At 69.5% G+C, this 55,737-nt stretch carries 54 protein-coding genes (2 of these 54 cut by a window edge); 32 read left to right on the top strand and 22 right to left on the bottom strand.

Annotated features, from left to right (window positions below; translation table 11 throughout):
- Both ACGFJ2_RS20320 and ACGFJ2_RS20315 read left to right on the top strand, forming a co-directional pair.
- Positions 1–372: the final stretch of a cation diffusion facilitator family transporter gene (locus tag ACGFJ2_RS20320; protein WP_357938569.1), read on the top strand. Its footprint begins 528 nt before the window's first position; the window shows 372 of its 900 coding nt (coding positions 529–900); its start codon lies beyond the left edge, outside the window; its stop codon occupies positions 370–372.
- Positions 373–571: 199 nt separating this feature from the next.
- Positions 572–2,116 (top strand): CARDB domain-containing protein, encoded by a 1,545-nt coding sequence (locus tag ACGFJ2_RS20315; protein ID WP_393470351.1) that lies wholly within the window; start codon positions 572–574, stop codon positions 2,114–2,116.
- A gap of 134 nt (positions 2,117–2,250) precedes the next feature.
- Here ACGFJ2_RS20315 and ACGFJ2_RS20310 read toward each other — a convergent pair whose 3' ends face one another.
- Positions 2,251–2,712, bottom strand: coding sequence for a TIGR03943 family putative permease subunit (locus tag ACGFJ2_RS20310; RefSeq protein ID WP_393470348.1), 462 nt, complete (start codon positions 2,710–2,712; stop codon positions 2,251–2,253).
- Positions 2,713–3,065: 353 nt separating this feature from the next.
- Between ACGFJ2_RS20310 and ACGFJ2_RS20305 the strand changes: the two genes are divergently transcribed.
- The 3 genes from ACGFJ2_RS20305 (at position 3,066) to ACGFJ2_RS20295 (ending at position 5,325) form a co-directional block, all read left to right on the top strand.
- Positions 3,066–3,554: a hypothetical protein gene (locus ACGFJ2_RS20305; RefSeq protein WP_357938566.1), complete on the top strand. Its 489-nt coding sequence runs from the start codon at positions 3,066–3,068 to the stop codon at positions 3,552–3,554.
- A 118-nt stretch (positions 3,555–3,672) separates the two neighbouring features.
- Positions 3,673–4,245 carry a hypothetical protein gene (locus ACGFJ2_RS20300; RefSeq protein ID WP_393470345.1) on the top strand — a complete coding sequence of 191 codons (573 nt, stop codon included), beginning with the start codon at positions 3,673–3,675 and terminating at the stop codon, positions 4,243–4,245.
- Positions 4,246–4,302: 57 nt separating this feature from the next.
- The gene (locus ACGFJ2_RS20295) at positions 4,303–5,325 is read left to right on the top strand and encodes a hypothetical protein (protein ID WP_393470342.1); all 1,023 of its coding nucleotides are present in this window, start codon (positions 4,303–4,305) and stop codon (positions 5,323–5,325) included.
- Positions 5,326–5,383: 58 nt separating this feature from the next.
- Here ACGFJ2_RS20295 and ACGFJ2_RS20290 read toward each other — a convergent pair whose 3' ends face one another.
- Both ACGFJ2_RS20290 and ACGFJ2_RS20285 read right to left on the bottom strand, forming a co-directional pair.
- On the bottom strand, positions 5,384–5,752 hold the full coding sequence (locus ACGFJ2_RS20290) for a YbaB/EbfC family nucleoid-associated protein (RefSeq protein ID WP_357938560.1): 369 nt from the start codon (positions 5,750–5,752) through the stop codon (positions 5,384–5,386).
- A gap of 19 nt (positions 5,753–5,771) precedes the next feature.
- Positions 5,772–6,161, bottom strand: coding sequence for a YbaB/EbfC family nucleoid-associated protein (locus ACGFJ2_RS20285; protein WP_357938558.1), 390 nt, complete (start codon positions 6,159–6,161; stop codon positions 5,772–5,774).
- 239 nt (positions 6,162–6,400) lie between these two features.
- Here ACGFJ2_RS20285 and ACGFJ2_RS20280 point away from each other — a divergent pair, with 239 nt between their 5' ends.
- From ACGFJ2_RS20280 to ACGFJ2_RS20270, 3 genes are read left to right on the top strand one after another with little or no spacing between them, the layout of a single operon-like run.
- The gene (locus tag ACGFJ2_RS20280) at positions 6,401–6,712 is read left to right on the top strand and encodes a hypothetical protein (RefSeq protein ID WP_357938556.1); all 312 of its coding nucleotides are present in this window, start codon (positions 6,401–6,403) and stop codon (positions 6,710–6,712) included.
- On the top strand, positions 6,709–7,788 hold the full coding sequence (locus ACGFJ2_RS20275) for a hypothetical protein (RefSeq protein ID WP_393470337.1): 1,080 nt from the start codon (positions 6,709–6,711) through the stop codon (positions 7,786–7,788). Before ACGFJ2_RS20280 ends, ACGFJ2_RS20275 begins: the two co-directional genes overlap by 4 nt.
- A gap of 3 nt (positions 7,789–7,791) precedes the next feature.
- Positions 7,792–8,472, top strand: coding sequence for a hypothetical protein (locus tag ACGFJ2_RS20270; RefSeq protein WP_357938552.1), 681 nt, complete (start codon positions 7,792–7,794; stop codon positions 8,470–8,472).
- 81 nt (positions 8,473–8,553) lie between these two features.
- Here the strand turns inward: ACGFJ2_RS20270 and ACGFJ2_RS20265 are convergent, their stop codons facing one another.
- The gene (locus ACGFJ2_RS20265; RefSeq protein ID WP_393470334.1) at positions 8,554–9,981 is read right to left on the bottom strand and encodes an MFS transporter; all 1,428 of its coding nucleotides are present in this window, start codon (positions 9,979–9,981) and stop codon (positions 8,554–8,556) included.
- A gap of 109 nt (positions 9,982–10,090) precedes the next feature.
- Positions 10,091–10,687 (bottom strand): TetR/AcrR family transcriptional regulator, encoded by a 597-nt coding sequence (locus tag ACGFJ2_RS20260; RefSeq protein ID WP_357938548.1) that lies wholly within the window; start codon positions 10,685–10,687, stop codon positions 10,091–10,093.
- Positions 10,688–10,732: 45 nt separating this feature from the next.
- On the opposite strand from ACGFJ2_RS20260, the gene ACGFJ2_RS20255 reads away from it, so the two are divergent.
- Complete coding sequence (locus ACGFJ2_RS20255) at positions 10,733–10,966, top strand: hypothetical protein (RefSeq protein ID WP_358176475.1); 234 nt, start codon at positions 10,733–10,735, stop codon at positions 10,964–10,966.
- Between the two features lie 60 nt (positions 10,967–11,026).
- Here ACGFJ2_RS20255 and ACGFJ2_RS20250 read toward each other — a convergent pair whose 3' ends face one another.
- Positions 11,027–11,605, bottom strand: coding sequence for a TetR/AcrR family transcriptional regulator (locus tag ACGFJ2_RS20250; RefSeq protein ID WP_393470330.1), 579 nt, complete (start codon positions 11,603–11,605; stop codon positions 11,027–11,029).
- Positions 11,606–11,719: 114 nt separating this feature from the next.
- Between ACGFJ2_RS20250 and ACGFJ2_RS20245 the strand changes: the two genes are divergently transcribed.
- Complete coding sequence (locus tag ACGFJ2_RS20245; RefSeq protein ID WP_357938542.1) at positions 11,720–12,202, top strand: DUF4396 domain-containing protein; 483 nt, start codon at positions 11,720–11,722, stop codon at positions 12,200–12,202.
- A 40-nt stretch (positions 12,203–12,242) separates the two neighbouring features.
- Here ACGFJ2_RS20245 and ACGFJ2_RS20240 read toward each other — a convergent pair whose 3' ends face one another.
- From ACGFJ2_RS20240 to ACGFJ2_RS20220, 5 genes are all read right to left on the bottom strand, one after another.
- A complete protein-coding gene (locus ACGFJ2_RS20240; protein WP_393470326.1) occupies positions 12,243–14,453 on the bottom strand; it encodes a heavy metal translocating P-type ATPase in 2,211 nt (736 codons plus the stop codon).
- Between the two features lie 16 nt (positions 14,454–14,469).
- The gene (locus ACGFJ2_RS20235) at positions 14,470–15,396 is read right to left on the bottom strand and encodes a hypothetical protein (protein ID WP_393470323.1); all 927 of its coding nucleotides are present in this window, start codon (positions 15,394–15,396) and stop codon (positions 14,470–14,472) included.
- 79 nt (positions 15,397–15,475) lie between these two features.
- Positions 15,476–17,761 carry a xanthine dehydrogenase family protein molybdopterin-binding subunit gene (locus ACGFJ2_RS20230; RefSeq protein WP_393470320.1) on the bottom strand — a complete coding sequence of 762 codons (2,286 nt, stop codon included), beginning with the start codon at positions 17,759–17,761 and terminating at the stop codon, positions 15,476–15,478.
- Positions 17,758–18,717, bottom strand: coding sequence for a xanthine dehydrogenase family protein subunit M (locus ACGFJ2_RS20225; protein WP_357938534.1), 960 nt, complete (start codon positions 18,715–18,717; stop codon positions 17,758–17,760). The genes ACGFJ2_RS20230 and ACGFJ2_RS20225 overlap by 4 nt, the downstream gene beginning before the upstream one ends.
- Positions 18,714–19,205 carry a 2Fe-2S iron-sulfur cluster-binding protein gene (locus ACGFJ2_RS20220; protein WP_357938532.1) on the bottom strand — a complete coding sequence of 164 codons (492 nt, stop codon included), beginning with the start codon at positions 19,203–19,205 and terminating at the stop codon, positions 18,714–18,716. Before ACGFJ2_RS20220 ends, ACGFJ2_RS20225 begins: the two co-directional genes overlap by 4 nt.
- Before the next feature lie 156 nt (positions 19,206–19,361).
- On the opposite strand from ACGFJ2_RS20220, the gene cseB reads away from it, so the two are divergent.
- Both cseB and ACGFJ2_RS20210 read left to right on the top strand, forming a co-directional pair.
- Complete coding sequence (cseB, locus tag ACGFJ2_RS20215) at positions 19,362–20,060, top strand: two-component system response regulator CseB (protein WP_393470316.1); 699 nt, start codon at positions 19,362–19,364, stop codon at positions 20,058–20,060.
- Position 20,061: 1 nt separating this feature from the next.
- A complete protein-coding gene (locus tag ACGFJ2_RS20210; protein WP_393470313.1) occupies positions 20,062–21,291 on the top strand; it encodes an ATP-binding protein in 1,230 nt (409 codons plus the stop codon).
- A gap of 29 nt (positions 21,292–21,320) precedes the next feature.
- Here the strand turns inward: ACGFJ2_RS20210 and ACGFJ2_RS20205 are convergent, their stop codons facing one another.
- Entirely contained in the window at positions 21,321–21,674 is a 354-nt protein-coding gene (locus ACGFJ2_RS20205; RefSeq protein WP_357938526.1) for a DoxX family protein, read from the bottom strand.
- A gap of 200 nt (positions 21,675–21,874) precedes the next feature.
- On the opposite strand from ACGFJ2_RS20205, the gene sigJ reads away from it, so the two are divergent.
- Both sigJ and ACGFJ2_RS20195 read left to right on the top strand, forming a co-directional pair.
- On the top strand, positions 21,875–22,786 hold the full coding sequence (gene sigJ, locus ACGFJ2_RS20200; protein WP_393470310.1) for an RNA polymerase sigma factor SigJ: 912 nt from the start codon (positions 21,875–21,877) through the stop codon (positions 22,784–22,786).
- A 32-nt stretch (positions 22,787–22,818) separates the two neighbouring features.
- Positions 22,819–23,052, top strand: coding sequence for a hypothetical protein (locus tag ACGFJ2_RS20195; protein ID WP_393470307.1), 234 nt, complete (start codon positions 22,819–22,821; stop codon positions 23,050–23,052).
- A 73-nt stretch (positions 23,053–23,125) separates the two neighbouring features.
- Here the strand turns inward: ACGFJ2_RS20195 and ACGFJ2_RS20190 are convergent, their stop codons facing one another.
- Both ACGFJ2_RS20190 and ACGFJ2_RS20185 read right to left on the bottom strand, forming a co-directional pair.
- Positions 23,126–23,743 carry a hypothetical protein gene (locus ACGFJ2_RS20190; RefSeq protein WP_357938520.1) on the bottom strand — a complete coding sequence of 206 codons (618 nt, stop codon included), beginning with the start codon at positions 23,741–23,743 and terminating at the stop codon, positions 23,126–23,128.
- 186 nt (positions 23,744–23,929) lie between these two features.
- Entirely contained in the window at positions 23,930–26,761 is a 2,832-nt protein-coding gene (locus ACGFJ2_RS20185) for an AAA family ATPase (protein ID WP_393470304.1), read from the bottom strand.
- Between the two features lie 293 nt (positions 26,762–27,054).
- Here ACGFJ2_RS20185 and ACGFJ2_RS20180 point away from each other — a divergent pair, with 293 nt between their 5' ends.
- The gene (locus ACGFJ2_RS20180) at positions 27,055–28,107 is read left to right on the top strand and encodes a hypothetical protein (RefSeq protein WP_393470301.1); all 1,053 of its coding nucleotides are present in this window, start codon (positions 27,055–27,057) and stop codon (positions 28,105–28,107) included.
- Between the two features lie 9 nt (positions 28,108–28,116).
- On the opposite strand, the gene ACGFJ2_RS20175 is transcribed toward ACGFJ2_RS20180, so the two are convergent.
- On the bottom strand, positions 28,117–28,683 hold the full coding sequence (locus ACGFJ2_RS20175; protein WP_357938514.1) for a nucleoside deaminase: 567 nt from the start codon (positions 28,681–28,683) through the stop codon (positions 28,117–28,119).
- Between the two features lie 110 nt (positions 28,684–28,793).
- Between ACGFJ2_RS20175 and ACGFJ2_RS20170 the strand changes: the two genes are divergently transcribed.
- On the top strand, positions 28,794–29,762 hold the full coding sequence (locus tag ACGFJ2_RS20170) for an antibiotic biosynthesis monooxygenase (protein ID WP_393470298.1): 969 nt from the start codon (positions 28,794–28,796) through the stop codon (positions 29,760–29,762).
- 124 nt (positions 29,763–29,886) lie between these two features.
- Positions 29,887–30,687 (top strand): IclR family transcriptional regulator C-terminal domain-containing protein, encoded by an 801-nt coding sequence (locus ACGFJ2_RS20165; RefSeq protein ID WP_357938510.1) that lies wholly within the window; start codon positions 29,887–29,889, stop codon positions 30,685–30,687.
- A 13-nt stretch (positions 30,688–30,700) separates the two neighbouring features.
- Here ACGFJ2_RS20165 and ACGFJ2_RS20160 read toward each other — a convergent pair whose 3' ends face one another.
- The 4 genes from ACGFJ2_RS20160 to ACGFJ2_RS20145 are packed head-to-tail and all read right to left on the bottom strand — an operon-like array spanning position 30,701 to position 33,861.
- Complete coding sequence (locus ACGFJ2_RS20160; protein ID WP_393470295.1) at positions 30,701–31,060, bottom strand: hypothetical protein; 360 nt, start codon at positions 31,058–31,060, stop codon at positions 30,701–30,703.
- On the bottom strand, positions 31,057–31,920 hold the full coding sequence (locus ACGFJ2_RS20155) for an extradiol ring-cleavage dioxygenase (protein WP_358176516.1): 864 nt from the start codon (positions 31,918–31,920) through the stop codon (positions 31,057–31,059). Before ACGFJ2_RS20155 ends, ACGFJ2_RS20160 begins: the two co-directional genes overlap by 4 nt.
- Positions 31,913–32,737, bottom strand: a complete 825-nt coding sequence (locus ACGFJ2_RS20150) for a citryl-CoA lyase (protein ID WP_393470292.1) — start codon at positions 32,735–32,737, stop codon at positions 31,913–31,915. Before ACGFJ2_RS20150 ends, ACGFJ2_RS20155 begins: the two co-directional genes overlap by 8 nt.
- The gene (locus ACGFJ2_RS20145; RefSeq protein ID WP_357938502.1) at positions 32,722–33,861 is read right to left on the bottom strand and encodes a CoA transferase; all 1,140 of its coding nucleotides are present in this window, start codon (positions 33,859–33,861) and stop codon (positions 32,722–32,724) included. The genes ACGFJ2_RS20150 and ACGFJ2_RS20145 overlap by 16 nt, the downstream gene beginning before the upstream one ends.
- A gap of 157 nt (positions 33,862–34,018) precedes the next feature.
- Here ACGFJ2_RS20145 and ACGFJ2_RS20140 point away from each other — a divergent pair, with 157 nt between their 5' ends.
- The 7 genes from ACGFJ2_RS20140 (at position 34,019) to ACGFJ2_RS20110 (ending at position 42,267) form a co-directional block, all read left to right on the top strand.
- Positions 34,019–35,455, top strand: a complete 1,437-nt coding sequence (locus tag ACGFJ2_RS20140) for an amidohydrolase family protein (protein ID WP_393470289.1) — start codon at positions 34,019–34,021, stop codon at positions 35,453–35,455.
- Between the two features lie 198 nt (positions 35,456–35,653).
- Entirely contained in the window at positions 35,654–35,812 is a 159-nt protein-coding gene (locus ACGFJ2_RS20135; RefSeq protein WP_357938498.1) for a hypothetical protein, read from the top strand.
- Positions 35,813–35,832: 20 nt separating this feature from the next.
- The gene (locus ACGFJ2_RS20130) at positions 35,833–37,881 is read left to right on the top strand and encodes a B12-binding domain-containing radical SAM protein (protein WP_393470286.1); all 2,049 of its coding nucleotides are present in this window, start codon (positions 35,833–35,835) and stop codon (positions 37,879–37,881) included.
- Positions 37,878–38,876 carry a DUF692 family multinuclear iron-containing protein gene (locus ACGFJ2_RS20125; RefSeq protein WP_393470283.1) on the top strand — a complete coding sequence of 333 codons (999 nt, stop codon included), beginning with the start codon at positions 37,878–37,880 and terminating at the stop codon, positions 38,874–38,876. The genes ACGFJ2_RS20130 and ACGFJ2_RS20125 overlap by 4 nt, the downstream gene beginning before the upstream one ends.
- Complete coding sequence (locus ACGFJ2_RS20120; protein ID WP_393470280.1) at positions 38,855–39,640, top strand: hypothetical protein; 786 nt, start codon at positions 38,855–38,857, stop codon at positions 39,638–39,640. The genes ACGFJ2_RS20125 and ACGFJ2_RS20120 overlap by 22 nt, the downstream gene beginning before the upstream one ends.
- 39 nt (positions 39,641–39,679) lie before the next feature.
- Positions 39,680–41,614, top strand: a complete 1,935-nt coding sequence (locus ACGFJ2_RS20115) for a RiPP maturation radical SAM C-methyltransferase (RefSeq protein WP_393470277.1) — start codon at positions 39,680–39,682, stop codon at positions 41,612–41,614.
- The gene (locus tag ACGFJ2_RS20110) at positions 41,611–42,267 is read left to right on the top strand and encodes a DUF5825 family protein (protein ID WP_357938488.1); all 657 of its coding nucleotides are present in this window, start codon (positions 41,611–41,613) and stop codon (positions 42,265–42,267) included. Before ACGFJ2_RS20115 ends, ACGFJ2_RS20110 begins: the two co-directional genes overlap by 4 nt.
- A 28-nt stretch (positions 42,268–42,295) precedes the next feature.
- On the opposite strand, the gene ACGFJ2_RS20105 is transcribed toward ACGFJ2_RS20110, so the two are convergent.
- Both ACGFJ2_RS20105 and ACGFJ2_RS20100 read right to left on the bottom strand, forming a co-directional pair.
- Positions 42,296–43,081: a Stf0 family sulfotransferase gene (locus ACGFJ2_RS20105; protein ID WP_393470274.1), complete on the bottom strand. Its 786-nt coding sequence runs from the start codon at positions 43,079–43,081 to the stop codon at positions 42,296–42,298.
- Positions 43,082–43,233: 152 nt separating this feature from the next.
- Positions 43,234–46,830, bottom strand: coding sequence for a lantibiotic dehydratase (locus ACGFJ2_RS20100; RefSeq protein ID WP_393470271.1), 3,597 nt, complete (start codon positions 46,828–46,830; stop codon positions 43,234–43,236).
- A gap of 657 nt (positions 46,831–47,487) precedes the next feature.
- Between ACGFJ2_RS20100 and ACGFJ2_RS20095 the strand changes: the two genes are divergently transcribed.
- On the top strand, positions 47,488–47,841 hold the full coding sequence (locus ACGFJ2_RS20095; RefSeq protein WP_358176538.1) for a helix-turn-helix domain-containing protein: 354 nt from the start codon (positions 47,488–47,490) through the stop codon (positions 47,839–47,841).
- A 45-nt stretch (positions 47,842–47,886) separates the two neighbouring features.
- Here the strand turns inward: ACGFJ2_RS20095 and ACGFJ2_RS20090 are convergent, their stop codons facing one another.
- Positions 47,887–48,513, bottom strand: coding sequence for a TetR/AcrR family transcriptional regulator (locus ACGFJ2_RS20090; RefSeq protein ID WP_393470268.1), 627 nt, complete (start codon positions 48,511–48,513; stop codon positions 47,887–47,889).
- A gap of 84 nt (positions 48,514–48,597) precedes the next feature.
- On the opposite strand from ACGFJ2_RS20090, the gene ACGFJ2_RS20085 reads away from it, so the two are divergent.
- The 7 genes from ACGFJ2_RS20085 to hypF form a co-directional block, all read left to right on the top strand.
- A complete protein-coding gene (locus ACGFJ2_RS20085; protein ID WP_357938482.1) occupies positions 48,598–49,572 on the top strand; it encodes an aldo/keto reductase in 975 nt (324 codons plus the stop codon).
- 76 nt (positions 49,573–49,648) lie between these two features.
- Positions 49,649–51,028: a cytochrome ubiquinol oxidase subunit I gene (locus tag ACGFJ2_RS20080; protein ID WP_393470265.1), complete on the top strand. Its 1,380-nt coding sequence runs from the start codon at positions 49,649–49,651 to the stop codon at positions 51,026–51,028.
- A 12-nt stretch (positions 51,029–51,040) separates the two neighbouring features.
- Entirely contained in the window at positions 51,041–52,024 is a 984-nt protein-coding gene (gene cydB, locus ACGFJ2_RS20075; protein WP_393470262.1) for a cytochrome d ubiquinol oxidase subunit II, read from the top strand.
- A 140-nt stretch (positions 52,025–52,164) separates the two neighbouring features.
- Entirely contained in the window at positions 52,165–52,746 is a 582-nt protein-coding gene (locus tag ACGFJ2_RS20070; protein ID WP_393470259.1) for an SIS domain-containing protein, read from the top strand.
- Positions 52,747–52,907: 161 nt separating this feature from the next.
- Positions 52,908–53,111 (top strand): HypC/HybG/HupF family hydrogenase formation chaperone, encoded by a 204-nt coding sequence (locus tag ACGFJ2_RS20065; protein ID WP_393470257.1) that lies wholly within the window; start codon positions 52,908–52,910, stop codon positions 53,109–53,111.
- An 80-nt stretch (positions 53,112–53,191) separates the two neighbouring features.
- Positions 53,192–53,836, top strand: coding sequence for an SIS domain-containing protein (locus ACGFJ2_RS20060; protein WP_393470254.1), 645 nt, complete (start codon positions 53,192–53,194; stop codon positions 53,834–53,836).
- A 15-nt stretch (positions 53,837–53,851) separates the two neighbouring features.
- Positions 53,852–55,737 carry the 5' portion of a carbamoyltransferase HypF gene (gene hypF, locus ACGFJ2_RS20055; protein ID WP_393470251.1) on the top strand. 478 nt of this gene lie beyond the right edge of the window, so 1,886 of the gene's 2,364 nt are visible here — the first part of the coding sequence; it begins with the start codon at positions 53,852–53,854; its stop codon lies beyond the right edge, outside the window.

Below are 55,737 nucleotides of genomic sequence, written 5' to 3'. Positions count from 1 at the left end.
ACCGGCCAGGCGTTCTGGGACACCGTCGTCGCCCTGGCCATCGGCGTCTTCGTGGCCGTACGCGCTGTCTCGCTCGGCCGTCAGGTCTTCGCCGTCCTCGGTCAGCACGTCCCCGAAGGTCTCGACGCCGCCGCCGTGGCGGCCGACCTGGCCGCCATTCGCGGCGTACGCGATATCCACGACCTGCACCTGTGGACCCTCACCTCCGGTATGAACGTCGCCACCGCCCATCTCGTCACCGTGGACCAGGAGAACAACCACGCCGTCCTGGACCAGGCCCGCGACCTGCTACGACAGCGCCACGGCGTCGCCCATGCCACTCTGCAGGTCGAACCCGTGGACCACACCGGCTGCGACGACCTGGGCTGGTGACCCGCCCAGCCTCTCTTGGCGCACGGGGGCGATGCCGAGGGTCGTATACGCGCTGAACAAGATCACCCCAACTGTTGGTGCGACCGTACGTGTCGCGTGCCGCCGCGTGCCCTCGTCGGGTGAGGCTGCCGTCCGGCGCCGGTGCCGTTTTCCGGTCCGGTGGATGAAGGCAGTGCTCTGCGACGAGAGGAACATCACGATGAGGCGCATCCGAGGGATGTGTTACCCGGTCGCCGCCCTCGCGGCGGCGGCCCTTCCGCTGACGCTGTTCGGCGCGGTCCCGGCTGAGGCCGCACCTGCCGTCACCGCCCCGGCGGTTTCGCGGGTCGCGCCGGATCCCGCCTCATGCCCCGACCAGGTTTCGCTGGTCAACGGCGGTTTCGAGCAGCCGGTCGTCAGCCGCGGGACGTGGGCCTCGTTCCCCGATGCCTCGCAGGTCGGCGTGCCGAACCACGTGCCCGGCTGGCTCACCACCGCCACCGACCACATGATCGAGCTGTGGGCCAGCCCGCCGAACCCGGCCAACACCCCGCCCAAGGAGGGCAGGCAACTCGCCGAGCTGAACGCCAACCAGGTCTCGACGCTGTACCAGGACCACGCGACCACCCCGGGGGCGAAGCTGTACTGGCGGCTGTCCCACCGCGGCCGGCTGGGGGTCGACTCGATGGCCCTGGACATCGGCGCTCCGGCGTCCCCGGTGCAACAGAAGGTCATGTCGGACGGCACCGGGAGCTGGGGCACCTACTCCGGCATCTACATCGTGCCCGCGGGCCAGACGACCACCAGGTTCGCCTTCCGTTCCGTCTCGGCGGCCGGAGGGAACGCCACCTTCGGCAACCTGCTCGACGACATCTCCTTCGCCACCGCGCCGTGCGTCGTCGTCAGCAAATCCGCGAGCCCGCAGGGGCCGGTCGACGTCGGTGACGTGATCACCTACCGGCTCACCGCGGTCAACAGGGGCGGCGCCCCGGCGGAGAACGTGCGCCTCACCGACACCGTCCCGGCGGGGACCACTTACGTTCCCGGCTCGCTCCAGGTGGTCGACGGCCCGGGCAGCGGGGACAAGACCGATCAGGCGGGCGACGACCAGGGCGAGTTCAACGCCGCGGCCGGCAAGGTCTCCTTCACCCTGGGCAACGGCGCCACCGCCGCGGCCGGCGGCTCGCTGCCCAACGCCGCGAGCCTGCCCGGCGGCACCACCGTGGAGTTCAAGGTCAAGGTCGGCCGGGACGCCGCGGGCGGAGAGGTGACCAACCAGGGGACGGTCGGCTACGAGAACCGGCTCGGTCCGGAGCCGGAGCTGCTGACCTCTACCAGCGGCGACGCCGTTACCAAGGTCAACCCGGCCGTGGACTTGAGCGTGGTCAAGTCCGCCGATTCGACCAAGGTGACCGTGGGCCAGACCGTCACCTACCGCGTCACCGTACGCAACGCCGGCCCGAACGACGCGACGGGCGTCACGGTCAAGGACATGCTCCCGTCCAACCTCACCTTCGTGTCCGCCATGGCCTCCAACGGGACGTACGCGCCGGCCAGCGGGATGTGGACGGTCGGCACGCTGGCCAGTGGCGCCTCGGCCACATTGACCATCCACGCCAAGGCCACAGCGATCGGAGAGACGACCAACGCGGCCACCGCCGACGGCAAGGAACTGGATCTCGATCCCGCCAACGACTCCGACAGCGTCAAGGTCTGCGTCGACCCTGAACCCTTCTGCCCGTACTGCGTCAAGGCGAAGAGCTAGCGACAGGACGCCGGCCGACGCATCCGACCGGAAAGCGTCCCTGCCACCGATCGCCTCGTGGCAGGGACGCGGTCGCCCAGGCCGGGCATCGGTGACTCTGGCGTTCCCGAGGTCGCTCCTGCGGGGCCGCCGGTTCACTCGTACGGCTCGGCCGGTTGGTCGATCTTCGTGACGTCGGTGGCGGTCATGGCGGGGATCACGTACCCGTTGGGGATCTTGCCCTTCCACGGGATCCAGCTGCCGGTGACCGCCACCCAGCTGTTCTCCCTGGGGGCGGGCACGCCTTCGACGGCCACCTTCAGGGCGAGCGCGTCGGCGGCGCAGCAGCTGATCTGCATCCTCGCGACGTACCAGCGGTTCTTCTTCGCCGAGGACACCACGAAGCCGGTCAGTTTGACCTTCTGGCGGGCCAGCGAGGTGCCGGCCGGGTCATAGGCGCGCCCGATGAACTCGCCCAGCGCCAGCAGGGCCACCCCGCCGGCGGCCAGCGGCCGGTAGGGAACGGCCTTGGCCGGGGGCGGCGCGGACGGGGAGTCCTCGCGCCCGGCCGCGAACGATCCCAATGCGGGCGGCGCGATCGTCACGATCGCGAACACCGGTCGCCCACGTCTGCAACGCCGGAGCCGTCAGGTACGGCGCCAGCAGGAACCGCCCCGCCACCAACAGCCCGACCAAGACGATGAACGCCCACGGAAGCGGAGAGTCCGCCGACTGTCCACGCCCCTAGGTATCGGGCGGAAGCTCGTCCTCCTGGCCCGGCCAGTTCGTTGCGGTTGGCTGCGTCATGGATCATTCCGACCGGTATCTAGGCAAGTCTGCCGCAGCACAGTAACTGCTTGCGCGACGTTTGTCGCTGAAGCGCCGGATGAGGCTGAGGAGCCGGCCGCCCCAAGCCATGAAGGAACGGCGTGGAACGCCTAAAGGGCAAGACTGCCTTTCAGGGGGATCCATGCGCATCTCAAGACCGCGTCTCTTCACCGTCGCCGCGATCGTCTCACTCACCGCCATGCTCGGCATCCCGACCCCGGCCTCCGCCGACGCCGCCACCGACTCCAGGATTCTGTCGCTCACGTCGAGCTCGCTCTTCGCGCGAGGGGCGTTCGGCAGCCCGTGGAAGGTCGGGGACTGCCATCTGGAGTTTCCCAGTTACGTCTATATCGAGAGCGGCACTACTCGCGTGCACGTGCACGCCGTGAGCGACACCGACTTCACCAAGCACGCCGACGTCTGGCACAGCCAGCTCGTCTTCATGGACGCCCAGCAGCGCGTGGTGGCCAGCGTGGGCAGCACGGGCTCGAGCCCTCTGGACTCGCCCGACATGGTGCCCGCCGAAGGCGACGAGGGACCGAGCATCGTCTACGAATGGGACCACGTCGTGGTGGTGCCGAACGGCATCCCATCCAGGGCCGTGTTCGTCAGATGGCTCTCAGCCTGCTGAGCACCTCGCACTTTGAGTTGTTCTTCGTGCGTTGCACAACCGGGACTTCACCCATTGCCATGCCCGGCACCAATCTCCTACGCTACTCCGTAATAATGGAATAACGTAGGAGAGCCCGATGAGCGAGGACAGACTCGCCGCACTCGAACGCCGGATCGCCCACCTGGAGAGTCGGCTCGACACCGCCGGCCCACCGCGACGCTCGCCGGAGTCGCCGTCACTCAGCGCGGCGGCCACCGGCATGCTTCGCCAGGCGAAGAAGGAGGACAAGCTCGGGACAGTGGGCTACATCGGAGCCTCACGGCTGGCCGCCGGCGAGACTCTCTGGGACAGGCAGCTCTCCCTCGCCGATCTGCTGTCGGCCGATTGGGCGCCGGTGGCCCACATCCTGGAGACCCTTGGCAGTCAGCCGCGGCTGGCGCTGCTCGCGGCGCTCCTACGACAGGGGCGGCGGACCAGCACCGACCTCCAAGACTCCCTTGCCGGAGACGGTGAGCAGACCACCAGTGGCCAGCTCTATCACCACCTCCGCGCGCTGCAGAGCGCCAGGCTGATCACGCAACGACGGCGCGGCGAGTACGAGCTGGCGCCTCAGGCCATGCCTCAGGTCGTCAGCATCCTCGCCGCCGCGTTCGACCTGGCCAACGACCCCCCGCTCTTCCCACCTATCGATCTCCCCAGCATGGAATGACCCGGGTTGGCCTGACGGTCGCGGGGTGCTCTCAGCGTCGATCGTTACCCTGCGCTCATGTCGTTCGTCTATCGATCATCCGGCGCGATCGCGCTCGCTGCCGCCACCGCACTGGCCACCACCACGACCTCGATCGCGCAGGCGCAAGCGGCGCCCACGGCCGCGGCCGACCGGGTCCTGCGGGTCTACAACAACAACATCGAGAACCTGGTGCGGAACAACGCCGATGGCTCCTGCACCCGAATCTCCGGGCCGGATCACCTCACGTCGATGCTGGTCGACGACAACGGCAAGACGGGCACCTCCGGCGTGCAGGCTCCCGATCTCCTGATCGTGCAGCAGGTACGCGGCACCGGACAGGCCACGGCCTACGCCGACCAGCTCTCGGCCAAGTTCGGATATCCGGCGGGCACCTACAAGGCGATCGTGGCCTGGGACGACCCCGAGGCGTGGGGCTCCACGCACAAGTGCGCTCAGCAGGCGCTGGGCGACCTGAAGAAGAAGCAGACCAACGGCATCGTCTACAACACCAGAACGCTGAGCCTGGCGGCGGGCGACATTTCCGCGTATTGGAGTGCGGGCTGGTTAAAGCCCGGGACATCGTACGGCGGCGGAGCCGGGTGCACGCTGTACAAGCCGCCGAGCAACGACGACGGCAGCACCAACACCTACAAATGGAAGCGTACGAGCGCCATCGCGGCGAAGTTCACGATCAAGGAAACGGGCACCACGGTTTTCGCCGCGACCATGCACCTCCCGGAACAGAACGGAGCGAACGCCTGCGCGGGCGCCGGCGACACGGGCATCGCCAACTCCGGTATCCACGTCGGCGCGGACGCCACCAGCTTGATGAACGCCTCGACGATCCGGGTGATCGGGATCGACGCGAATCGTACGAACATCGCCTCCACGACGCTCAGCGGCTTCGGCATGACCGGCTATGGGGCAAAGGTGACGTCCGGCTCCAGGAAGATCGACTATCTGTTCGTCAAGGGCGCTGTGCAGCCGTCGAGCATCGATCACACGGTGAGCAGCACGAAGTCGAACCATATGGCGCTGTACGGATTCATCACCTACTGAACCGGCCGCCAGTGGCCTGACCCCGCTCGGGTCGAGGTCACGCCGCCGGCGTCGCAGATCAGCGCCAGTCGCCGATGACGCGCCGGAGGTCGGCGGCGGCCTGCTCCAGGTCGTACCCGGGAAGGGTGTCGCGCAGGAGGGCGTCGGCCTGGCGTTGAGCGTCGGCGCCCGCCAGGTCGAGGGTCGCCATGACCTCCTCTGCCAGGTCCTCGCTGCCCATGCGCAGAGCGCGGGGGCCGAAGGAGACGTTCAGCACGCGGCCTTCGGGGTTCACGGATGCCTCGACGTGGCCCGACCGGCTCTTGGCCGTGCCGACGATCTTGTCGAGGTCCTCCTGGGCCGCCTCCAGGGCGGTCAGCATCCGCGCGCCCTCGCGGGCAGGCCCGTCCACGTCCCGGACGCCGAAGTCGTTCTCCGGAAAGTACACGCTGCGCCTCCTGGATGAGCTAGATGAGATCGCGGATGGCCTGCTCGCCCCGTGCGCGGACGAAGGTCGCGTCGAGCGGTTCCGGCAAGGCGTCGGCTCGTCTCGACGCCTTGTCCACGACCTCCTGCGCCTGCCGTGCGGCGTCGTTCTGGGCCGCCTGGAGCACCTCGGTCACCTCGCGGCCGAGCTCCCGCTCGTTCTTTCGCAGCGCCCGCGGGTTGATGCTCAGCCGTGTCACCCGGCCCTGGCCGTCAGCGGTGGCCCACACCAGACCGTCGGCGCTCTCCGCCTGACCCTCGAGCCGTCCGATGGCCGTCTGCGCGGCGTACAGGCCACGAATGACCTCCCGGCAACGGTCCACGTACTCGGCCAGGAACGCCGCGTCCTGCTCTGGGGTGGGTACAGACACGTCGACTCCGTGCGGGTTCGGTGAAGGGGGCCCGCCGCAATGGCGCAAAGCGCGGGCACTCGGTTATCGCTTTCCTAACTGGTCGTGACCGACGTCGGAGAATGTTAGGAGGTCGCTCTTCCGTTTTTCTTCCGCTCTTCTTCCGTACCGATGGACGATGAAAACTGTCGGCGCCGCATTTGCCGGTCCATCGCAGGAAGCTGCGTATTTGGCGAAATGTCGAGGTATGGTCATCCGGCATGACGGGATTGGAGATCAGCCTGGGGGCTGTGGGACAGGATGCCTCTCGGCTCAGAACCCACGCAGAAGAGCACAATTCGGCGCTCAACCCTCTCGTGCAGCGGGGGGACGGCGTCTCGTCCTGGGGGGACGACGGCATGTTCGGCATGTTCGCCGGCATTTACGCCGATGCCCGCGAGACCTCGATGGCCGCGCTCACCGCCCTGTCCACGGCGCTCGGCGAAACCGGCGACGGGCTCCACCGCGTGGTCAGGAACAACTCCGAAGCCGAGGCCGCGAACGCGCGGAACGCCGGTGACATATGGCGGTGATGCTCGACCCGGCCGCCGCCGGGATGATGCAGATGATCGGCCACTGGCCGAACATCAACGAAGACGAGATGCGGGCCGAGGCCAACGCCATGCGCGGCACCGCCGCGACCACGCTCACATCGGCGACACAGGCGGAGACGGCGGTCCGCGGCGCCCAGCAGAACTACCACGGCGGCTCCGCCGAAGCCATGCAGACCCAGTGGAACAGGCTCGGCGTCAACGGCGGATCCCTCGGGCAGGCCAGTCAGGCCTTATCCGTGGCGCCCGCGGCCCTGGACGGCGCCGCCTCCGTGGTGTCGGCGGTGAAGGTCGTCTCGGGCATGCAGGCGGCGGCCACGGCGGTCACCGTGGCGAAGCTGCTGGCGGTCGGGGGCGTGACCGGAGTCTCGTTGGCCTTGGTACGGATGAGACTGGCCCGGGCCCAGCTCAGGAGAGCCCAGGCCGAGGGCATGGAGATCACGGGCAAGCGAGTAGGGGAGGTGGTCATCAGGAGGCTGAAGGAGCCGATGCGCCGCATCCTGGACGATCTCCCGCGCCGCGGCGGCGGGCCCGGCGGGCGCATGGCCTTGGCCGGCCCGCGCGGCGGAGTGCCCCTGCGGCCCGCCGGCATGAGGGCGTCGTCCGGCCCCCGCTCGGCCGAGAACGGCATCGCCCGGATGTCTCCCCGCAACAACAATCGAGGGAACGGGGGCAACCGAGGTAGAGGCCGCGGCTTTCTCGGCAGAGGAAGAAGCAACAAGAGCTACCGCGTGGAGAGAGACGGAAGAATCCATGAGGAGACCCCGACCAGTGCCAGGGGCATGACAGAGGCGGAGGCGAGGAAGGCCCTGTCCGAGATGAAGAGAAGCCTCAAGGTCAGAAAGCAAGAAGAGGAGGTCAAGGGTTATGAGGTCGGGCACGCGCAGCGAATCGAAAGGGAAGAAAAAAATCTCAAGCAATTTGAGGAGAGCATCCAACGGCGGGAGTTCCACCAGGATTCCGGGAGCGGACCCAGCGCCGGGGGGAGCCCGGATGCCAGCGAGTTCGAGAGAACTATGGGCCGGAAGCCGTACTGGAACGGCGAATACTGGGAGTAGTCGATGCAGACGCAAACAGGCGACGATCTGATCGAGCGTATTCGTACGCATCCGGCCGACGACGAGATCATGGGCGAGGCCGCCAATGACCTGCTGAGCGAGCTGTATGCGGGATACCCCGTCGAGAACCTCGCAAGGCTCCTTCGCAGCGGCGAAGAGGTGGTCGTCGGCGTGGCCTCCTGGCTGCTCTCCGAGCTGGCCGAGCTCGCGGCCCCGATGATGGACGAGCTCCCGGCCCTGCTGTCCAGCCCGGTCCGCAACACCCGGTACAACGCGATCACCGTCGCGCTGGCGAACGCCGACGGGCGGCACGGGCCCATCCTCGCGCAGGTCATCAACCTGAGCCTCGACCCCGATCGCGCCATCCGCTGGAAGATCCTCGAGTTCCTGACCGAGGCCTCGATCGAGCAGCTTGAGGCAGGGGCGTCATGTCTGCCCCCGGGTCAGCTCAAGGAGCTGGTGGAGTGGCTGATCCTCCAGGACGAGGAGGAGTCTGACCGGACCGGCATCGTCATCCGGATGGAAGAAGGCGACCCGCTGACCCGGCTGTTCGCCGGGGCGGCCGCCGCGAGCTTGTCCCACAAGGAGGACACGTACCTCCTGGCGCACGCGGCCATGGCCAGGGATGAGGCGATCCGCTCGTTCGCCCAGACTCGGCTGGAGCGGCTCCGCGAGGACGATTAGCGCCCCTCGGGGTTCATCACGCCCGCGAGCTGGGTGCCGGCCTCGACGGCCTGGCCGCCCGGCCCACGCGCGTCGTACCCGTCAGTGGCCGTGTCCGTGCCCATGGCCGACGAACGCCGCCGCGGGCTTGCCCGGTGGCACCAGCCACAGCGCGATGGCTGCCGCGACACCCGCGGCGACGGCGCACAGGGTGAGCCCGGAGACGAAGCCGCCGATGCCCGCCGCCGAGCCGGGTACGAGGCTGGACGCGGCGACCGTGGAGATGACGGCCACGCCGATCGAGCCGCCGAGTTCGTGGAAGGTGTTGATGACGCCGGAGGCGACACCGTTCTCGCCGGGCGGGATGTTCGCCATGGTCGTGGTGGTGGCCGTCACGAACGCCGGCCCGATCCCCAGGGCAGCCAGCACGAAGCCGGGCAGCAACGTGGTGTACGCACTCGCGTCGGGCGAGATGCGGGTCATCAGCGCCGCCCCGGCCGCTGTCACCACGAAGGACGCCACCGCCACCGGCCGGCCGCCGATCCGGCCGATGAGATGCCCGCCGAGCTGCGCGCCGATCGTGATCGCGATGGCCACGGGCAGGAACAGCAGCCCGGTCTCCAGCGCGCTGAACCGCAGCACGTTCTGGAGGTAGAGCGAGCTGAGGAAGAACAACCCCAGCATCAGCCCGGTGGCCATCAGCATGACGAACGTCCCCGAGATCACCGGCCGTCTGGCCAGGGTCTCGGCGCGCATGAGCGGTGCGCGTACCGACCGCTCGACGACCACGAACAGCGCGTACAGCAGCACGGCCCCCACCAGCGGCAGCACCGTGCCCGCCGCGCCCCAGCCGGCGTCGCCCGCCGTCACCAGCCCGTAGATCAGCAGGGCCGTCGCCAGCGTGACGACCAGGGCGCCGGGTACGTCGACCCGTTCGCTCCGGCCGGGCGTGGGCGGTACGACGGCGGGCACGGTGGCGAGCACCACCAGCCCGATCGGGACGTTGACGATGAACACCCAGGTCCAGCCCGGCCCGGCGGTCAGCACGCCGCCGAGCAGCACGCCCAGGGCCGCCCCCGTACCACCGATGGCCGCCCAGACGCCGAGCGCCCGGCCGCGTCGTTCGCCCTGGTAGGTGGTGGTGATAACGGCCAGGGCCGCCGGGGAGAGCAGCGCCGCTCCGACCCCCTGGAACGCGCGCCCGGCGATGAGCATCGCGCCGCTCCCGGCCAGCCCGCACGCCAGCGAGGCCGCCGTGAACAGTCCCAGCCCCATCATGAGCGTGCGACGGGCGCCCCACGCGTCGGCGAGCCGCCCGCCGAGCACCATGAGGCCGCCGAAGCAGAGCGTGTACGTGGTCACCACCCAGGTCAGCGACTCACGGTCGAGCGCGAGGTCCGTACCGATGGTGGGCAGCGCCACCTGCACCACCGTGATGTCGACGATCAACATGAACTGGGCCAGGCACAGCAGCACGAGCAGGCCCCACCCGCTCGTGCGTGTCTGGGCGGAAGGCATGCCATGACTCATCCGAAGTCTCCTTAACTCGAACACTGATGTTCAAGTTAGCAGCCGTGAACCATACACGGGTAGGGTTCATTCGGGATGAGCTTCTGGGGGGAGCCCGCGGAGGCCGTGGTCAGGCCGGCTTGGAGAGCAGCGCCAGCATCGTCTTGATCAGCACCGGCTCGACCTCCTCGGCCGCCAGCCGTCCGGTCTCACGCTCCTGCGCCGCGCTGTGGATGATCGAGAAGAACGTCGTCACCAGCCAGGCCAGCGGCAGGTCCGTACGGAAGTCGCCCGCACGCTGACCGCGCGCGATGAGTCGCTCCACCCGCTGCAGCGGCCGGTCATGGTGCTTCCTGATCTGTTCCGTGGCCAGCGTCCGGTCGGCGGCCAGGAACAGGCGGCGGTGCCGGTCGAGGATCTCCCAGGACGACCGCAGGAGCTTGGCCATGGCCTCGGGCGCGGGTGCCGTGTCGATCGAATCGTCCGCCAGCACCGCCTCCGCCACGCCGACCGCGTGGTCGAGCACCGCGTCCACCAGCGCCTCCCGCGACGGGAAGTGGCCATAAAGGGTGACTCTGCCCACCCCGGCGGCCTTGGCGATGTCGGCCACGCTGGCCGTGGGGTCGGCGCTGAGCAGCCGGGTCCCCGCTTGGAGGATCGCGGCGATGTTGCGCTCGGCGTCCGCACGCCGGGCGGGTACCGGCTGCCGTGCCGCGGTCTTCACCATACGACCAGCCTACGACCCGCCGTTCCGCGCTCCTCACGGTTCGGCTTGCCCACCGGCCCCGGCCACGGCCCGCACGCAGGCGGCGAAAGGCCCAAGAGCGTCAAAGCAGACTGGTCCGAGACGGACGGCACCATCAACCTCGACTGGGCGATCCCGCAGTGGGCGGGACTGGGTTCGGACGCCGTCCTGGGGATCATCCTGGTGATGGCCCTGGCGAAAGCCGTCTTGATCACCGGCCATCTCCGGCGCCGCCGCCGGTCCTCCGCGGGCTCTCACTGAGTCCCGCTGAAGCCCGCCGGAGCCGGCCGAGGCCCGCTGAACGCAGGTAGGGAGATCAGCTCAGCGCGGTCGCAGCCCGGCCAGGGTAAGGGAGACGAGGCGCTTGACCGCGGCCTCCGAGGGCAGGTCGACGGCCGCCTGCAGCGCGTGCGTGCAGAAGGCGGAAAGCTCGTCCGCCGCCACGTCCTCACGTACGTCACCGGCCCGCGCGGCATCCGTCAGCGCGTCGCGCAGCATGTCATGCAGCCGCCGCTGGGCGCGGCCGGCGTCCTCGGACCGGTGCAGGAGCATGACGAGATCGGGGCTGAAGCCATGCCGCGCCATCCGCCGATGCATCAGGGCGTACGTCTCCAGCATGGCTTCGAGCCGCAGTCGGGCGTCGCTCTCGCGCTCCACCGCCTGGGCGAGGTGCTCCAGATGCCCGGCGACCATGCGGCCGTGCCAGGCCAGCAGGATGGTCTGGACGTCGGGAAAGTACTTGTAGAGCGTCGCGCGGCCGATACCGGTTTTCTCGGCGATCTGCGACATCGTCACCGCCAGGAGCCCACGCTCCCGCACCAGCTCGACAGTGGCGTCCAGGATCGCGTCATGCACGGTACGGCGGTGCGTCTCGATCGTCTCGTTCCACAGCTTCGGCACCCGGCCAGTTTACGAACCGGCGAGCTGGATACACGCCGCCGTACCAGCGACAAATGCGATGAGATACCCCCTATGAGTATGCTCAAGGCTTGACGCCAGCTAAGGAGCAGCATCATGGACCACAGCGATCAACCGGCCACCGGTCACCACGCCCCTCCCACGGCCACGTGGACGGTGGCCGCGCAGGCGACCCTGCACTGCCTGACCGGATGCGCCATCGGCGAGGTGCTGGGCATGGTCATCGGCACCGCCGCCGGCCTGTCCAACTTCACCACCGTGGTGCTGTCGGTGGTGTTGGCCTTCGTGTTCGGCTACGGGCTGACCATGCGTGGCGTGCTGCGGGCCGGACTCGGCTTTCGCGACGCGTTGAAGGTGGCGCTGGCCGCGGACACCGTCTCCATCGCGGTGATGGAGATCATGGACAACGCGGTGGTCGTGGTTGTGCCCGGTGCCATGGACGCGGGGCTGACCAGCTGGCTGTTCTGGGCGTCGCTGGCCGGGTCGTTGGTCGTGGCCTTCGTGGTGACGACGCCGGTGAACAAGTGGCTGATCTCCCGGGGCAAGGGCCATGCGGTGGTGCACCAGTATCACCACTGAGTGGCCGAAGGCGATGAGCGCCTTCGGCCACGCGAATGGATTACTTGAAGCGGCGCAGGCGCAGGCTGTTGCTCACCACGAACACGCTGGAGAACGCCATCGCGGCCCCCGCGATCATCGGGTTGAGCAGGCCGAGCGCGGCCAGTGGCAGGGCGGCCACGTTGTAGGCGAAGGCCCAGAACAGGTTGCCCTTGATGGTCGACAGCGTGCGGCGGGACAGGCGCAGCGCGTCGGCCGTCACCCGCAGATCGCCCCTGACCAGGGTCAGGTCGGATGCCTCGATGGCGGCGTCGGTGCCGGTGCCCATCGCCAGGCCCAGGTCGGCCTGGGCGAGGGCGGCGGCGTCGTTGACCCCGTCACCCACCATGGCCACGACCTTGCCCTCGGCCTGCAGCTTCTTGACGGCGTCGACCTTGTCGGCGGGCAGCACTTCGGCTATCACGTCGTCGATGCCCACCTCGGCCGCCACCGTACGGGCCACGGCCTCGTTGTCGCCGGTCAGCAGCACCGGTGTCAGGCCGAGTGCCCGCAGGTCGGCGATGGCCTGCTTGCTGGTCGGCTTGACCACGTCGGCCACCACCAGCACGGCGCGGGCCTGGCCGTCCCAGCCGACCGCGACCGCGGTGCGGCCCTTGGCCTGCTCGTCGGCGAGCTCGCGTTCCAGGTCGACGGGCAGGTGCTGGGACCACTCCGCCAGCAGCCGGGGACGGCCGACCAGCACCGCGTGGCCGTCGACGATGCCCTGTACGCCGAGCCCTTCGACGTTGGCGAAGTCCTCCACCGTGGCGTCGGATCGGGCCTCGCGGGCGATGGCCTGGGCGATCGGGTGCTCGGAGGCGTGCTCCAGCGCGCCCGCCAGCCTGAGGACCTCTTCGCGGTTCTCTCCCTCAGCGAGGTGGACGGCGACCAGGGTCATCTTGCCCTCGGTGACCGTACCGGTCTTGTCCAGCACGATCGTGTCGACCTTGCGGGTCGACTCCAGCACTTCCGGGCCCTTGATCAGGATGCCCAGCTGTGCGCCCCGCCCGGTGCCGACCAGCAGCGCGGTCGGCGTGGCCAGGCCCAGCGCGCAGGGGCAGGCGATGATCAGTACGGCGACCGCCGCGGTGAACGCCGCCGCCGCGCCGTTGCCCGTGCCGAGCCAGTATCCGAGTGTCCCGACCGCCAACGCGATCACGATCGGTACGAAGATCCCGGAGATGCGGTCGGCCAGCCGCTGCACCTGTGCCTTGCCGGTCTGCGCCTCCTCGACCAGCCTGGCCATCTGCGCCAGCTGGGTGTCCGCGCCCACTCGGGTGGCCTTGACGATCAAACGGCCGCCCGCGTTCACCGTCGCGCCGGTGACCGCGTCGCCGGGCTTCACCTCGACGGGCACGGATTCGCCGGTCAGCATCGAGGCGTCCACGGCGGAGCTGCCCTCGGTGATCACGCCGTCCGTGGCGATCTTCTCGCCCGGCCGTACGACGAAGGTGTCACCGACCTGCAGTTGCTCGGTGGGTATGCGGCGGCCGTCGGCCAGTTCGACCTCTTTGGCGCCCAGTTCCAGCAGCGCCTTCAGTGCCGCGCCGGCGCGGCGTTTGGCGCGGGCCTCGAAGTAGCGACCGGCCAGGATGAACGCGGTCACCGCCGCCGCCGTCTCGAGGTAGATGTTGCCCGAACCGTCGGAGCGCTCAATGGTGAACGTGAAGGGATGCGTCATGCCGGGCGTGCCCGCGGTGCCGAAGAACAGGGCCCACAGCGACCATCCGAGCGCGGCCAGCGTGCCCAGCGAGATCAGCGTGTCCATGGTCGCGGCGCCGTGCCGGAGGTTGGTCCAGGCGGCCTTGTGGAAGGGCCAGCCCGCGTACACCACCACCGGCGCGGCCAGCACCAGCGACAGCCACTGCCAGTTGGTGAACTGCAGCGCCGGGACCATCGCCATCGCCACCACCGGCACGCTCAGCACCAACGAGGTGCGCAGGCGCTGACGCAGCGGCCGCAGCTCGTCCTCCGGCTCCTCCTGCCGCTGCGCCTCCGTCTTGGGCGGGGCGGGCAGCGCGGCCGTGTAGCCGACCTTCTCCACCTCCGCGATCAACTGCTGCGGATCCACGCCATCGGGGAAGGTGACCTTCGCCTTCTCCGTCGCGTAGTTGACGGTCGCGGTCACGCCTTCGAGCTTGTTCAGCTTGCGTTCGATGCGGTTGGCGCAGGATGCGCACGTCATGCCGCCGATGGTGAGTTCGACAGCTCTGCCTTCAGTGAGGGAAGACATCACTCCCCCTTTCTACTCAGTGCGTGTGGTCGCCGTGGGACGGGCTGACGCTCGGCTCCGCCGCGGGCTTGGGCTGTCCGGCCCCTGCTCGGGCGGTGAAATCGGCGGTGCGCACCTTGCCGGCGTGCTGGAAGTCCAGGAACAGCCGGTAGTCGCCGCCGCTGGGCACTTCGGCGTAGAAGGTGATCTCGGGCCCGGCCTTGTCGCTTTCCTCTGGATGTACGTGCAGATAGGCCAAATCCCCCGCCCGCAGCGCCACCAGGTGGCCGTACGCCCCCAGATATGGCTGCAGATCCGTCACCGGCTTGCCGTCCTTGCTCACGCTCAGCGTGAGCTTGCTCGCCTGGCCGGGAACCAGGTCACCGGTGAGGGTAACCGTGTAACCGTCCACCTCCGCCGTACGGCTGACCGCAGGCAGGGCCCGCGGCGCGTAGTCGCCCGCGACCGGCACATCCGTACCAAGGGTCAGACCGCTCCCGCCCGCGGGAGCGAAGTCGGCGAAGGCCCGGTAGGTGCCAGGAGCGTCCAGCGTCAGCTTCACCGACCACACGCCGTCGCCGGCCTGTTCGGGGTGCAGGTGCTGGAACGTCGCCAGGTCACGCGAGACCACGATGAAATGGAGCTTCTTGTCGTGCTGAACCTGATAGTCGGTCACCGGCTTGCCATCGGGCCCTGTCACAGCGAACCGGAAATCGGTGGGCTCGCCGGTCTTGACGGTGGTCAACGGATTGAGGGTGTAGCCGTTCTGGGACACCTGCAGCCCCCCGGGGGTATCGTCCTGCGGTTTTGCGCCGACCTGAGTGGGAGTGGTGTGGGCGCTCCCATGGCTGGGGGGCGCCGGTGCGGGGGTGCCTTCCCCGACCGCGTTTCCGACGCCCAGGGCGCCGCCGAAGACGACGGCCAGCCCCACAGCGTAGGCACCTAGTTTGCTCGCGGTGTTCATGTCATACCGCCTCCTCGGCCGTCAGGAACGCTTTCGACTCCTTCAACATACTATACCCCCCTACCGTATTCCAATCTGGCTACATGAGTTTGTCCGGAGTGATGGGGAGGGAGCGGACGCGTTCGCCGGTCGCGTGGTAGACGGCGTTCGCGATGGCGGCCGCCACCCCCACGATGCCGAGCTCGCCGATGCCCTTGGCGCCCAGCGGGGTCTGCGGGTCGGGCTGGTCGACGAAGTGGATGTCGATGTCGGGCACGTCGGCGTGCGTGGGCACGTGGTACTCGGCCAGGCCGCGGTTGACGATGAGGCCGGTGCGCTCGTCGAGCAGCGTCTCCTCGGTCAATGCCATGCCGATGCCCATGATGATGCCGCCGCGCATCTGGCTGGTGGCCTGCTTGGGGTTGACGATCCTGCCGCCGTCGAAGGCGCCGACCCAGCGCGTTACGCGCGCCTCGCCGGTCTCCTCGTCGACCCGCACCTCGCAGAAGTGCGCACCGTAGGAGTAGGTGCCCCGCTTGATGGTCTGGTACGGCACCGCCGACTTCCCCGCCACCTCCACGGCCTCCTGCCCTGCCCTGGCCAGAATGCGCTCATAGCTCTCACCCCCACGGGGCCCGAACAGGCCACCGTCGCGGGTGTCCACCTCCTCGAACGACCGTCCCGCCAGCGGTGAGTCGGTGTCGCGCACCAGCTTCAGCAGCTCGCGGACGAGGTTGTCGCGGGCGGACCAGACGGCCGAGGCGAGCGTCGTGGTCGCGGCCGAGGCACCGGGGATGCGGGTCCTGGCCACGTTGGAATCGCCCTGCTCGAAGCGGATCCGGTCGAGAGGCAGCCCAAGACGGTCGGCCGTGGCCTGGCTCTGCGCGGTCGAGGTGCCGGCGCCCAGTTCGTTGGTGCTGCTGCGGATGGTGACGGTGCCGTCGGCGGACAGGCGCAGCTTGACTCCGGCGATGAGCACGGCGTCGGGGTTGATCGCCGCGGCCATTCCATGCCCGATGAGCCAGCGGCCGTCCCGCGTCGCGCGGGGCGCGGGTGGGCGCTGTGACCAGCCGAACGCCTCGGCGCCCAGGGCGTACGCCTCACGCAAGTGGCGGCTGGTGAAGCTGATTCCGCTCATCGGGTCCCGCTCAGGTTCGTTGCGCAGGCGCAGCTCAAGCGGGTCGAGGCCGAGCCGCCAGGCCAGCTCGTCCATGGCGGATTCCAGCGCGAAGGATCCGGGGGCGACGCCCGGGCCACGGAAGAAGGCGTTCTGGATGCGGTCCAGGCGGACCACCTGCTGAACGACATGGACATTCGGGCAGGCGTACAGATGGCGGGAGGCGACCACGGCGGCCTCGGCGAACTCGTCGGTCGTGCACGGGGCCAGGGCGTCGTGTTCGAGCGCGGTGAGCCGTCCCGTCGCGTCGGCGCCGAGCGCGACGCGGCTACGGGTCGGGGCCCGGCCGCCGGTCATGGCGAACACGTCGGCCCGCGAGAGCACGAGCTTGACGGGACGGCCCAAGAGCTTGGCCGCCGCCACCGTGAGCCAGACGTGCGGCCAGGCCGGAGTCTTGCCGCCGAAGCCGCCGCCGATGAACGGCGCCAGCACGCGGACGTTCTCCTCGGCGAGTGAGAACTTCTTGGCCAGCATCTCCTTGACGCCATAGGGGTACTGCGCGGTGTCGTAGACCGTGAGGCGGTCGCCCTCCCAGTTGGCCACGGTGGCGTGCGGTTCCATGGCGTTGTGGTGTTCCAGCGGCGTGGTGTACTCGGCCTCGACCGTGGCCGCCGCCGCGCCGAGCGCCGTACGGACATCGCCGCGCCTGGTCACGGGCTCCTCCAGCACGGCGTGCGCGGGAGTGTACGGTTTCCCGTCGGCCATCGACAGCCTGGCGGGCCACGGCTCGTAGTCGGCGTGGATCAGCGACGCCGCGTACCGGGCCTGTTCCAGGGACTCGGCCACGACGACCGCGATGGGCTGGCCGTACCAGAAGATCTCGTCGGTGTTGAGCACCGGCAGGCTCATCGCGGCGGCGCCGAGCGGGCCCTTCATGGTGGCGTACGCGGGGGTGCGCTTCATCGCGGGCGCGTTGTCGTGGGTCATCACGAGCAGCACACCGGGCGCCCGCGGAACGTGGACGGCGGTGATCCGGCCTCTGGTGATGGTGCTGCCCACCACGACCGCGTGGGCGAGGCCGGGGAGGTGCCGCTCGGCCGTGTAGCGGACGGCGCCGGTGGCCTTGGCGCGGCCGTCCAGCCGGTCGGCGGGCCTGCCGAGCTCGGCGCGGTGGTGGGCCAGGGGATCGGGCCTGCCGTCGGGCAGGAGTCTGGCCAGCCTGGTCAGCGCCTTGCTGGCGAGGGTGAAGCCGCGTGCGGCGAGATTCATGATCTGACTCCTTGCAACGCTCGCCGGATCAGTCGCCGGGCCAGCTCGGCCTTGAACGCGTTGTGCGCGCGTGGGCGGGAGCCGGCCAGCGCCTGTTCGGCTGCCTGGTGGATGAGCTCGTCGTCGAGAGTGGTGCCGGTCAGGAGCTGTTCGGCTTCGTACGCGCGCCACGGTTTGGCGGCGACCCCGCCCAGCGCGATGCGTACGGTGGTGGCGCGGCCCGCTTCCATGCGGACGACGGCGGCCACGCTGACCAGCGCGAAGGCGTAACTGGCCCGATCACGCACCTTGAGGTACACCGAGCGGCCCGGCTGAGCCGGCGGCAGGTCGATGGAGGTCACCAACTCCCCCGGCGCGAGCGCCGTCTCCAGGTGCGGCGTGTCTCCGGGCAGGCGGTGGAAGTCCACCAGCGGTACGGGATCGCGGCCCGCGATGTTGACCACGGCGTCCAGGGCGGCCAGCGCCACGCACATGTCCGACGGATGTACGGCGACGCAGCTCTCGCTCGTGCCGAGGATGGCGTGCGTGCGGTTGAACCCGTCGAGAGCGTCGCAGCCGGCGCCAGGATCACGTTTGCCGCAGGCCGAGTGCCGGTCGTAGAAGTAGCCGCAGCGGGTGCGCTGCATCAGGTTGCCGCCCACGGTGGCGCGGTTGCGCAGCTGGGGAGAGGCGCCGTTCAGGATGGCCTGGGCCAGCACCGGGTAGCGATCACGTATCCGCTCGTCGGCGGCCACCCGCGTGTTGCGGACCAGGGCCCCGATCCGCAGGCCGCCTGCGTGCTCCTCGATGTCGGCCAGCGGTAGCCGGGTGATGTCCACGAGCTCGTGCGGCGTCTCGATGCCCTGGCGCATCAGGTCGACGAGATTGGTGCCGCCTGCCAGGTACTTCGCCCCTTTTGCGGCGAGTTCAACGGCCGAGGAGGTGTCGGTAGCCGGTACGTAGGAGAACGGGTTCACCGGGCGACCTCCCGCACCGCCGCGAGGATCCCGTTGTACGCGCCGCACCGGCACAGGTTGCCCGCCAGCCGTTCCCTGATCTCGGTGTCCGTCAGACCGGGCTCGCCTATGGCGCTGGGCACCCCCGCCTCGTACTCGGCGAGCATGGCCACGGCCGAGCAGACCTGGCCCGGGGTGCAGTAGCCGCACTGCAGGCCGTCGTTGCGGACGAACGCCTCCTGCATCGCCCGGCCGACCTCTGACGACGCCAGCCCTTCGATGGTCGTGACCTCCGCGTCCGCGCATTGCGCGGCGAGCACGAGGCAGGAGTTGACCCGCTCACCGTTCAGCAGCACCGTGCAGGCGCCGCAGGCCCCTTGGTCGCAGCCCTTCTTGGTACCGGTCAGGCCGAGGTGCTCGCGCAGGCAGTCGAGCAGGCTGACCCGGGTGTCCAGCTCCAGCTCATGCTTGCGGCCGTTCACCGACAGCCGCACTTGAATGGATGGCATCCGCATTCCTCGCTATCTCGTACATCTATGTACGGGTTGTAGAGAGCGGACTATACCCCTCCTCCGTATGAGGGTTGATTCGTGGCTGATACACGGCTGAGGCGTCGCGGATGTCGGCGGCTTGTATCGTCTGTTGCCTCAGGCCTTTGGGGAGAAATGTCGCTTTCGGTGTCGGCTCCGGTGACCGTGCTGCTCGTCGAGGACGACGAAGTGATCCGCAAGACCGTCGGGATGGTGCTGGAGCGCTACGGCTATCGCGTGAGCACGGCGGGCGACGGCCTGACCGGCCTCGAACTGTTCAGGGAGGAGCGGCATGACGTGCTCCTCCTGGACGTGATGCTGCCAGGGCTGGACGGCATCGGGCTGTGCCGGCAGGTCAGGGAGTGGAGCCTGGTGCCGATCCTGATGATGTCCGCGCGGGGCGACGCTCTCGACCTGGTGTCGGGGCTGGAGGCGGGGGCCGACGACTACGTGGTCAAGCCGGTCGACACCTCCGTGCTGGTGGCCAGGATCCGTTCGCTGCTGCGCCGGGCCGCCTTCGCTCCGGGCCCGGAACACCTCCAGGAGACCACCGGCCTGGTCTTCGGGGACCTGGCCATCGATCCGCAGGGATTGGAAGTGCGCCGCGCCGGGGAGTTGGTCGAGCTGGCTCCCACCGAGTTGCGGCTGCTGCTGGAGTTCGCCGCGAATCCGGGGATCGTGCTGGACCGGCAGACACTGCTGCGCAACGTCTGGGACTACGGCTGGGACGGGGACAGCCGCGTCGTCGACCTGTGCGTGCAGCGGCTGCGTAGGAAGATCGGCGCCGACCGGATCGAGACGGTGCGCGGCTTCGGTTACAAGCTGCGGCGCTGACGTGGGAAAGGCCGCACGCGGACTGCTGAACTGGCGGTCATTGCGCTGGAAGATCGCCGCGCTGGTGGCCGTGACGTCCTGCGCGGTCGCGCTGGCCGTCGGGGTGCTGGTCCACCGGAGCGCCTTCGACCGGTCCATGAGCCTGGGCAGGGACCGGGCTTTCAGCGCGCTGCTGGCCGAGGTGGACACCTACCGGCGTACGGGCGAGGCGCCGCAGCCCGCTCAGGTCCCGCCCGCGCTGCTCCGACAGGCCAGGAGCACCGGCGAGTTCAGCACCTGGTACGACGACCGCCGGCCGGACATTCCCTGGATGTGGGCGGCGCAGCAGATCGACGGCCAGGTGCTGGCCGTGCAGATCGACATGGGCTCGGAGATACGCGGCCTGTGGGCCCTGGACCGGAACATCGTGAAGGCGTCGCTGGTCACGCTCGCGATCGTCGTACCTCTGGCCGTGCTGGCCGCCGAGACGTCCAACCGGCGGCTGAGGCGGGTGGCCCGCACCGCGCGGCGAATCGCGGACGGCGACCTGGAGGCCAGGAGCATGATGGGCGGCCGGGGCGGTGACGAGATCACCGACATCTCGGCCACCATCGATTCGATGGCCGACAGCCTGCGGGACCGGCTGTTGAGCGAGCAGCGCTTCACCGCCGATGTGGCTCACGAGCTACGTACCCCGCTGATGGGGCTGGTCGTCTCGGCCGAACTGCTCCCGGAGAGCGAGGCCACCGACCTGGTACGTGACCGGGTACGGGTGCTACGGGCGCTGGTGGAGGACCTGCTGGAGATCTCCCGGCTGGACGCGGGCGCGGAGTGGGCCGATCGCCGTCCGGTGCCGCTGGGCCGGGTCGTCGAGGAGTGCGTGGCCCGGACGAAGCTTGCGGTTCGGCTGACGGTGACCGGTGATCCGGTGGTCGACACCGATCCGCGGCGCATCGACCGGATCATCACGAACCTGGTCATCAACGCCCACCGCCACGGGCGCGCTCCGGTCGAGGTCGCCGTGAACGACACGACGATCGTCGTACGCGACCACGGCCCCGGATTCCCGGACAGGTTGCTGGCGGAGGGGCCGCAGCGTTTCCGTACGGGCGGGGCCGAGCGTGGCCACGGCCATGGCCTGGGCCTGGCCATCGCCGCCGGACAGGCACGGGTGATCGGCGCCGATCTCGCCTTCGCCAACGCCCCGGACGGCGGCGCGACGGCCACGCTTCGCCTTCATTACCCGGTGTAGTTCGAGTTTCCCTTCTCGATCTCTACGGATCACGACCAGTGGTAGGCCAGGTTCACGGCTAGTGCGGCCACCGCGGTGAAGAAGAATCCGCCCCAGTTCACGAGCTTGCGGGAACCCACTCGCAGGTGCGCCAGGAGCGCGCCGACGAAGTACAGCACGAGGCTGTAGGCGGCGAGTGTGCCCAGCATCGGCACGGCGAACCCGCCCAGCAGCCCCAAAGAGCCCGCCGCCAGCATCATGCCCAGCACCGGTACCCACGACCGTGGCAGGCGCTTCATGTCCGCCTGGGCCTTGGGAAATTCGTGGCCGATCAGGTAGACGACGGCGGCGCTGCCGAACAAGAGCGCGGCGAAGATGGTGACCGCGACATAAGCGGTGAACATAAGCTTTCCTTTGCGGTTGTCAGCTGCGAGAACTTCCGTCGAGGAAGCCGGCCCGGGCATTGTTGATCACTGCGATCCGGGTCCCAGCAGTCCGACGAAACAACCGCGGAAAACGTCAGGCGACGCGCCGACCTCACAGTCCCGTGGGCTGTCTCGTCGAACGGGTGAGGGCAGCCGCGAGCAAGGGAGCCATCGTCACCATGACCACCCCATCCGATCCGGGACTGAGCGCGATCATGAGTGAGCGGCGTCAGCTGATCAATCTCGCCTATCGCCTCCTGGGCTCCCTGGCCGACGCGGAGGATGTCGTACAGGAGACCTACGCCCGCTGGTACGCCATGACCCGGCAGCAGCAGGACGCCATCGAAGTCCCCGGCGCCTGGCTGACCACGGTCGCCAGCCGCATCTGCCTGGACCTGCTCGGCTCGGCACGGACCCGGCGCGAGAGCTACGTCGGCGAATGGATCCCCGAGCCGCTGCCCGACCCCACGGAGTGGATCACCGGGCGGCCGGTCGACCCGGTGGACCGCGTCACCCTCGACGAGTCGATCACCATGGCCTTCCTGGTCGTGCTCGATTCGATGACCCCCGCCGAGCGCGTCGCGCTCGTCCTGCACGACGTCTTCCGCTACTCCTTCGCCGAGGTGGCCGAGATCGTCGGCCGTACGCCGGGGGCCTGCCGCCAGCTGGCCTCCTCGGCCCGCCGCCGTCTTGCTGCCTCGCAGGCGCCGACAACTCCGGCGGCGCGGCAGTCCGGCATCGTCAGGGACTTCAAACAGGCATGGGAGGCCAAGGACATCGACGCCCTCATCGGCCTCCTCGACCCCGACGCCACGGCGATCATCGACGGCGGCGGCCTGGTCAGCGCCGGACTCCACCCGATCGAAGGCAGCGAGCGGATCGCCCGCTACATCCTCGCCCTCGCCGGCAAGGCACCCGACCTGACCATCCTGGAGCGTACGGTCAACGGTCAGCCCGGTCTGGTGGCTCAGCAGAACGACGTCACTGTGACGGTGACGGCGTTCGAGGTCGAAGACGGCCGGATCAGGCGCATCTGGGCGGTACGCAACCCCGAAAAGCTCCGGCCATGGACGGCGGCCACCTCGCGGTAGCGTGACGCGGCGATCCGGGGTTACCTGGACGGGTGATCGCGCGGGAGGCAGGCAGCATGGTGTGGGAGTACAAGATGAAGCGACTCGGCGAAAAGGTCAGCCGCAGCGAGTTGCAGCGGCAGTGCGACGAACTCGGCGCGGAGGGGTGGGAACTGGTGGGGTTCACCCCGGTTGTGGAGTTGAAGGATGAGTCGGTGTCGTTCGATCGGCATTCCCCAGGGTGCTTGATGGTCTTCAAGAGGTCGTGGGTGCGGGAACCGGGCTGACCTGGCTGGGGCGCGGCGTGACGCCCGGAGGGGTGGCGCGAATGTGTCGTCGCGCCACCCCAAGAGGTTCCGGTCAGGGATCGTTCGGCTTGGGGTTGTGCGGGCTACCGCCACCACCACCGCTGCTGCCGTTGTTGCCGGCGAACTGGATGGGCTGGTAGTTGGGCAGGACCACGGTGTTGGCCGAGGCGTCGGAGCCGTCGGTGCTGAGCGTCTTGTACACGGTCCAGATGAACTTGGCGAAGCCGAGGACCTGACCCCAGTCGATGCCGTTGTTCCAGTGCACGATCGACACCGCGTACGTCTGTTCGGCGATGTCCGGTGAGACCTGCCCGGACCAGTTCTCCGTACGCTTGGAGTAGCCCAAGGCGGTGCCGTTGACACCCCAGCAGTCGCCGCCGACCTCGCCGATGACCATGCCGTCGACGTTGAGGAGCAGGGCCTTGGCGCACAGGCGGACGCCGGTGAGGTAGACGCCCGACTCGACCGTCGAGACGCCGTAGACGTTGCCGCTGGCGTAGACCTTGACCGTGGTGTCGATGGTCTTGTTCTGGTTGTTGGCGTGCCAGGAGTGGAGCGACGCCTCGGCGACCAGTCTGTCGGCGCTGGCCGGCGGTGACGCGACGACGAAGCCGGTCAGGGCGATGAGGGCGGTGAGTAATGCGGTGATCAGTCTTCTGGGGGTGCCCATGGAGGCCTTTCCGTTCGTGGTGCTCGGGTGATCCGTCCGAATTCTCACCACGTGGCCATTCACCGGCGAAGAGCCACCGACCCGTAATCGGGAAGGTCCGTCATTTCACGGATGCCGCCCTGTCAGGGGTACGTCGTTCAACGGATCCCGCGGCCGGGCCCGCCCATCCACCATGTCCAGGTGACCTCACGCCTGACCCGACGACCGGCGGACCAAGGCCGCGCGGGTGTTGACGCCGAGCTTGCGGAAGACCCGGGCCAGGTGCGTCTCGACCGTGCGCGGGCTCAGGTACAGCCGCTCGCCGATCTGCCGGTTCGTCAGGCCCTCGCCGACCAGCTCGACGATCTCGCGTTCGCGCTCCGACAGCCGCCCGCCCGCCCCATGGGCCGCGGTGCCGCGCTGCCTGCGCCCGGCCTGCGCCGCCGGCCACGGCGCACCGACCCGCGTGAACAGGGCCTTGGCCTGGCCGAGCTGCTCCTGCGCCGTGCGGACGTCGCCCGCGTCCGCGCTCACCTCCGCCAGCAGCATCCGGGCGAAGCCTTCGCCGACGGGCAGTCTGGCCGTGACGAGACACGCCACGGCCTCGCGAGCCGCCGCGTCCGCCTCGTGCGGGCGGTCCGCGGCCATCGCCAGCGTCGCGCGGGCCGCCTCGACGTCGGCGGACCGGGCGGGCGGCGCTCCCGACGCCACGACCGCGACGGCCCGCTCGTACCACTGCCCGGCCGCCGTCAAGTCGCCGCAGGCCGCCTCCGCCCGCGCGCGACGGGCGAAGACACTCGCCGCGCCGGGCCCCAGCCCCGACGGATCGCCACCGACGCGGGCGGCCAGGAACCGCCGGCAGTCCTCCGTACGGCCGACCGACAGCAGCACCTCCGACACCACGTCGTCGGCGATGGTCCGCCACCACGCCGAGCGCATTCCCGGACCGTGCAGCACCTCCTCCACCAGCGGCACGGCGGCCTCGGGACCCGCCTGCCACAGCAGCGGCCGGGACTTGACCACGTGCGCGAACGCGAGCATCTCGGCGCTGCCGAGATGACGCGCGATCTCCTCCGCCTCCTCGGCGTCGGCCAGCGCCGCCTCGATCTCGCCCAGCGCGGAACGGACCATGGCCCGTGCCGCGTGCAACAGGGGGACGACGTTGTCGCGACCGTGGTCACGGGCGACCTGCAACCCGCGGGCCAGGTGCCGCAGCGCGTCGTCGTGGTGGTCGACCATGAACTCGCCCCACGCCAGAGGTGCCACGAAGCCGAGGTCGTCGCACAGCTCGCGATCGGTCAGGGCGTCCATGAGCGCCTTGGCGCGGGCGAGCAGGCGATATCCGTCGGCGAAGTGACAGCGGTACAGCTCGGCGACCGCGAGCAGCGTGACGGCCGAGGCCGATGTCCCCGGCCGGGGAGACCTCCGCACGGTCGCCCGCTCCCCCTGGGGGCTCTCCTGGTCCAGCTGGTCCAGGGCCTGTGAGGCGTTGTCCGCGGCCGAGTCCCACTGGCCCTGCAAGAGGTCGATCGCCGCCAGCTCCACCAGGAGGGGCGGCCTGCCCGCGGAATCGTCCACCCTGGCCAGCTCGCCGGTCAGCAGCGCCCTGGCCTCTTCCAGCCGTCCCAGCGACCGTTGCATCGCGGACAGCAGCCCCACCGCCCGGTCCCTGCTGCCGTCGCCTTCCCGTACGAGCTCGTCCAGCAGCCCCCGGGCCTCCTCCAACCGCCCGGACACGGCGAGCGCCGCGGCGAGCGACATCCGCAGCTCCGGCGTCGCGTCAGCGGGCGACGCCTCCAGCGCGGCGCGGAACCATCGCGCCGCCGTCGCGGGCGCGTTGACCGACACAGCTCCCGCCGCCGAGACGAGCAGCGCGGCCCCGTCCGCGTCGCCCACGCCTATCGCGTGCTCCATGTGCACCGCGCGGCGGACGTCCGAGGCGCCCCGCGAGAGCAGGTGCTCCGCCGCCCGGCGATGTGCCGCCCTCCTCCAGGAGGGCCCGGCCAGCTGGTACGCGGCCGCGCGAACCAGCGGATGCCTGAACACCAGCGCCCGCCCTGCCGTGCCGAGGACCCTTCGGCGCACCAGTTCGTCCAGCGCCGGCTCGACGGTACGGGGGTCCAGCCCGGAGACGGCCGCCACGAACGCCACATCCACGTCGTCACCGGCGACGGCCGCCGCCTGGGCCACCAGTTGCCGGTCCGGGTCCAGCCCGGCGAGCTCGGCCGCGATCAACCGGTCAAGGGCATCGGTCCCGGTGACCTCCGTGAGAGCACCGGTGACCTCCGCGAGGTCGGCGGCCGGGGTGTCCGGCAGCGTGGCCAGGATCTCCAGGAACAGCGGGTTGCCGCCGCTGCGCTCGTACAGCCGCCGCCTTCCGGGACGGGACAGTTGCCGCCTCCCCGGACGGGACGGCTGCCCGGCGAGCATGGTGTCGGCCTCGGCGGCCGACAGCGGGCCGAGCGGCAGGTTGACGACGTTCGCCGAGGTCAGCGACCGGGCCAGCCCTCTGGGCAGCTCGCCGGTACGGCAGGCGAGCACGATCACGGCGCTCGTGTTCGGCGGATGTCTGATGTGATAGTCGATCACCTCCACCGAGGCGTCGTCGGCCCACTGCACGTCGTCCATCAGGACCACCAGCGTGCTCGACTCGCCCATTCGCTCCACGCCCTGACGCATCTCACGGAAGCGGCGGTGGCGGTCCAGACCGGCCAGGTCACCCGTCCCGCTCTCCCGCGACAGCAGCGCGCGCAGCCCATCGAGGTGTCCGGCGAGGTCGGGATGCTGGTGGGCGTCGGCGAGCGCGTCTTGCACGATCCCGTACGGCGCGCTGCGCTCGAACTCGGTGGCCCGTCCGGCGATGGCCGTAACGCCACGTTCGCGGGCGAGGTCGGCGAACGCGCCCAGCATCCGGGTCTTGCCGATGCCCGGCTCACCGGTCAGCAGCACAAAGACCCACTGCCTCCGCGCGTCCAGGAGACCTGACAGGTGGGCCAGTTCGGCGGTTCTGCCGACCAGTGGACGCGGGCTCTCGAACACCTGCTGCCTCCCACGGACACGCCGCTCTCGGCCGGGAGGATCGCCCGGACATGATCCATGTCTATCCCACGTAAATCCCCGCCAAAGCAGCGGACGGCATCTGCCTCAAGGCCGTGTGGCCTTCTGGTGCGAGCCGTGGCAATTGACGCTCCACATAATGTCGAACATAAGTTCGCATTAGGTCTTCCCGAGACGACCCGCGCGGATTACGATCTTGGTGCTGGTCGGTCCAGACCGGCTTTCCATGCTGATGAGGCCGTCATGGACGCGCCACAACGGAACGGGGATGATCGATGATCCGACGCAGGCTGCTCGCGCTAGGTGTCGGCGTAGGGCTGCTGGGCGCCACCGCCGTCGCCACGCCCGCTCAGGCCGCGGACGTGGTGTCGGCCCCGCTGGCCAGCATGGCGGGTGGGCAGCAGGTCGCGACGTTCTGGCTCGCCGATGGGGGCGCCAACCTCAAGAGCGCCACGCCCTACGCCCCACCGGCCGAGATCCACGGGGAACGCACGTCCGACGCCGTCGTTCCGTCCGGTAAGCCCGGTCTGGTGGTGCCGGTGCCTCCGGAGGCGGAAGGGCAGCTGCCTCAGACCTCGGGGAAGGTGTTCTTCGTCGGCGCCGACGGTCAGCCGCATTGGTGTTCGGGCACCGCCGTCCAGTCGGCGTACCGCAACCTCGTCGCCACCGACGCGCACTGCGTGTACGACATGGAGGGCGCCTCGGCCACGGTCGACAAGTGGGCCTTCGTGCCCGGCTACTCCGAGGGCGCCACCCCGTTCGGTCTGTACGTCGGAAAGCAGGCGTTCACCCACTACGACTTCACGACGTACAGGGATCAGGACCGCGACTTCGCCTTCGTGAACGTCTACTACGGCGTCGTCCCCTCCGCCTCAGGAGCGCTGACCAGTAATGGGAGGCTGGCGGACATCGTCGGCGCGCAGGGCCTCGCCTTCAATCAGACGATCGACCAGACGACGACGACGGCCGTCGACGTCTTCGGCTATCCAGCCGGTCCCCACCCCGACGGGACTCGGCCCTACACCGGCGCGACCCTCGAGCGATCCACCGGGCAGACCTTTGTCATGAGGCTCTCCGACCCGCCCGCCGACCAGCCCGTCGGCGTCGACTCGCCGTTCACCGGCGAAGGCTCCCTCGGCTCCTCCTGGCTGCAGAGCTACCGCGACGACCAGGGCCTCGGCTATCTCAACGGCATCACGACCGGCGTCTCCGACACCGACGGCGACGGCCGTTACGACACGGGAGTCTCCCCGTACTTCGACAGTGGGCTGTTCACGATCTATCGCGCCGCGGCCGCGACCTGGAGCGGCCGTATCACCATCACCTGAACAACCCGGTCAGTACGGGTGCCGGTCGGGCTTGTTCATCCACGCCGCACAGGCCTTGGCGCCGAGTTCGGGCTGAGCCTGCTGGATCAGGATCCTTCGCTCGTCGAGAGGCCGGGTGAAGTCCTGGTACTGGAACTCGTCGTCGAAGCCGATCTTCTTCGTCGCCGCCAGGTCGAAGGCGAAGTAGACCCTGTCGATACGTGACCAGTAGATGGCGCTCATGCACATCGGGCAAGGGGCGCCACTGCTGTAGAGCGTGTATCCCATGAGCATCCGGGCCCGCTCCGGCATGAGATCCGGGGATCCCTCAGGGCGTGGCACGAGCTCCAGTGTCGATTCGTTCTGTTGGCTCTCCGGTATGGAGGGGGCCCGGGAATTCAAGATCTGAATGGCCTTGCGGATGGTCTCCACTTCGGCATGGGCCGTGGGGTCGCCGGTGAGAAGGACGCGATTCTGCCCTCGGGCGATGATTTCTCCATCGTTGGTGAGGACCGCACCGAAAGGGCCGCCCCAACCGTTCTCTACGGACTCGATAGCGAGCCGTACCGCTTCCGCCATGAAATCCTTGGAGTCCATTCCGAACCCTCCGATCCGTAAAAGGCGGTTGAAGTTTCGGCCCTTCGCCGATCTGGTCAACCGCCGCATCCTGCTCCTTACCCGGGCGTTGCTGCACTACACTCGGCCTTATGAAGCCTGGTGGTGGCCACAGTCCCGACGGTCAGGGCGCGACCGTGGTTATTTCCTCGACAGTTCGCCAAGGCCGCGACAATGATTATGAGCGGTGGCAGGAAAAGACGACTGAGATCGCCCGTGGTTTCCCCGGGTTCGAGGGCACCGAGCTTTATCCGCCGATCGCCGGCGAGCAGAATTCATGGGTCGTCGTATTTCGCTTCTCCAGCATCGGGCAATTGACCGCGTGGCTTGATTCCGAGGTGCGGCGGAAACTGCTCGACGAGGTTCGCCCGATGCTGGAGGAGCCCGCGTCGCAGGAGGTTCTCGCCGGGGGGACGGCGGTCCGGGAAGCCGTCACGGCGGTGATCTCGCACAATGTGCGGCCGGGACGCGAGGCCGACTTCGCGCGCTGGCAGGAGAAGGTCCGTAAAGCGCAGGAGAGGTTCGCGGGCTTCATGGGCACCGAGGAGTTCGAGCCCGTGAGTGGTGTCCAGGATCGCTGGGTCGTGCTGCTGCGCTACGACACGCGTGAGCATCTGGACGAATGGCTCGGGTCCGACAGCCGCGCGAAACTGCTGGAGGAGGGTCGTGACTACTTCGTCGACTACGACGTGCGGAAGGTCCAGTCGGCGTTCAGCGGCTGGTTCCAGTTCGGCCGCGAAGCGGGAGACGGCGCCCCGCCGAGCTGGAAACAGGCCATGACCGTGCTGCTCGTTCTCTATCCCACGGTGATGATCCTCAACCTGACAGCGGTCCGTGGGTTCGCGATGGCGCACCTGCCCGGATATCTCGCCATGTTCCTCAGCAACGTGTTGAGTGTCACTGTCCTGACGTGGCTGGCCATGCCGCTGGTGAACAGGGTCTTCGCGGGATGGCTCGTACCCGGCCGGACGACTTCCGCCCGCGCGAACGTGGTGGGCGCCGTCGTGATCGCGCTCTGCTACGCGGTCTCCATCGCCGTCTTCGGGTTGATCGGCGGCTAGAACCAGCCTGCTCGGACAACTGTCCGACTGGCGGTCGCCCGCTGATATAATCAGGCGATTCGCCGCAGGTGCCACGGCCGGGACGCCGCCGCCATGCGGACAACCGAGCAGAGGAAGACCTCCCATGGCGCGCGCCGAGACCGGACCCGATTTCATCGAGGCGCTGGCCCGTGGCCTCGATGTCATCAGAGTGTTCCAGCCGGGACGGGCGAGCATGTCGCTGACCGAGGTGGCCACCGCGGCCGGGCTGGCCCGTCCGACGGCCCGGCGCATCCTGCTGACCCTGCAGGAGCTGGGATACGCGCGGGCCGAGCAGGGTGGCTTCGCACTCACCCCGCGCGTGCTCGAGCTCGGCATGTCGTACGTGCGCTCGATGGGTCTGTGGGAGGTCGCCCGGCCGCATCTGGAGCGGCTGGTCGAGCAGACCAACGAGTCCTCCTCGATCGCCCAGCTCGACGGGTCGGACATCGTGTACGTCGCCCGGGTGGCCGTGCCGAAGATCGTCGCCCTTCGGGTGCAGATCGGGACGCGGTTCCCGGCCCTGCAGACCTCGCTCGGCAAGGTGCTGCTCGCCGCGCTGCCGCCCGCTGAGGTGGGCCGGGTCCTGGCCGAGCCGAGCCGCTCGGGCATCCAGCCGCGCTGGGAGCCGGACGCGGAGGAGCGCGACGCGGCGCTGCGGGTGGTGCGGGCCAAGGGCTGGGCGCTCACGGACGAGGAGCTCTCGCTGGGCATCCGATCGGTGGCCGCGCCCCTGCGCAACGGGCTCGGCGAGGTCATCGCGTCCGTCAACGTCAACGTGCACGCCGCCGAGACCTCCGTACGGAAGCTGACCCAGGAATACCTGCCGCTGCTGCTCACCACGGCCGGCGCGATCAGCGCCGACTGGGCGCAGTATGAGACGGTGCCCGAGGTCACCGCCTCATGATCACCCCAGCGGCTCAGGTGGCGATGTCGGGATAGGGCATGGCGAAGTGCGCGAGCCGCTGGGCGTACTCGAGCTGGAATCCCAGAGGCTCGTGGTCCCGCTCGAACATCGCGATGAACAGCGTGAGCGTGAGGAAGGGATGCGCCCCCAGCCCGAACAGCGCCGGATAGTCGTGCGTGGCCAGCGCCTCGCGCTCGACGTCGTCGAACCGCAGCCAGGTGGAGGACTCACCGTCGTGGCAGTTGAGGATGCGGTTGGCGTAGTCGGTCTCCCACATCGCCACCGTGCCGAGCGGGTCCTCGCGGTAGCGCTCGACGAGCTCGGGATCGCGGTCGACGGTGAACAGGAACTTGTCGAGCAGGTACTTGCTCATGAGCCGCCTCCGGTGGGATACCAGGTGAAGTAGGCCTCCATGGTGTGGAACAGGTCGTACGTGTCGACGTAGTCGGCCTTCCTGCCCTCGCCCGCGACGCCCATCATCAACATGAAGTCCATGAACCCGTGGGTGGCGTTGCCCGGCGTCCACAGGCTGTCCAGCGTGACCTCGGCCAGGCAGCCCTCGATGTCCCCGGACGCGATCCAGCCGACGGCCTTCTGGTCGAACTCCGGGTCGGGCCCGTGCGGGCCGAACTGGCGGGGGCCGCCGAGCTCGAGCGACAGGTGCCCGGTGCCGATGACCGCGACCCTCTTGTCGGCCGGCCACGCTTCGACCAGTTGCCGGATCGTCCTCCCGAGCTGGACGAACCTGGCCGGGCGCGGTAACGGCGGCGCGAAGATGTTGGTGTAGATCGGCACGATCGGCAGGTCGTTCTGCGGCCGGAGCGTGATGATCGGGCACGTGATGGAGTGGTCGATCCGCAGCTCGTTGGAGAAGGCCAGGTCGAACCCGGCGTCCATGCCTTGCCGCAGCACGTACGCCGACAGGTCCTCCTGGCCCTTGAACAGCATTCTCGGCAGGCCGAACTCGCGCTCCTCGTTGTAGAAGTTCGCGTCGTAGAAGGGGGCCTTGCCGACCAGGAACTGCGGCATGTTGTCCAGCCACAGCTGGTGGAAGTGGTCCGAGCCGACCATCACCAGCACGTCCGGGCGGGCCCGGGTCAGCGTCTCCCGGAACGCCTCCACCTTGCGTACCCACTCGTCCGCGAACGGCGGGCGGTCCTCCCCGGTGGCGGTGCTGGCCCGGTAGAAGAAGGGATGGTGGGTGGACGCGATCACCGCGACCAGTTCAGCCATGCGAACCTCCTGGGGGATGTGGCTCGGGTGAGACGGACCGGTGGTTCAGGTCGACCGACAGGAAGATCTCGTTGGCCACCGGGCGACGCAGCTCCTCGGCCAGCTGCCCGATCAGCCCCGCCGTCCTGGCCAGCAACGCGAACCCGCGCAGCAGCTCCAGTGGCAGCCCCAGGTCGGCGAGCGCCGCGCCGCAGACCCCGGCCCCGTTGAGCGGCAGCGTACGGCCCAGCACTCGCGGATGAACGCGGCCGATCGCGGCGAACAGCGACAGGTGCGGCCCGAGGAGCCCCTCCTCTTCGGCGATCTGGAACAGCCGCGGCGTCCGGGGGTCGACCTCCTTGTGCACGTGGTGGCCGAGGCCGGGGATGCGCCGCGCCGCCGTACGTTGGGCCGACACGACGTCCAGGGCGACGGCGTCCCACCCGGCGTCGTCGTCCGGCGGCGGGCCGTCGAGCGAGGTCAGCACGTCGTGCAGGAACCGGCCGCTGTCCTCGGTGACCCCGAGAAAGCGGGACCCGCCGCCGAGCAGCCCGGCCGCCAGCGCGCCCTGTACGGAGTCGGGCGCGGACAGGTACGTCAGCCGGGTCACGATCGCCGTGGGCGTGAACCCGTGGTCGGCCAGCGCGGCGAGCACGGCTTCGAACACGCGGGTCTCGCCCGGCGTCGGCCGCCGCTGGGTGGCCAGCCAGAAGGCCAGCTCGCCGAAGCCGACCTTGCCCATGACCTCATCGGCCAGGTCGTGGCCGAGGAGCGTGATCGACGTGGGCGTCGACGCGCCGAGCGCCGTAGGGTAACCGCCGTTCACGGAGTCAGCCATGCGCGCAGCTCCTCGCCGTGTTCGTCGAGGTCGGGCGGTGGTAGCCGGTAGCTCACCGGGGTCTCGGAGAACCTGATCGGATGCCGTGTCGTCGGCATCGCGCGCTCGCCCTCCCCGGCGGCCACGACCGGGTCGAGCCCGAAGCGCTCGGCCATCGCGAAGCCCCCGTCGATCGTGTTGATCGGCCCGCTCGGCACCCCCGCCTCGACGAGGAGCTGGAACCACTCCACGGCGCCCCGCTTGACCAGCCGCTCGACGAGGATGGGCCGCAGCTCCTCGCGGTGCGCCACCCGGTCGACATTGCGCGCGAACCGTGGGTCGCTGGGGACGTCCGGGATGCCGAGGACCTCACAGAGCCGGCGGAACGACCCGTCGTTGGGCGCCGCGATGATCAGGTCGTTGTCCGCGGTCGGCAGCGGCTCGTACGGGAACACGCTCGGGTGCGCGTTGCCCATCCGGTACGGCACGGTGCCGCCCGCCACGTACGCCGAGCTGTGGTTGACCAGCCCGGTGAGCGCCGACGACAGCAGGTTGACCTCGACCAGCTGCCCCTGCCCCGCAGCGTCGCGATGCCGCAGCGCGGCCAGGATGCCGATGACGGCGTGGTTGCCCGCCATGACGTCGAAGACCGAGATCCCGGCCCGGTACGGCGGCCCGTCCGCGTCGCCGGTGAGGCTCATCAGGCCGGAGATGGCCTGGACCATCAGGTCGTAGCCCGGCACGTCGCGCCCGGCGCCCGAGCCGAACCCGGTGATCGAGGCGTACACGACGCCCGGGTTGGCGGCCCGTACCGACGCGAAGTCGAGGCCGAACTTGGCCAGCCCGCCCGGCTTGAAGTTCTCGATCAGTACGTCGGCGCGGCGGGCCAGCTCCCTGGCCACCGCCGCGTCGGCCGGGTCGCGCAGGTCCAGCGCGATCGACCGTTTGCCGCGGTTGACGCCGAGGTAGTACGTCGACACGCCCTCGCGCACCGGCGGCATCCACGTACGCGTGTCGTCTCCCTGCGGGCCCTCGACCTTGACCACGTCGGCGCCCATGTCCGCGAGCAGCATCGTGGCGTACGGACCGGCCAGGATCCGGGAGAAGTCGGCCACCAGGACACCTGACAGCGGCCCATCGCTCATTGACTCACCCTCCGTCGTCCGTTCAACGGACATTGGTCCGTTGAACTCTAACCGGAAAATCCCCTGCTTGACATCCTCTGCCGCGCTTCTAGAGTTGCGCTGACCGTACAGCGGACACTCGTTCGGCAACGCGGCGCGAGGCGGTAAGGAGAGGGCGATGGAGTCGATGGACGGACGGCCCGTGGTGCTGCGCGGCGGCACCGTGCTCCCGATGGACGAAGGGCGGCAGGTGCTCCCCCGCACGGACGTCCTCGTCGCCGGCGACCGGATCGGGGCCGTGGGGCCCCATCTGCAGGTGCCGGACAATGCCGTCGAGATCGACGCGAGCGACGGCATCGTGATGCCCGGGATGATCGACACCCATCGGCACATGTGGCAGACCGCCATGCGCGGCTACGGCGCGGACTGGACCCTGACGCAGTACTTCGTCTGGTACTACCTGGAGCACGGGAAACTGTTCCGGCCCGAGGACGTGCACGCGGGCAACCTGCTGGCCGCGCTCGAAGCCGTCGACGCCGGGGTCACGACCGTCGTCGACTGGTCGCACGGTCTCCAGACGGTCGACCACGCCGACGCGGCCGTGGACGCGCTCCAGTCGGCGCCCGGCCGGTACGTCCTCGCGTACGGCAACATCCAGCAGCCACCCGCGGCGTGGACGGGCACGCCGGAGTTCCGCGACTTCGTGCGGCGCCGGATCACCGGTGACGACCTGCTCGGCTTCCAGCTCGCCTTTGACGTCCTGGGCGACCCCGCCTTCCCCGAGCGGCCGGCCTTCGAGGTCGCCCGCGAACTCGGCGTCCCGGTCACCACCCATGCCGGAGTGTGGGGCGCCACCGGCGACGACGGCATCCGGCTCATGCACGACCACGGCTTCATGACGCCCGAGACCGTGTACGTGCACGCCGCGTCGCTGTCGGCCGACTCCTACCACCGCATCGCCGCCACCGGCGGCTCCATCTCGGTCTCCACCGAGAGCGAGCAGAGCGCGGGCCAGGGCTACCCGCCCACCTGGGCCATCCGCGCCCACGGCATTCCCGTGTCACTGTCGATGGACACCAGCGTCTGGTGGAGCGGCGACCTGTTCTCCGCCATGCGCGCCACCCTCGGCGCCGACCGCTCTCGCCAGCATCTGGAGGCGCACGCCAGGGGCGACACGGTCACGCACTGCAGTCTGCGCGCCGACCAGGTCGTGGAGTGGGCCACCCGCGGCGGCGCCCGCGCCCTCGGCCGCGACGATCTCGGCGTCATCGCCGCCGGGAAGAAGGCCGACCTGGTTCTCATCAGGAACGAGGCTTCGCCGGTGTCGTTCCCGTTGCTCAACCCGTACGGGCACGTCGCGTTCCAGGCTCAGCGCGGGGACGTGCACACGGTTCTGGTCAACGGCCGGGTGGTGAAGCACGAGCACCGCCTGGTCGGCGTCGACCTCGCCGCGGCCCGCCGCGCCGCCGATCGGACGATCGAGTATCTGCGCTCGACGATGGGCGAAGAGGCATGGCAGAAGGGGATGAACCCCGACATTCCCGAGACGACCATCCTCGATAATCCGTATACCTATACCGACTACCACAGCGCCTCGACCCACACCGCCGGGTGACGAATACTATTCATTCTGGAATCGGCCCGCCCGATTTAATGTCCGGCCGGAATAGATGCATCTCCTTGGCTGCTTTCGACGGCTATTGACGTGCGGAATGACGTGACTATCGTTGAACAGGTTAAGAAGGGTGCGGTCCATGCGCTGACTGCCGCCGGGACCGCCAGACTGCCTGGCAGATTCCCACGAGGAGGCACCGTGGTCGCGGTGAAACCCGAAATGGTCATCGACGACGAATTCACCGAGCTGGACCAGCTTGAGGTGATCGAATCCAGCGAGCTCAAGCTCAGCGGGTCGTACCACTCCTACACCTACAAGGCGGCGGAGGACACCGGCGACCTACCCGCCAAGGGCTGACGAGGCTGTCGGCCGGTCCGGTGGAATCGCGCGACGCCGACGTTCTGCTCCTGTTTCCGCCGCAGACCGAAGCCAGGTTCTTTCCCTATTTGAGCCTGCCTTATCTCACCGGTCATCTACGGCGGCACGGGCGGCGGGTCCACCAGGCCGATCTGAACATCGCCCTCTTGCACGACCTGCTGGAGCATCCGGAACTGCTGGGCGACGTGGTGCGCGAGCAGCCGGACGACGGGGCGGGCACCTGGTACCGAGGGGCGATGGCCGACGTCGTGGCCCGATACGTCGACGAGCTCCGTGCGCATGTCCTGCGGAAGGAGCCGGCCGGAGAGCTGGGCCCCGCTCGTGCGGTCAGGCTCGCCCATCACGCGATCGAGCTGCTGGTGCGCGATACGTTCCTGGTCCGGACGTGGCAGGATCTGGCCCAGCTCGACGACGCGGTGCGGCGGTCCGCCCGGTTGCCGCCCGCCGCGTCGGGGATACCGCTTGAGCGGCTGCACCTCATGGTCGAGGCGCTGCTGGCCCGGCACCGGCCGCGCGTGGTCGGCCTGTCCGTGGCGTTCTTCAGCCAGCTCGCCCCCGCGCTGCTCATCGCCGCCTGGATCAGACGGCTGCGGCCGGACGCCAAGATCTGCCTCGGTGGCCAGCAGGTGATGCTCCGGCACGAGGAGCTGGCGCGGCTGCCCGGCGTACGGGCCGCGGTGGACGCGCTGTGCTGGACCGCCGGCGAGCAGCCCCTCGAACGCTGGCTGGACGCGCTGGACGGGAACATCCCGGCGGACGCGGTCCCCGGCATGACCTGGCTGTCGCGCACCGCGCCCGCCTATCGCTCTGAGGAGCCGGTCACGCTGCGCTTCCACGACCTCGGGCCGCCCGACTTCGCCGGGCTGCCGGTCCGGTCGTACCTCAACGAGACCATGGAGGTCGCGATCATCTCGTGCGTCGGCTGCTACTGGGGGCGGTGCGCGTTCTGCTCGTACGGCAATCGGTCCCTGGCGCCGGGCGCCTACCAGCAGGGTACGGTGCGCCAGATCGCCGACGCCGTGGAGAGCGTGGTCCGCGACACCGGCGCGGCCTTCGTGTCGATCTCCGATGAGAACACCAACCTGCGGCTGATCGTGAAGGCGATGCGCGAGGTGCGCGAGCGCGGCGTCAATGTGGGGTTCGGCGTACGCAGCAGGCTGGACGCCACCCTGGCCGACCCCGAGTTCTGCCGGAGCCTCGCCGAGGTGGGGTGCGAGCTGATGTCGGTCGGCTATGAGGGGACCTCCCAGCGGCTGCTCGACCTGATGGACAGAGGCGTGCGGGCGGCCGACTACCAGCGGATCGTCGAGAACGTCGCGGCGGCGGGCATCGTCCTGCGGTTCTCGGTGATGGGGTACGTCTTCGACGAGACGCCCGCCGAGTTCGAGGAGTCCCTGCGCTTCCTCGCGGCGAATCAGGAGCGCATCGGCATCGACGCGCTGGAGCTCATGGTGTCCGAGCCCGGCAGCAGGCTGGCGGGGGACCCGGACGGCTTCGGCCTTTCGCTGGACACCTCGGGTGCGCTCGCCGGCAATCCGGAGCTGAGCTACCTTTCCGGGCGGGTCGGGCATCCCCTGACGGTGCCCGGCGGGCCCACTCGGGCGGAGGCGCTCGATCGCCTGGTCCGCGTCTTTCACACGGTCAAGCCGGGCAAGGTGAGCGCGATCCTGCCCCGCCGCACCGGGGCCCGAGCCACCGTCGCAGCCGTCAGGCCGTATCCATGGGTACGGACGGTGCCGGCGGAGGTCGACGCGGCCGGGTTCACGGGGGCGAAGCGCGAAGCGGACACGTACCGCCGGATTCTGGTGGCTGATCTGGTCTGGGAGCGGTTCTACGCGCTGCCGCGGCGCGACGTCGAGCAGCGCGCCGACGGCGTGCTCGTGGCACGCACCTCCCAGGGAGGGCGGTTGCTGGCCCGCCTGGTCGAGGCGACGGCAGGCACAGAACACACGGATGAGGAACACGCGGGCGCGGAACGCTCGGATGAGGAGCATCGGGAGACGCCGCCGGTGGTCGCGGGCGGCGAGCCCTTCAGGAGGCCGACATGACGACCGACATCACGACCGGGACCATGCGGGCCGGCGAGACCGGCCCAGCCAGGCTGGGGTTCGGTCTCCTCATGGACATGCCGTGGGGCGGCGGGTCGCTCGGCCGGCGGGGCGTCGGGTTCGTGGAGACGGACGACGGCGGGGACATCACGCCACGGGTGCGCGCCTTCGCCGAGCGCCATGGCGACGACTTCGCGTACGCCGCCTTCGCCTACCAGCCCCGCTCACGCGCGACCCCGCGAGCGGCCGACTACGTCCGCACCTACGACCGCTTCTTCCAGGCGCTGCCCGCCGGGCTCGGCCGGGCCTTCCATCAGACCGAGTTCAACATGGGCACGCCCGAGCGCTACGACCGGCGCCCCGCGGCCGAGTTCACCAACGAACTCGCGGCTCGCTACGGTTTCCGCTGGGTGGTCGAGGACCTTGGCATCTGGAACCTCCGGGGCTATCCGCTGCCGTACCCGCTGCCGCCGCCGCTGACCGAGCCGGGCCTGGAGATCGCCACGCGGAACGTGGCCGAGACGGCTCATCTCCTGGAGCTGCCGCTGCACGTCGAGTTCCCCGGGTTCACCGAAGGCGGGTCGTTCGTTCTCGGGCACCTCGACGCTTTCGGGTACTTCAGGCGGCTCGCCGACGACGCCGGCGTGCACGTCACGCTGGATGTGGGCCACCTGCTCAGCTACCAGTGGCTGCGCGGGCGAACCGGCCGCCACATGGTCGACGACATCGAGGCGCTGCCGCTCGAACGCTGCCGCGAGCTGCACCTGTCCGGCTGCCAGATCGTGAAGGGCAAGTTCCGCGACCTGCATCACGGGGTGCTGCTGGACGAGCAGCTCGAACTCACCGAGTACCTGCTGCCGCGCTGCCCCAACCTGCTCGGCGTGACCTACGAGGACCCGATGTTCCGCGACGACGGCCGGCTGGTCGAGAAGTCGCGGCGGAACTACGGCCGCCTGAAGGCGCTGGTAGGCGCATGGCGCGACGGGACGACGTGATGAGCACTTCGGCGGCGCGGTCCCTCGACGGTGAGCAGCTCGCCGACCTGATCATGCGGCTGCTGCTCGACGGCCGGCTGCGGGAGCGGCTCGCCGCCGACGGCGCCGCGGCCGTGGCGGCGGACGCGGGCGAGCTGGAGTGCCTGGAGACCATCGACCTTGACGAGCTCGACGCCGCCGCCCGCCGGTTCCGCTCGACCATCTGGCGGCTCGGTGCGGGTGGCAGCCTGGCGTCGGCGTTCCCGCGCAGCGTGTCCGCCTTGGTCGCGGCTGGCATCGGCGATGCGGAGTTGCTCGACGGCTTTCTCGGGTCGCCGCGTTTCAGCAGGTTCCGGCTGGTCCCGTACTCGGGGGCCGGAGTGTCGGTGGAGGAGGCGTTCGCCGCGTTCCTGCTCGACCTGACAGAGGAGCGGGTCGCTGACGCCGCGATCCTGCGGGAGACCGTGGACCACGAGTTGATGATCGCCCTGTTCGCGGCGCTGGCGTGCGAGCAGCCGCTGTCGTTCGTCATCGAGAGCGAGGGGATCGTCGAGACCGGCCGCGGTCACGCCGCCCTGCGCCGGTACGCGCCGGCCTCGCTCACTTCCTGGGGCGAGGCCACGCCGGGCACCGGCCAAGCAAGCGTGCCGTACGCGTACTTCGCCACGCCCGCCGGGGTCACTCGCGGCGTGATCTCCGAACGTGTGGCCACGGCGTTCGCGGCCGAGCCGACGGCCGAGAGCGACGCGGCACGTCGCGCGCTGTCCCGGCGCGGCCTGTGGTGACCCGGTAAGACGTACGACCTGGAGATGAGGGACAAACCCATGCACATCGTGTTGGTGGACATGCCGTGGTCGTCGATCGACGCGCCGTCGCTCTCGCTCGGCGTGCTCAAACGCCGGGTCCTCGACGTGTTCCCGGACGCCGAGGTCGACGTCGTCCATGCCAAGCTCGACTACATCGACTGGGTGGACGAGCACGTGGGCTTCACGTTCGAGGAGTACGACACCTTCGTGAGCTCCTACTTCTCCGGTCACAGCGAGTGGATCTTCTCGGCGGCGCTGAACGAGCGGCCTCGGTGGAAGGTGGCGGAGTTCGCCGAGTTCCTCGGGGGCAGCGTGCCGGAGCCGATGCTCGCCAAGGCGACGCAACTCCACGAGCTGGCGCCGCTGTTCATCGAGGAGACCGCCGCCCGGATCGCGGCCATGACGCCGGACGTGGTCGGCTTCACCGCCACCTTCGCGCAGAACGCCGCGGCCCTCGCGGCGGCACGCGCGGTCAAGAGGCAGGCGCCGGATGCCGTCACGGTGTTCGGAGGCGCGAACTGCGAGGGTCCGCAGGGCGCGGCGATGCACCGCAATTTCCCGTTCATCGATTTCGTCGTACGCGGCGAGGGCGAGCTGGCCTTCCCGCAACTGCTCTCCGCGATCGGCGCCGACGGCGGGGACGGGGGCGATGTCAGCGAGATCGCCGGACTGTGCTGGCGCGGGCCGAGCGGCGAGTCCGTCGTGAACGCGGTGGAGGCCCGGCCGCTACCGCCCGACGCGCTGGTCCCGCCCGACTTCGGCGACTACTTCGAACAGCACGCGAGGTCCCTCGCGGGCACCTGGGTGGAACCGCGGCTCACCGTCGAAGGCTCGCGCGGCTGCTGGTGGGGCGAGAAGCACCACTGTACGTTCTGCGGGCTGAACGGCTCGCTCATGCAGTTCCGCAGCAAGGACCCCGGCCGGTTCGTGGCGGAGATCCTCAGCCTGGTCGAACGGCATCGGGTCCTCGACGTGTGGGTGACCGACAACATCCTCGACATGGCCTACCTGACGTCGATGGCGCCGCGCCTTCAGGAGTCCGGCTACGACCTGCGGATCGGGTACGAGATCAAGTCGAACCTGCGCCGGGACCAGCTGGAGATCCTGCGCGCGGCCGGCATCGACTACATGCAGCCCGGAATCGAGAACCTCAGCAGCCGGGTGCTCACCCTGATGGACAAGGGAGTGACTGGCTGCCTGAACGTACGGCTGCTGCGTGACGCGGAGACCGTCGGCATCAACCTGAACTGGAACTACCTCTACGGCTTCCCGGAGGAGTCCGAGGCCGACTACGACAGCGTGATCGACCAGGTGCCCGCCCTGGTCCACCTCATGCCGCCGTCGAACGCCACCCGGCTGAAGGTCGAGCGCTTCAGCCCGTACTTCGACCGGCCCGAGCTGGGTTTCGGGGAGCTCCGCCCGGCCGCGCAGTATCGGCACATCTACGATCTGCCCGAAGCCGAGCTCGCCGACCTCGTCTACGTCTTCGACTCCCCGCGCCGCGGCATCGACGCGGACTGCCTCGACCGCCTGCGCGCGGCCGTCGCCGCCTGGACGGACGCCTACCCGCGCAGCCGCCTGACCCACTGCGACCTGGGCGACCACATCGTGTTCGTCGACACCCGGCCCGGCTTCTCCTGGCACCTGCTCGACCTCACCGAACCGCTGGAGCTGACGGTGTTCCGCCTGCTCGACACGCCGCACAGCCCGGCGGCGCTCGTACGCAAGGCCGCGGCCCGGCACGACGACGTGACCGAGGAGCGGATCGACGAGCTGCTCGCGCGCTGGCGCGAACTCGGCCTGATCTTCTGCGACGCCGGCCAGGCGGTCCACGTCGCCCCGGCCGTCGCCAACCAGGACCTGATGCGGCTCGACGGCGAGAATCTCAGTCGCGGCGAACCGCTCGTACCGGCACTCTCGAAGGCTGCGGTACCAGTGGGGACACCCCGATGAGCACCGTCGCCGGGCTTCCGGCTCACGTACCGATGACGCTGTGGAAGGATCGCGACCCGGCGGCCATGCGGGTCCGGGGGATGTACGCGGGTCGTGTGAACGTCACCGGCGACCCCCTCGCGACCGTGTCCCGGCTGGCGGCGGACGGCGTCCAGCTCGCCCAGCTGGACGACATGGTCGATCTGGACGACCCGGGCGGCGCGGCGGCGGTGGCCGCCCTCGCCGTCATCCGCGAGCTGACCAGCCACGGGATCGCGGTCGACTGGACCCTCCGCATGTCGGTCGGCCCGGCCGGCTGGCGGCCGCTCAGTCACCTGCACCCTCCGGCGGCCGTGTACGCGGGGTCCGCCGGGGACGGCATCGCGGCCGAGTGGCGCGACACCTTCCACATCGCGAAGTGCGGCTACCGGCTCGGTCCCGGCTTCATCGAGATCCGCGACCGCCGGACGGGCTCGTTCAGGCGCCTCGTCATTCGCAACCCGAACCGCGAGGAGGCGATCGCGCCGCTGCTGCGGGGCGTGCGGGCGGCGAGCCTGGCGCCGACGGTGACGGAGCGGTATCTGCGGGCGGAACTGCTGCATCAGGTGGGGCGGTACGTGTGGTGGACGCCGTACCGGATCAGGCGTTGGCCGCTCAGCTCGACGATCCCCTAACGGCTGCTAACGGCGCCTTTAGCGGCCCTTAGCGGTTGGCGCTCACCCATGCTTCGCTTCCGTCCTGGGCGCTGTCCCGCTGGAACATCTCCAGCCATCGTTCGGTGACCGCACCCGCCTGGCGCTTGATGCCGGGCTCGGGGAGGGATTCGGGCGGGTCGACGCCCAGGTGCCGCAGGCAGCCGCGGACGGTTTCCGGGTAGTCGGCGAGCATGTCCTCGTAGTAGACGACGTGGGGGACGCGTTCGCGGCGGTCGAAATACTGCTGCCACGCCCTCGTCTCGTCGTCGAGGTGCTGCAGGTGGCGGCGGATCTCGGCGTAGTCGTAGTGGGGCTCGGACTGCGCCCGGCTGGTCGACAGGTAGATCCCGTCCACGATCCAGACGCCGGTCTGCTTCGCCAGGACGTACGAGATGGCCTGCCGGATCCGGTCCCTGCGCCGCAGCCAGATGTATTGGGGTGACATGAGAAGCTCGTCCAGGTCGACCTCGAGCCCTTGCAGGTGCTCGCCATGCACCTTGATGCCGAAAACCCCGTTCGGGCTGGTCCGGCAGGTCATTAATCGGCCGATATAGTCCTTAACCCGGCCTTCCGGATCGGCGGTGTCGAATCCCCAGCGCTCGAAATAGTCGAGAACATGGGTGTCCGCCAGATATCCGTCGGCGAAACCGGCCCGCCCGGTGTGCCAGAGCGTACGGACGAGCATATTGCTGCCGGAACGCGGCGCCGCGGCCAGGACATAGCGGGTCGGCGGCAGCCCGGCGAACGGCGGGAAGTCGAATTCCGGGCTGTTGGTCCGGAAAAAAGGGGCCACAGTCCATACCTACCACTGCGCCAGGCGATCAGTCAGGACACGACCGCCGAGCGATATCAGCCACGACCACGCCCCGATGCACTGCGGTCCGGGGGAGTCGTCGCGGGCAGCGTCACTCGTCGGCACCAGATGGGGTGTCGTCGCGGGCGGCGTCAGTCGCCGGTGCCGGGTGGGGTGTCGTCGCGGGCGGCGAAGGTCAGCGCGACGGCGCGGGCCAGCTTGCGGCACCGGCGTTCAGCGTCGCGGTCGATCCCGAGCGCCCGTATGTGGTGCATGTGCAGGAACGACGCCACCACCGACGATTCGGTCAGACGTGGAGCACCGAGTGGCAGGCGGTCCAGGTAGGCGTCCACGGCTCGCCGCCGATGCTCCCATGCCCTGACGATCCGCCAGCCGCCCGGGAGAGCCGCGAGCGTCGCCCGATCCCCGCCCGGGAGAGCCGCAGGCGCTGCCCAGCCCCCGCTCGGGTCCGCCAGGCCGACCGCTTGGCGGACGACCTCGCGGTCATTCGGGGCAGCATGCCCGGTCAGAGGGTGCTCGATCTGCCAACGCGCCCCCGCCGCCTGGCCTCTCATCAGGGCGGCCGTCAGATCGACCAGGCTCGCCGCAGTGAGCGCGTGCGGGTGTACGTGGCGCGTCGCCGACAGGGCCGCGAGCTGGGCGACCACCGCAACAGAGTCAGCCGCGAAGACGGCCTCCGCGCCGGCCAGGACCTCTTCCGACCCATACCGTGCGGTTTCCGGGTGGTACGTATCCAGGACCAGGTCACCCACGAGGCCGCGACCGCGCAACACGGCGGCCCACGCCCCGACCCGGGCGGCGGACGGACCGTAGTCGTGCTCACCGGCCAGGTGCAGGCGCAACCGCAAGTGCGGACGAGGGTCGCGGTAACGCACAAACCACCACATCGGCGGCTCGTCCCAGGTCTCAAGCAGGTCGGGCAGGTGCTTGGTGAGGATCGTGTCGACAACACCGGGATCCCCGTACAGCTTGGCGTACAGGACACGCGCCCCCGGCAGAACCCCGTCCTCCCGCCCGACCAGCGGCAGCGGCCCCGGCACCGTCACGGCGGCGGGAGCACGGGCGGGCGGCGCGGTGGCGGCCATCGAGATGACGACCTCATGCGCGCGGCGGCCGAACCAGCCGTGGTCCGCCGGTCCCGTCGCCTCCGACACGACGACGGCCTCGCCGGCGCCGTCCAGGTGGGCGCGGAGCAGCGCCAGGCTCATGGGCTCGTCCAGATCCAGGCGCAGCCGGCGATCCGCCGTACCCACGGACACGACGGCGGGCAACCGCAGGCGGGCGCGCAGTTCTGTCATGGCCCGCACCCACTCCGGCCACGGGGTGTCCGGCCCGGGCAGGACGTCGGTGGAGATGCGCCATCGGGTGGGCGCGAGCACGCTGCGGCCGTAGCGGATTCGCGGCAGGAATGGCAGACACGCCGCCGCCCCCCAGGAGAAGGCCGACACCACAGCCGCCCGAGCACGCGGGATCTCGAACAGCAGGCGCGCGATCGGCGGCATCGCATGCCGCGCCACCGCACTGCTCAGCACCGGCTCCACCACCTGCCGCCGCGACGGCGACAGCAGGTACATGCGGTCGTTGTCCGCCGTAACCGCCAGATCCCGCCAGGGGATCCGCCCGTGGGGGCCGGCACGGTGCTCGGCCAGGGTGATCAGCTCCGGCAACAGGGGTGGGGTACGGGCGACGTCCTGGGCGCGCGGATGCCGGGCCGGAAACGACAACTGCACCGGCACGGCACCGTCCACCGCAACGGGCAACCGACTGTAGACACCGACCATCGGCCTCCGGTCACTGTCCTGCCGATCACTGTCCTGCCGGTCACTGTCCTGCCGATCACTGTCCTGCCGATCACTGGCCTGCCGATCACTGGCCTGCCGGTCACTGTCCTGTTGGTCGCGGTCGCGATCACGCGGGAGGCCGTCACGCGGGTCGCCGTCCTGTCCGTCGCCGTCCTGCAAGAGATCGGTGAAGCGGCCCGCCAGGCCGGCCGCGGTGCCGTCGACGGCGAGGACCGTCAGGGTGAAGGCTCCGGCGGTCAGCGCGTCGGCGGTGGGCGCGCAGACTTCGGCGACCAGCTCCATGTACGGGAGCGGTCGCGCCCCGTCCATCCCGTCCGCCGCCAGAGCCTCGATCGCGGCGTCGTCCAGCACGATCTCCCGCTCGCCGTCCAGGGCCGCCTGCTGCGCCAGGGCGAGCAGGCGCTGATCCCTGCGCGACAGAGGCGCGGGGACGGCCGGCCCGTCGTAATGGCCAGGAAACCCCAACCCCGCCGTGGGATCGACGAGCTGCTCGATCGGTACGACGCCGCCGACCCCGTACCGGTCCAGGAACATGACGTGGTACTCCCGCCAGGCCGGATGCCCGGCCGGGTCCGGCGTCAGCCGCCATAACGCCCCGGCGGCGGACTCAGCCTCGGCAGCCACCTCCCGAGGAAGTACGACGGTGCCGCCCAGCCGCAGGTCCACCGCGAGCGGCTGAGCGACCTCGACCGGCACCACGTCCCGCATCCGCTCCCCGACCGCTCGCCTGGCCCGTACGGCGGCCTCGCCGGTCGCGCCGGTCGCGCGGTCGGCCGCCCGCAGCCCCACGTGGATCGCCCGCAGTTCCCGAACCAACCCGGCAACCTCCAACCCCCGGCCCAGCGAGCTAACCTCGGATTCCCGGCCCAGCAGGGCGGCCTCTTGTACCTGATCCTGCGAGACGGCCTCTCGTAGCCGGCCTTGCGGAACGGCCTCTACCTGGTCCTGCGGGACCTCTTGTGCCTGGTCCTGTGGGTCGGCCTTTCGTACCTGGCCCTGCGGGGTGGCGTCGCCGGGCCAGTCCGCCGCCGTGTCTCGCAGCCGGTCGAGCACGTACGCGAGCCCGTCGACGCTGGTCGAAGGAGGACGCAGGCTGGTGATCAGCACCCCGCACGTGACCAGCTCCGCAACCATCGCCTCGATCGCCGGGACCCTGGCAGCGGGGAACGTGACGGCCAGCCCGTCGACCAGGTCACCGGCCCGAACGGGTGCCTGGGCCAGCTCCATGACCGTGCGGACGGCCGCGCTGTGCCGTACCGACACCTCCGTCAGTTCGCTTCGAGCCGGATCGCCCGCGTGCGGTTGCCAGGGCACCACGAGGCGTTCCCCCCGTACGAACGCGAGATCGTTCACCATGACCGGGAGGCGATGCCGCAGCTCCGGGTCCGATTCCAGCCGGGCGATCACCGCGGCCAGCCACACGCCGTCCGCCACCGTCCGCGTACGCGAGACTCCGGCCTGGTACTCCGGCGCCGCGCCGAAGCGGAGCGGGGCCACGCCCGCGAACGTCCCGAAAGGCGTGGCTCGGCCGCGCATCCGCACCAGATACCGGGCCAGTGACAGCGCCATACGCCGGAGGCGACCGGGCCGGGGCCGACGGCCCGCGCAGACTGCCTCGATCTGGGCCGCCAGAACCGGACTGGCCAGCGAGACAGCCGCTGCCACGGGTTCCCGCGCCCAGACCTGGACGAGCCACTCGCACCACCGCTCAACGGCGGCCTCGTCATCCAGCTCGCGCGACAGCGGGACATGCGACTCGGGCCATGGCGCCCCATCCGGCTCGGGACGCGGCGCTACATACGGCTGAGGGGGCGGCGGGACATCCGGCTCGGGCCATGGAGGGAGATCCAATTCAGTCCCGTGCGCGGTGGCGCGGATCAGCGCCGTGTCAAAGTGCCGGTACGGCTGCGAACGCTGCACGCTCACGCTGAGGCCTCCCACATTGCGCGCCTGACCCGGCGGCGGTGGCCGTCCAGCTGCCGCCGGGACGGCTCGGCGGGCCCGTCACCCCCCGAGTGTCGCACGCGCGTGGCGCCCGTTCCGTACCGCGAAGACGATCAACCACGAGCTCAGGGCCTGCTCCACCGGCTGCCGAAAATCTGTAGTGGCTGCGGTAGACATTCGCGATGACGGAAGCTAGAGTTTCTGACATCGCAAGGAACGGATCCAACCGGGCAGAACACGAAGACCCCAGCACCACGACGAACTGCCCGGATGAGTTTGACGAAATACCAGGTGATGGCAGCAGGTCGGACTGACGGGGCCAGCGCAGTGGCAAGGGGCCCTGGCCGTGGATGTGCTGCCACACGAGAAGTAGGAAAAGAAGTTCGAGTAAGAGAAGGGAGTGTTGAACGCCATCGGGATCGCCCGCTGCCGGCTGATCACTCGCCGCTCGGGTACCGGAGTTCCACAGATGGGAAGGTGGTACACGGTCACGCATCCGCGATCCCCGCGTCATGGCCGTCCACTACGGCTGATGCGGACGACAGTAGACCGGCCAGATGGCCGGTAGATGGTGTTGAACCTCTTCGGGGCCCCGGCGCAATGCGCGCCGGGGCCCCCTGACGCATGCGGAAGGCATTTATGGATCAAACATCTCCAGCGCGTAGCGACCCCACACTCGCACCCAGCAAAGCCAATGACCGGTTCGACGATGAGGACTACCCCGCCTACAGCATGGGCGCGGCCGCGGAGATGCTCGGCGTCACCGCCGCCTTCCTACGCGCGTTGGGCGCCGCCAAACTGATCGAGCCGCAACGCTCCAGCGGTGGCCACCGTCGCTACTCCCGCTACCAACTACGTCTGGCGGCCAGGGCCCGCGAGCTCGTCGACCAGGGCACCGCCCTCGAAGCCGCCTGCCGCATCGTCATCTTGGAAGACCAGCTCGCCGAAGCGCTGCGGATGAACCGTGCCCGGGAGCGTTCGGACGAAGGCTGACGCCTGACGACGGTGATCACGCCTTGAGGGCTTCGCCAGGGGATCTCACCGGTCGCGCAGGCGCAAGAGGTAGCCGGTGATGTGGTCGTGGGCGGCGGCGACGGCGCGGGTGGCCAGGTTGTCGATTTCCTGCGGTGGCCGGGCGTCTCTTGGGACCAGCGTGGCGTAGCCGTGCGCCATGGACAGATGAACGTAGACGAAGTCCGTCGTCTCGGCCCAGGAGACGTCGTCGGGCAGGGCGGCCGAGGTCAGGGCCATGAGGGTGTCCATGAGGCGGCGGCCCTGCTCCTGGACGGTCTGCTTGTAGGGGGCGCCGAAGTCGTACGAGTAGACGAGGTCGACGCCGGCGCGATGGTCCAGGGCATAGCGGGTGTACGCGCCCGCGGTGGCGGCGAGCCGGTCGACCGGATCGGGCCCCGCCTGCTCGGCCGCCTGGGCCAGGAGGTCGGCGATGTCGGCGACGATGGCGGCCGCGCAGGCGGCCAGCAGAGCCTCGCGATCGGGAAAGTGGCGGTAGGGCGCCGCCGACGACACACCCGCGCGGGCGGCGACCTTGGACACGGAGAAACCCGCCACGCCGATCTCGGCCAGGAGTGCGATGCCCTCGCGGATCAAACCGGCGCGCAGGTCGCCGTGGTGGTAACCGCGTTGCGGTGTCGTTGGACTGCTCACGGCGAACGATTGTCCCCTCTTCCAGATGTTAGAGTACTCTTACTTTATGTAAGAGCCTTCTAACATTCGGAACAGAGGCGCATCATGCAGCAGCGAAATCTCGGACAACAGGGCCTGACGGTGTCGGCTCTGGGATACGGCGCGATGGGGATCTCCCTGGCGTACGGACCCTCGAACAAGGAGGAGGGGGCCGCGACGATCCGCCGGGCCCACGAGCTGGGAGTGACGTTCTTCGACACGGCCGAGCTCTACGGACAGGGCGAGAACGAGCGGATCGTCGGGGCCGCGCTCGCACCGGTGCGGGACGAGGTGGTCATCGCGACGAAGTTCGGGTTCGACTTCACCGGCACCCGGGAGGGCGGCGTCGACAGCCGTCCCGAGCACATCCGCGAGGTCGTCGACAACAGCCTGCGCTACCTCGGTGTCGACGTCATCGACGTGCTCTACCAGCACCGCGTCGACCCCAGTGTGCCGATCGAGGAGGTGGCCGGGACGGTCAAGGAGTTCGTCGAGGCCGGAAAGGTCCGCTACTTCGGCCTGAGCGAGGCGGGCGCCAACACCATCCGCCGCGCGCACGCCGTACATCCCGTGTCGGTTCTGCAGACCGAGTACAGCCTGTTCGAGCGCGAGGTGGAATCCCTCTTCCCCGTCCTGCGCGAGCTCGGGATCGGGTTCGTCCCCTACTCGCCGCTCGGCCGGGGCTTCCTCACCGGCCAGGCCAAGCCCGGCGCCGAGTACGACGCCACCGACATGCGAGTCTGGGACGCCCGCTTCCAGCCCGGCAACTACGAGAAGAACGTGGCGGCCACCGACCAGCTCGCCGACCTGGCCGCCACCAAGGGCGCCACGGTCGCCCAGCTCGCCCTGGCCTGGCTCCTCGCCCAGGGCGACGACATCGTCCCCATCCCGGGCACCCGCGACCCCAAGCGCCTGGCGGAGAACGTCGCCGCCGCCGACCTCACCCTCGACGACACCGATCTGAAGCGCATCGCCGACATCCTCCCGACCGGCGGCTTCGGCGCCCGCTATCCCGAGCAGCACCTCCCCACCTGGGACTGACCCCGCGCGAGTACGCTACTTCCGGCCCAGTGTGTCATGACGCACTGGGCATGGTCGGATACGTACAGTAGTGGCCATGAATGCCGTGGATCTCGCACGCTGGCAGTTCGGGGTCACTACGGTGTACCACTTCCTGTTCGTGCCCGTCACGATAGGGATGTCACTGCTGGTGGCGATCCTGAACACGGCCTGGGTGTGGACCGGCAAGGTGGCCTACCTTCGCGCCACCAAGTTCTTCGGGACGCTTTTCCTCATCAACTTCGCCATGGGCGTGGTGACGGGGATTGTGCAGGAATTCCAGTTCGGGATGAACTGGAGTAGCTATTCCAGGTTCGTCGGCGACATCTTCGGGGTGCCACTCGCGATGGAGGCGCTGCTGGCGTTCTTCCTGGAGTCGACATTCCTGGGGCTGTGGCTCTTCGGCTGGGAGCGATTGCCGCAGAAGGTGCATCTCGCGTGCATCTGGATTGTCGCGTTCGGCACAATGATGTCCGCCTACTTCATTCTGGCCGCAAACTCGTTCATGCAGTGGCCGGTGGGCTTCCGGCTCGACGGGCGGGCTGAGCTGGTGGACTTCGGGGCCGTGTTGAGCAACAAGGTGCTGCTGGTCACCTTTCCGCACACGATCTTCGGGTGCTGGCTGGCCGGTGGCGTGATCTTCATGGCGGTTTCCGCCTGGCATCTGGCTAGAAAGCGGGATGTTGACGTCTTTCGTCCGTCGCTTCGGCTGGGCATCGCGGCGGTACTGCTGGGCGCGCTCGGCACCCTCGTCTCCGGGGACCTGCTCGGCAAGATCATGACGCAGACCCAGCCGATGAAGATGGCCGCCGCCGAGGCGCTCTACGAGACGCGGCAGCCCGCGCCGTTCTCCCTGTTCACCATCGGGACGCTGGACGGCACCAAGCCGATCTACCAGCTGGAGATCCCGGGCCTGCTGTCCCAGCTGGCCACCGGCTCGTTCAGCGGCAAGGTCGAGGGCGTCAACAACGTCCAGGCGGACTACGAGCGCAGGTTCGGAAAGGGCGACTACCGTCCCTACATCCCGGTCGCCTACTGGGGTTTCCGGCTGATGATCGGCTTCGGCATGCTCGCCGCGCTGGTGGCGCTCCTCCTGCTCTGGATGACCCGTGGACAACGGATCCACGGCAAGGACTGGGTCTGGAAGGCCGCCGTCTGGTCGGTCGTACTGCCCTTCCTCGCGAACAGTTTCGGGTGGATCTTCACCGAGATGGCCAGGCAGCCGTGGATCGTCTTCAGCCAGATGAAGACCGCGCGTGGCGCCTCACCGAGCGTCGGCGCGGGGACCGTACTCACCTCGCTGATCGTCTTCACCGCCCTGTACGGCGCGCTGGCCCTGGTGGAGGTCGGTCTCATGATCAAGTACGGCAGAGCGGCCCCGCCGCCCGCCGACGGTGCCGAGCCGCAGGACGGCGGCGAGACGTCCTTCGCCTACTAGGGGGATCGGGTAGTGGAGCTCACCGAGATCTGGTTCGTGGCGATCACCATCCTGTGGGTCGGGTACTTCGTCCTGGAGGGGTTTGACTTCGGCGTCGGCATGCTGCTGCACGTCATGGCGCGGAACGACGGCGAACGCGAGGCGATGCTCGACACGATCGGCCCCGTCTGGGACGGCAACGAGGTGTGGCTGATCACCGCGGGCGGGGCCACGTTCGCCGCCTTCCCCGAGTGGTACGCCTCGCTGTTCAGCGGGTTCTACGTCCCGCTGCTGCTCATCCTGCTGGCGCTGATCGTGCGCGGAGTGGCCATCGAGTATCGCGGCAAGCGGAGCTCCGTGACGTGGCGGCGGTGGTGCGACGCGGGCATCGCGATCGGCTCGTTCGTGCCCGCGCTGCTGTGGGGGGTCGCGTTCGCGAACATCGTGCGGGGCGTGCGGCTCAACTCCCATCACGACTACGTCGGTACGGTCGGGGATCTGCTCAACCCGTACGCGCTGCTCGGCGGGCTGACCACGCTGTTTCTGTTCGTCACGCACGGCGCCGTTTTCGTGGCGTTGAAGACCAGCGGCGAGATCAGCCGGCGCGCGACCACGCTGGCGCTGCAGAGCGGCGGCGTCGCGGCCCTGCTCGCGGTGATCTTCCTGGTCTGGACGCAGTTCCACGGCGGCGGGCCCGGCACGGTGATCCTGGCCGCCCTCGCCGCTCTTTCCTTCGTGGCCGCGCTCGGGGCCGTCGCCAAGGGCCGTCAGGGGTGGGCGTTCCTGCTGTCCGCGGTCGCCGTCGGCGTGACCGTGATCTGCCTGTTCGCGGTCCTGTATCCCAACGTTCTGCCTTCGACGGTCAACCCGGCCTACAGCCTGACCCTCCAGAACGCGGCCTCGACGCCGAAGACGCTCGGCATCATGACCAGGATCGCGGCGATTTTCCTGCCGCTGGTGGTGCTCTACCAGAGCTGGACTTATTGGGTTTTCCGCCACCGAATCAGCGCCGGTTGAGGTCTTTTCTCTGCGCCAGTACCACCGTTTGCATACATTGTCGCCGCTAAAAGGAAACGAAACTCCAACCTCCTGTAAAACGCGATTGCCAGCCTTTCTTTCGGGGCACTGAGAATCGAGAGCCGAGGAAAGGATCATCCATGACACTCGCTCTCGGCACGTCTCTCCAGGAACGGGACGAAGCCGGCCTCGCGCTGGCGGAGGATGCCGAGCGGATCGCCCGCGCGTGTCATGCCGTGGCCCTGTGCTTCCATCGGGGCGGTCGGCTGCTGAGCTTCGGCACCGGTCAGTCGGCGGCCGACGCGGCGCATCTCGCGGTGGAGTTCGTTCATCCGGTGATCGTGGGGAAGCGCGCCCTGCCGGCCTTCTCGCTGGCCAATGACGCGTCGGCGATGAGCGGGCTCGCCCGCGCGGGAGTGTTCGCGACCCAGCTGCGGCTGCTCGGGCGCGCCGGGGACGTCGCGGTGGGCATCACGGTCGACGACGACTGTGACGAGGTGGCGGCGGGGCTCGCCGTGGCGCGTGAGATGGGCATGACGACACTGGCGTTGACGAAGGCGGGCGGGCTCGACAGCGCGGTGGTGGATCACCTTCTCACGGCACGCAGCCGTGATCCGCGGATCGCCCGCGAGCTCCATATGACGACATATCACGTGCTGTGGGAGTTGGTGCATGTGTTCTTGAACGACCCTCTGCTCGCGGCGACGGAGGTCTCCCGATGACCTCGCCGGGAGATCCGGACCAGTCGAGTCCGGTGACTTCGCCGCAAGGTTCGGACTCGTCTAGTCCGGTGAATTCGCGGGGAGGTTCGGACCCGTCGAGTCCGGTGAATTCGCCGGGAGGTTCGGGCCGGTCGAGTCCGGATTGTCCCGGCGAGGTGTGTGTGACCTGCTCGGACACGGCCGTACCCGTCCGGATCGTCGCCCTGCTACCCGGCCACCTCGCACTGGTCGACACCGCCGTCGGTGCGGAGGAGATCAGCGTGCGGCTGGTCGACGCGCGGGCCGGTGACGTGGTCCTGGTGCACGCGAAAGAAGCCATCGCGGTGCTGGAGAGAACAGTGCCGGAGAGAGCGGTGCAAGAGTGAGCGGTGCCGGAGAGAGCGGTGCCGGAGAGAGCGGTGCCGGAGAGAGCGGTGCCGGAGTGCGCGGTGCTGGGGAGAGGGCCGTGAGTGACGCGCTCTATCCCTTCCTGTCCTCTGCGGCGGGCGATGTCGAAGCGCTGCTGGCCACGGTGACCCGGTCCACGGCGGAGAAGGCCAGGGAGATCGTCGCGCTGCGGCGGGAAGTGCTCACCCTGCTCGGCCCCCGGATCGCCGCGTGCGCCGGGGCGCTCGCCGCGGCATTCTCCGGCGGCGGTCGACTCTTCACCTTCGGGAACGGGGGCAGCAGCACCGACGCGCAGGCCGTGGCCCACCTGTTCCTCGCTCCCGGCCACAGACACAGAGGGCTGCCGGCGATGTCGCTGACGGCCGATGTCGCGCTGCTGACCGCGCTCACCAACGACATCGGCTTCGACGCGGTCTTCGCCCGGCAGCTCGCCGCCCTGGGCACCGGTACGGACATCGCGATGGGCATCTCGACGAGCGGCGGCTCGCTGAACGTGGTCCGCGGGCTCCAGGAGGCCAAACGCCTCGGCATGGTGACCGTCGGGCTCGCCGGCTCGGGAGGCGGCCAACTGGCCGAGTGCGGTGCCGTAGATCATTTGCTGGTCATCCCATCCTCATCCGTACATCGGATCCAGGAGGCGCAGGCCACCGTGTGCCATGTGCTGTGGGAGTCGGTTCGGCGGGCACTGGACGAGGCGGACTGACCGTTGGACCCGATCGTGCGCTCCCGGATCCGGGTCGAGGGCATCGTCCAGGGCGTGGGGTTCCGGCCGTTCGTCCACGGCCTGGCCGTCCGGTACGGCCTGTCGGGCACGGTCGGCAACGACGGTTTCGGGGTGTTCATCGAGGTCGAAGGCCCAGCGGGGGCGGTGAACTCACTGGTCGAGGCGGTCCGATGGAACGCGCCCGCGCTGGCGGTCGTGGACCGGGTGAGCGTGGAATCGGTGCCGCCCACAGGCGCCCGCGGCTTTCGCATCGTCCCAAGCAAAACGGGCGGACCGAGCGAGACGGGCAGACCTAGCGAGACGGGTAGACCGGGCGGGACGTGCGTACCGAGCAAGATGAGCGTCCACAACGAGCCCGGCGGACCAGGCGTGATCGGCGGCGTCCCACGCGCGCATGTGTCACCGGACGCGGCGACCTGTGACGACTGCCTGGCCGAGCTGTTCGACCCGGCCGACCGCCGCTACCGCTACCCCTTCGTCAACTGCACCAACTGCGGCCCCAGGTTCACGATCATCACGGCCATCCCGTACGACCGCGCCGCGACCACCATGCGGACCTTCGCCATGTGTACGGCATGCGCGGCGGAGTATCGCGACCCCCGCGATCGTCGCTTCCACGCCCAGCCGGTGTGCTGCCCCGCCTGCGGTCCCACCCTCGTCCTGCACACCTCCGACGGCACGATGGTCGCGGGCGATCCGGTGTCCGAGGCGGCGGCGCTGCTCCGCGGTGGTTCCATCCTGGCGGTGAAGGGACTCGGCGGCCATCATCTCGCTGTGGACGCCACCGACGAGGACGCTGTGGCGGCGCTGCGGGTCCGTAAACACCGTGGGGACAAGGCGTTCGCCGTGATGGCGCCGGACCTGGCCGCCGTACGCGAGCTGTGTGTGCTGGACGGCGAGGCGAGCGGGGTGGTCGCCGCCCTCACCGGCGCGCGTCGCCCGATCGTGCTGCTGCCACGACGCCCCGGCTCGCCCATCGCCGTCTCAGTGGCGCCCGGCAACCGGGACATCGGCGTGCTCCTGCCGTACACGCCCCTGCACCACTTGCTGGCCCGCGAACTGGGCCGCCCCTTCGTACTGACCAGCGGGAATCTGTCGGGCGAGCCCATCGCGCACCGCGACGAGGACGCGCGGCGGCTGGCCGCCGACGCCTTTCTCACCCACGATCGGCCGATTCACGCGGGCCTTGACGACTCGGTGGTCCGGGTCTTCCGCGACGCGGAGGTTCCGGTACGGCGAGCCCGTGGGCACGCTCCCGCGCCGCTCGCGCTGCCCTGGACGTTCCCCCGCCCGGTCCTCGCCTGCGGAGCGCAGCTCAAGAGCACCTTCTGCCTGGCGACGGGCAACCACGCGTTCGTCTCCCAGCACCTGGGCGACCTGGAGAACTACGCGACGATGCAGGCCTTCGCCGGCGGCGTCGCCCATTTCCGGCGACTGTTCGGGATCGAGCCCGAGGTGGTGGCGCACGACCTCCACCCGGAATACCTGTCCACCAAGTACGCCCTCACCCTCGACGGCGTCCAGCCACTCGGCGTACAGCACCACCACGCCCACATAGCCTCCTGCCTGGCCGACAACGGCGAGAGCGGCCCGGTCGTCGGCGTGGCCCTCGACGGCACGGGGTACGGCACGGACGGCACGATCTGGGGCGGCGAGCTGCTCGTGGCCGACCTGGCGGGCTTCGAGCGGGCCGGGCACCTGGAGCCGGTGCCGATGCCCGGCGGCGTGACGGCGATCCGGCAGCCCTGGCGGATGGCCGCGGCCTTCCTGCACAGCGCGTACGGCCCAGGGTCCTTCGACGACCTCGACGTGGTCCGCCGCAATCAGGACCGGTGGCCGGCCGTGGCGGCGCTCGTGGCGAACGGCCCGGCGCAACGGGT

The sequence above is a fragment of the Nonomuraea sp. NPDC049028 genome, assembly GCF_043197735.1.
Taxonomy (GTDB): domain Bacteria; phylum Actinomycetota; class Actinomycetes; order Streptosporangiales; family Streptosporangiaceae; genus Nonomuraea.
The sequence above is the reverse complement of the archived record's forward strand: the minus strand, read 5'-3'. Positions and strand labels throughout refer to the sequence as shown.

What these genes read in the sequence shown, in the direction of transcription:
- ACGFJ2_RS20315 (WP_393470351.1), top strand. Translation starts at nt 572, where the DNA reads ATGAGGCGCATCCGAGGGATGTGTTACCCGGTCGCCGCCCTCGCGGCG.
- ACGFJ2_RS20305 (WP_357938566.1), top strand. Translation starts at nt 3,066, where the DNA reads ATGCGCATCTCAAGACCGCGTCTCTTCACCGTCGCCGCGATCGTCTCA.
- ACGFJ2_RS20300 (WP_393470345.1), top strand. Translation starts at nt 3,673, where the DNA reads ATGAGCGAGGACAGACTCGCCGCACTCGAACGCCGGATCGCCCACCTG.
- ACGFJ2_RS20295 (WP_393470342.1), top strand. Translation starts at nt 4,303, where the DNA reads ATGTCGTTCGTCTATCGATCATCCGGCGCGATCGCGCTCGCTGCCGCC.
- ACGFJ2_RS20280 (WP_357938556.1), top strand. Translation starts at nt 6,401, where the DNA reads ATGACGGGATTGGAGATCAGCCTGGGGGCTGTGGGACAGGATGCCTCT.
- ACGFJ2_RS20270 (WP_357938552.1), top strand. Translation starts at nt 7,792, where the DNA reads ATGCAGACGCAAACAGGCGACGATCTGATCGAGCGTATTCGTACGCAT.
- ACGFJ2_RS20265 (WP_393470334.1), bottom strand. Translation starts at nt 9,981, where the DNA reads ATGAGTCATGGCATGCCTTCCGCCCAGACACGCACGAGCGGGTGGGGC.
- ACGFJ2_RS20260 (WP_357938548.1), bottom strand. Translation starts at nt 10,687, where the DNA reads ATGGTGAAGACCGCGGCACGGCAGCCGGTACCCGCCCGGCGTGCGGAC.
- ACGFJ2_RS20245 (WP_357938542.1), top strand. Translation starts at nt 11,720, where the DNA reads ATGGACCACAGCGATCAACCGGCCACCGGTCACCACGCCCCTCCCACG.
- ACGFJ2_RS20240 (WP_393470326.1), bottom strand. Translation starts at nt 14,453, where the DNA reads ATGTCTTCCCTCACTGAAGGCAGAGCTGTCGAACTCACCATCGGCGGC.
- ACGFJ2_RS20235 (WP_393470323.1), bottom strand. Translation starts at nt 15,396, where the DNA reads ATGAACACCGCGAGCAAACTAGGTGCCTACGCTGTGGGGCTGGCCGTC.
- ACGFJ2_RS20230 (WP_393470320.1), bottom strand. Translation starts at nt 17,761, where the DNA reads ATGAATCTCGCCGCACGCGGCTTCACCCTCGCCAGCAAGGCGCTGACC.
- ACGFJ2_RS20220 (WP_357938532.1), bottom strand. Translation starts at nt 19,205, where the DNA reads ATGCCATCCATTCAAGTGCGGCTGTCGGTGAACGGCCGCAAGCATGAG.
- cseB (WP_393470316.1), top strand. Translation starts at nt 19,362, where the DNA reads ATGTCGCTTTCGGTGTCGGCTCCGGTGACCGTGCTGCTCGTCGAGGAC.
- ACGFJ2_RS20205 (WP_357938526.1), bottom strand. Translation starts at nt 21,674, where the DNA reads ATGTTCACCGCTTATGTCGCGGTCACCATCTTCGCCGCGCTCTTGTTC.
- sigJ (WP_393470310.1), top strand. Translation starts at nt 21,875, where the DNA reads ATGACCACCCCATCCGATCCGGGACTGAGCGCGATCATGAGTGAGCGG.
- ACGFJ2_RS20190 (WP_357938520.1), bottom strand. Translation starts at nt 23,743, where the DNA reads ATGGGCACCCCCAGAAGACTGATCACCGCATTACTCACCGCCCTCATC.
- ACGFJ2_RS20180 (WP_393470301.1), top strand. Translation starts at nt 27,055, where the DNA reads ATGATCCGACGCAGGCTGCTCGCGCTAGGTGTCGGCGTAGGGCTGCTG.
- ACGFJ2_RS20175 (WP_357938514.1), bottom strand. Translation starts at nt 28,683, where the DNA reads ATGGACTCCAAGGATTTCATGGCGGAAGCGGTACGGCTCGCTATCGAG.
- ACGFJ2_RS20170 (WP_393470298.1), top strand. Translation starts at nt 28,794, where the DNA reads ATGAAGCCTGGTGGTGGCCACAGTCCCGACGGTCAGGGCGCGACCGTG.
- ACGFJ2_RS20165 (WP_357938510.1), top strand. Translation starts at nt 29,887, where the DNA reads ATGGCGCGCGCCGAGACCGGACCCGATTTCATCGAGGCGCTGGCCCGT.
- ACGFJ2_RS20160 (WP_393470295.1), bottom strand. Translation starts at nt 31,060, where the DNA reads ATGAGCAAGTACCTGCTCGACAAGTTCCTGTTCACCGTCGACCGCGAT.
- ACGFJ2_RS20155 (WP_358176516.1), bottom strand. Translation starts at nt 31,920, where the DNA reads ATGGCTGAACTGGTCGCGGTGATCGCGTCCACCCACCATCCCTTCTTC.
- ACGFJ2_RS20150 (WP_393470292.1), bottom strand. Translation starts at nt 32,737, where the DNA reads ATGGCTGACTCCGTGAACGGCGGTTACCCTACGGCGCTCGGCGCGTCG.
- ACGFJ2_RS20145 (WP_357938502.1), bottom strand. Translation starts at nt 33,861, where the DNA reads ATGAGCGATGGGCCGCTGTCAGGTGTCCTGGTGGCCGACTTCTCCCGG.
- ACGFJ2_RS20140 (WP_393470289.1), top strand. Translation starts at nt 34,019, where the DNA reads ATGGAGTCGATGGACGGACGGCCCGTGGTGCTGCGCGGCGGCACCGTG.
- ACGFJ2_RS20125 (WP_393470283.1), top strand. Translation starts at nt 37,878, where the DNA reads ATGACGACCGACATCACGACCGGGACCATGCGGGCCGGCGAGACCGGC.
- ACGFJ2_RS20120 (WP_393470280.1), top strand. Translation starts at nt 38,855, where the DNA reads ATGGCGCGACGGGACGACGTGATGAGCACTTCGGCGGCGCGGTCCCTC.
- ACGFJ2_RS20115 (WP_393470277.1), top strand. Translation starts at nt 39,680, where the DNA reads ATGCACATCGTGTTGGTGGACATGCCGTGGTCGTCGATCGACGCGCCG.
- ACGFJ2_RS20110 (WP_357938488.1), top strand. Translation starts at nt 41,611, where the DNA reads ATGAGCACCGTCGCCGGGCTTCCGGCTCACGTACCGATGACGCTGTGG.
- ACGFJ2_RS20095 (WP_358176538.1), top strand. Translation starts at nt 47,488, where the DNA reads ATGGATCAAACATCTCCAGCGCGTAGCGACCCCACACTCGCACCCAGC.
- ACGFJ2_RS20085 (WP_357938482.1), top strand. Translation starts at nt 48,598, where the DNA reads ATGCAGCAGCGAAATCTCGGACAACAGGGCCTGACGGTGTCGGCTCTG.
- ACGFJ2_RS20080 (WP_393470265.1), top strand. Translation starts at nt 49,649, where the DNA reads ATGAATGCCGTGGATCTCGCACGCTGGCAGTTCGGGGTCACTACGGTG.
- ACGFJ2_RS20070 (WP_393470259.1), top strand. Translation starts at nt 52,165, where the DNA reads ATGACACTCGCTCTCGGCACGTCTCTCCAGGAACGGGACGAAGCCGGC.